Source organism: Pseudomonas rhizosphaerae, from assembly GCF_000761155.1.
In the GTDB taxonomy this organism is placed as follows: domain Bacteria; phylum Pseudomonadota; class Gammaproteobacteria; order Pseudomonadales; family Pseudomonadaceae; genus Aquipseudomonas; species Aquipseudomonas rhizosphaerae.
The window spans coordinates 4,029,475-4,087,145 of the sequence record NZ_CP009533.1; the positions used below are offsets into that span (position 1 = coordinate 4,029,475).

Here is a 57,671-nt window from a genome sequence, read left to right on the forward strand (position 1 = left end):
GAGACCATCCTAGATCAGGGCGGTGTGAAATCCGTCATTGCTGCCAGGGCTGCGTTCTGCGCGATCACCAAGGGGCGGGCGAAAGCCGTGAGTTGGGGCGACGCTGAGCTGGGTGGCAATATGAACGCCAGCGCAGCGGGGCTGGCGACTCGTGGAAACATCGTATTGTGCAAAGCCGCCACCTGGGCGTTCACGATGATCAACGCTTCCGGACAAGCCGAAGCCTGGGGGGTTGCCAACTCCGGTGGAACCATACCCACCAACAAGGCCTCGGACTCTCACGTTGTGGATGTGGCTGCAACGTTTTGTCCCTCTGTCAAGGACAGCATCGAGTCGTACTTCCAGTCGGCGATCATTAACAGCATTGCAGGCGCTGTTGACGATAACCAGTTGCAGGAAAAAGCCGATGCTTTCTCGGATGAGCTCAAAACCGTGTCTTCACGCATCGTAATCGGTGATGGTGTGGTGACCGCCTACGGCAATGACTCCAGCTTCTTCATGATGGCCCAGGACGAAGACGGATACACCAACGACTTATGGGTCTGGGGGCAGGCCAACGGCGGTGGGGCGATGGGCAACGACATTCGTCAATCGTTGATGGCAAGCCGGATTCGGTCGGTGTACTGCACCAACGGCGCTTATGGGGTCATCGTTGCGCAGGGCAATGTAGAAGGCGCCGTTCTCGTTTGGGGCGCTACCTTGGCACAACTCGATGCAGGGGAGATCCCGAAGGTGCCGCCTGAAATCGCGCAGTTCCTTCGCAGCGGTATCATTGAGATGTACTCCATTAAAAGGTCGCCTCCGGTGCGGCCTACTCCGGTCCGAGTGGATCCGTCATTTGCGGCTCGTCATATCAGCGGGGCCTACGTATTGTGGGGTGGGAACGTCGACAACCATGTCTTTACCCCGCCACCGGTCACGCCTTTCCAGCCCGTAACGTCTGCTGAATAGCGCCACCATGACCATCGGCATCGCTAGGTCCACGACCCATCTAAAAAATCCTCCCTTGCGGGGGGATTTTTTTAGATACTAAGGCAGTAATTTTACGGGTGGCACTGCACCGCCCCAAAACACCATTGCCTCCCCTTTGCATCGGGATGCGAAGCCTGAAACGGTAACAGGCGCCGCCGACCCAGGAATGCTGTTTATAGGGTAGATTTCGAAGACATCTTTCTCCAGATCCGGCAATACGGCGGCCGGAATACTACCGCCATCGTTCGAAGCAGACCCCCATGTGACTACACAGCCTGACGACTCACCCTGAGTCAGCAACGCGGCGAACGCGCCATTGGACGAACACACTTGCTCAATCACACCTGCCATGAGAATTTGCTTGGTAGGGTTTGGTAGCGTCACGTAGGTCGGGTGCCCCCAGCACAAAATGTTGCGGGTACGACCGTCCGGATACTGACTCAGGATGCAAAAGCCGCCGTCGTTTGCGTAGATACGGATAGTGCCTGTTGTGGACGTGAAAACCGAAAAGCTTTGTTCGACGCTTGCGATACCCTGGCGGGGGGCATTACCGCTGTCAAAGAGACGGCTGATCTCTGACTGCACATCATCGGTGACTTCGGCAGCCGTCTCTTCCTCGCTTTGGGCACCATAAATACCAGAGTTTGCGGAAACCGGTACGGTTGTACCTCCGTAGCTGGCATTCCCCCAAGCCTCGGCCTGGCCGCTTCGGTCAATAATGCAGAAGGCAAAGCTGGCTGCCTTGCAAAGTACAATACCGCCTCTGGCAGCGAGACTCGACGCTGCGGCTGTCATCGTCCCGCCATGCGCAGCAACACCCCAGCTTATGGCTTTCTGTCGGCCTTTGGTGATCGCACAAAAAGCTTGGTGGCTAGCTACAATGGTCTGGACCCCTCCATCATCAAGAATAGCCTCCAAACTCAAAGCGGGGATGGAGCCGCCAAATGAAGGTTCTCCCCATGTAACCAATTCTCCTGATTTTCCCACGGCACAAAAAGCTCTCGTATTGGCGAAAATTTTGCTGACCTCGATAGTGGCCAGTAATGCTTGAGCATTGGCGTCTATAACGCCTCCATAGCTGGCCAGTCCCCAAGCAAAAACGTGACCTTGCTCCGTGAGCACTGCAAACGCCGCGTCCGTCGCATAGATAGCCTTTGGCGATTTGCTCGACAAGCTTAAATGCAGCGCATCGGGAATCGTTCCGCCGTTGCCCGGATGACCGGCTGCACCAATTTTAAATCCAGATTCCAGCGGCATATCATAGATGAATGCAAATGCATACCGATTGGCATAAACCGCACGGATATCAGTCAGTGGATAAGCAATTGAGGCGGGCACATTACTTCCCCATAGCAATAACCGCGTATGGTCGTGAACAGAGGCCAGCACAGCAAAATCAGTTCCCGTTGTGAACACCTTGGTGGTCCCATTACATCTTAAATAGTTAGCAAAATACGCAGGAGGCGTTCCCCCGTGCGAGGCCTTCCCTCCCACCAACAATCTATTTTTCTGTGCAAGCCAGCAATAGGCGCCCTCCGTCACCGACAAGATTCGATCGACTGGCGAGGGGGAGTGGACCGAATACTGACCGAACTGCCTAGCGTAGCTGTTTATGTTCTCTTCTTCTGAAATATTCTGGAAAGCGTTCTCGACCATGTACGATTCCGTGGTCACTTCCACACCTGTTGACGCGTCAGTCATTGTGCATCTAACCATTTGTCCGACAGCAGTATCGTGGAGTCTGAAATACTCACCGCTGGCCACCCACTGGTCATCAAGGTACCAGTTGAATTCAAACTCATCAGGCATTGCATCGCAGGCCTCGATCTTAAGAACTCCCGGACATCTTGCCTCACCGAGGATGTTGATTTTCATTGCAGACGCGGTACGGGTGGATGTCTCACTTTCAGAGGGTGTCAAATCGCCAGGAGATAGGACATCGCCATGCTCTTCAACAGCTAGGCGCTCATGACTTTCCTGAGCAGTGGGTTTGTCGATATAGATATTAAAACTCACAGTGGAAATTGGTGTGCTCATATCAAACTCCAGTGATTTTATTACGCGACCTGTTGGCAGTACCCAGCGGAAGCCAAGTGCCATGGTGAAGCATAGGCTAATTTTCCGGTAGCGCAGGTGGTCAATTAAGTTTCTAGTGGGCACTTTGTGACGTCGATCGAAGGTCTGCTGATTTATTTTTTTCATTGGAAAAGCGCGTGAATAGTATTTTACGGTAACATTCACTGTCTTGAGTAATGCTCGCCTGATTTTGAGTCTTAAAACTGTGATTCCAGCAAGGTCGCCGGCGACGCTAAATATGAAGTCTACGATGGCGAACAAAATTTTTCGCTGCTCACTTCATGGGGATTACAATTTTCGTCCAGGTGTAGAATTTATTTATCCATCTGAAGCTTTTATTACGGAAGTTAGGCTCTGGGCTCTGTGCGAAATCCCAAAAACCTAGTCGGCGCCCTTGAGAGTTGAAGTTTTGTAGAGCTTCCAGCCATCTACGGAAAGCAATCCTGTGATGGTAAGGCGTTTCACGAGCTCTTGGATTTCGACTGGGCTGTGGTTGCTGAACTTTTCATCGAGCCCACGGCCGGGGGCGGTCCCGCCTGAGCGATCACCTAATGCTGATGGCGTGCGCTGGGCGCTCTTTTCAGCTGCTGCGTAGTGAGATATGCCGGAACGCTTCGGTCAGTGGTACCAAAGGTTGCGCGGCTGGCGAAACCAAGAGCTATTCGATCAGATGCTCAAACGCTTGTACCTGAGATTGAATGCGTAAGGCTTGATCGATGTGCAAACCTGGATGACCGTCGTAACGCGAGAAAAAGGACCGCTCGTGGTTCCCATTGATATTGAGAAGAAAATCGAGCATTGAGGAAATCATTCGAACACTGCAGTGTGCCCGTAGGGAACTATTTGTCGGATAGACCTGCGCTGTTCAGCGTGAATGCCGGTATTGCGCTGCAGGATGCACTGGCGCACCTCGGGGTGTTGCTGGAGTGCGCTCAGCTGACGGCGAATGAGTTGTACGATGCGCCGGATCGAAGCTTGCTGGGTGTGACGTTGCATTGCATCGAGCATGCGCAGGCGGTGGTGGCTTCGTTGCGGGTGCCGCAGGCTTGATGCAGGTTCCTGTGGGAAGCTTGTCTGGAATTTATATGGACAGGGTCGGCCTCTTCGCGGGCAGAGCCCGCTCCCACATGGGGGAGTAGGCTGGTTCGCTGTGGCTCGACAGTGCCGCAGGCTGCTACCTTTGCCCCGGTGTTGGGCAGTGGCCAATTACGCTATAATCCCCGCCTTTCGCCGCCCGCCGCCCCAGAGGCCCGCGGGCGCATCTACCCGTTCAAAGAGGCTAGACCCTTGGCATTGACGATTCTTGGCCTGTCCGGCGCCCTTAGCCATGACCCTTCCGCGGCCCTGTACATCGACGGCAAGCTGATTGCCGCCGCCGAAGAAGAGCGCTTCGTGCGCGACAAACATGCAAAGAACCGCATGCCCTACGAATCGGCCAAGTTCTGCCTGGAACAGGCCGGCATCAAGCCGTCGGATGTTGATGTGGTGGCGATTCCCTTCGCGCCCATCAGCCTGTTCGGCAAGGCTCGCTGGCACTACGCCAAACGCTACTGGTACGCCCCGGACCGCGCCCTCGACGCGCTGCTGATGGGCAACCGCCGCTACAAGCGCTACCGCAACAAGATCGTCTTCTGCCTGGAACAACTGGGCTTCGACGCGAAGAAAATCAAGATCGAACCCGTGGAGCACCACCTGGCCCACGCCTCCAGTGCTTACCACTGCTCGGGCTTCCAGGAGAAAACCGCGATCCTGGGCATCGACGGCAAGGGTGAATACGCCACCACCTTTTTCGGTTATGGCGAGAACGGCAAGATCCACAAGATCAAGGAGTTCTTCGACCCGGACTCCCTGGGCGGCCTGTACGGCGCGATCACCGAATTCCTCGGTTTCGAGATGCTCGACGGCGAGTTCAAGGTCATGGGCATGGCTCCCTACGGCGACGCCAGCAAGTACGATTTCTCGCGCCTGGCCTCGTTCGAGAACGGTGAGCTGGTGATCAACACCGACTACGCCAACGTCATTGGCCTGCGCCGCTATAAAGAGAAGGGCAAGGGCTTCTACTTCTCGCCCAAGCTGATCGAGTGGCTGGGCCCGAAACGCGAAGGCGACATCGCCGACGAGCCGTACATCCATTACGCGGCCAGCATGCAGGCGCTGTTCGAAAAACTTGCCTTGCAGATGATCGACCACTACCTGGGCGATGTGCTCAAGCAGACCGGCAAGCTGGCCTTCGCTGGCGGCTGTGCGCTGAACGTCAAGCTGAACCAGAAGATCATCGCCCGCCCGGATGTTAAGGAGCTGTTCGTGCAGCCTGCTTCCGGCGACGCCGGTACGGCGGTGGGTGCGGCGGCCTATGTGTCCCATGCCCGCGGTGTGCCCGTGGAGAAAATGGAACATGTGTACCTGGGCCCGTCCTACACCAACGAGGACGTGATCGCCGCCTGCGCGCGCCATCCGAACAAGCCCAAGGGTCGCATGCTCGGCAACATGCCCAAGCAGATCGCCCAGATCATGGTCGACGGCAACCCGGTGGCCTGGTTCCAGGGACGCATGGAGTTCGGCCCGCGCGCGTTGGGTGGTCGTTCGATCATCGGCTGCCCGAGCGTGCCGGGGGTGGCCGACCGCATCAACCATCAGATCAAGTTCCGCGAGCGCTGGAGGCCTTTCTGCCCGTCGATGCTCGACACCGTCGCGCCGCAGATGATCAAGATCGACCATCCGGCGCCGTTCATGACGTTCACCTTCGAGGTGGCCGAGGAATGGAAAACCCGCGTGCCGGAAGTGGTCCATGAAGACGGCACGTCGCGCGCCCAGGTGCTCAAGCGCGAATACAACCCGCGCTACTACGACATGATGAAGGCCCTGGAAGAGCTGACCGGCAACGGCGTGTCGCTGAACACTTCGCTCAACCGCCGTGGCGAACCGATGATCTGCTCGCCGACCGATGCGCTGAACATGTTCTATGGCTCGGATCTGCAGTACCTGATCATGGAAGATATTCTGGTGGTCAAAGAGGGTGCCAAGGCTTATGACGCGCTCAGCTGAGCGTCATGTGCTGCAGTTCTGCCACGGCTATGACGGGCCGTTTCTCGACTGCGCCCGTCAGTACGCCAGCCTGTTCATGGGCCGCGGCTACCGGGTGACCACGGTGTTCCTGACCGGCGCGGCCGATCCTGAAGTGGCGGCCGGCTGCGAGAGCGACGAGGTGCTGTTCATGGAGTTCAGCTCCAAGGCCATCCGTGGCCTGAAGCTGGGAGCCATTCGCGAACTGCGCAAGATCACCGCTTCGCGCCAGTTCGCCTTCTGCATCGCGCACCGGTTCAAGCCTATCTACATTGCCTTGCTCGGCACTTCGCTGCCGGTCATTGGTGTGCATCATGCGTTCGGCGACTACCAGCGCCGGTCGCGCCGGGTGTTCGCGCAGCTGTACCGCAAGCGCCTGAGCCTGCTGGGTGTGTCCGATGCGGTACGCGACGACATGCGCCGCTGCCTGCCCGGCTGGGCGTTGGAGCGTATCGCCACGTTGCACAACCGCGTGAACACCTTCGCGCTGCAGAAGCAACTGTTGCCGGCGGCCGAAGCCCGCCAAGCCCTGGGCCTTGCGCCCGATGCCTGGATCATCGGCAATGTCGGCCGCCTGCATCCCGACAAGGATCAGGCCACTTTGCTGCGCGGTTTCGCGCAGGCATGGGCAAAGCTGCCTCAGGAAGCGCTGCTGGTGATCATCGGCTCCGGGCGCCTTGAGCAGAACCTCAAGGACCTGGCCGTGGAGCTGGGCATCGCCGAGCGGGTCCGGTTTCTGGGTCAGGTGGCGCAGGCGCGGCTGTATTTCAAGGCGTTCGATGTGTTCGCCTTGAGCTCCGATCACGAGCCGTTCGGCATGGTCCTGCTCGAAGCCATGGCCGCCAATGTGCCGCTGCTGGCGACGGCGTGCGGCGGCGCGCCGGAGATCGTCGAGGGTGTCGGTATCCTGTTTCCGTTGGGCGACGCCGAGCGTCTGGCCCAAGGCCTGGAGCATATGGGTGGAATGGATCGCTACCAGCGCGCGCAATGCGAAGTGCTGATGGCTGAACGTCTGGAATCGCGCTTCTGCGACCGCGCCGTGCGCAAGGCTTTCTGGCAGCTGCCGATGGTCACTGCCCTGACGACGCCCACATGATGCTCAACCGATTGCAGAGCGTACGCGAGCGGGGCTGGCAGACGATCGATGCCGCCACCTACGCCCAGGCCTGGGCACAGTTTGGCGGCAGCTTGGCGACGCACCCTCTGGTGGTCGAACGGCTCGCTGCGCTGGCCGGTATTCCGGTGCGCTACCTGGGTTGGGAGCAGGCAGGCGAACTGGTCGCGGCGATACCGACCTGGGGCCGTTACCTGGCGTTGTCCAAGGACGTGCTCAAGCAGCAGGGTAAAAAAGGCCTGTACGATCTGGGCAATGCCGAACTGATCCTGCCTGCGGCCAGCGACGCCCAGGCGCCGCTGCGCCATCATGGGCGTTATCTGTCCGAACTGAACCAGGGTCGCTTCAGTGGCTTGAAGGCCCAGGCAGAAAGCTTGGCCATGGCGCGCACACCTGAAGATTTGTCGAAGAAATTTCGCTACAACCAGCGCCGCGAACTGCGCCTGCTGGAAGAGGCGGGCGGGGTGGTGAAGCCGGTCGGTGAATTCAGCAGTTCCGAGCTGGCGGCGATCTACTGTGATCTTTTCCAGCGGCGCTGGGGTTTTGCCGCGACGGGTGCCGAACGCATGGCCGAGGTCATCGATCTGCTGCGTGAGTTGATGATCGGGTCGGTGCTGCTGCTCAATGACGCGCCTATCGCCATTCAGTTGGTGTACCGCGTGGAAGCGCCGCAGTGGGTTAGCGTTGAATACATCAATGGCGGCGTGGACCCGGAAACCCGCGCATTCAGCCCCGGCAGCGTGCTCAGTTTTCTCAACACCCAAAGCGCCTGGGAACAGGCCCGCGCGGTTGATAAACCGCTGCGCTTCTCGTTCGGCCGGGCCGATCGCGAGTACAAGGACCGCTGGTGCAACCCCGTTCCGGTGTTCCAGGCATGAGCCGCAAGCAGGCGTTGCTGGCGCGGCATCGGCGCAACAAGCGCCGCGTGCTGCTGGCCGGGCTGGTGCTGATGCTGCTGGCCGGGGTGTTGATCGCCTGGTGGTTGCCGCTGCCCCTGCTGTTGCTGGCCTGGGTGGCCCATGAGGCGTGGTTTGCCGATCACCTGTTCTATTCCCCTGGCGATGATTACGCCTACAGTTTCGACAGCGATGCGGAGCTGGCCGGTGTCAGCCTGAGCGGCGATCTGTTGCAGGTCACCGAGCGGCTTGAAGCTGCGGACACGCTGATTCTGGCGGTGGACGTGAAAGCGTCCTGGCTGGGGCGATTGCTCGATCCGTACGTGCAACTGCTTGGTACCGAGCTGGGCGACCGACAGACCTTCGAGCGCGGTGTCGACGGCCTGCGCTATGTGAACCTGAGCGGCTTTGCCGACGAACTCAACCAAGGGCGGCTGCAGGTGCGTGGGCGGTTTTGCCGCATCGTTGGCGAGCCGCGGTTGTGGCGCTTCCAGCATCCGGATTTCACCCAGCATACCGTCATGGTCATCGCGCCCCATGCCGACGATGCCGAGCTGGCGGCCTATGGTTTGTACAGCCGTGCGGCGAGCAGTTGGATCGTGACCGTGACGGCAGGCGAGATCGAAGCCGAGCACTATCAGGCGATGGGTCTGGTGCCGGCCGAAGCCGCCCGGTTGAAAGGTCGTTTGCGAGCGTGGGACAGCCTCGCCGTACCGCGCTGGGCCGGGGTGCCGGCCAAGCAGTGTGTGCAGCTGGGCTATTTTTGCCTGCAACTGCCGGCCATGCAGGCGGCGCCCGAGCAGCCGTGTGGCTCGCGCGAAGCGGACATGGCCGATATCCGCCCGTTCCGCCAGCTCAACCCCTTCGCCCTGCCGGCTGACGCCGATGGCGCGCCCACCTGGAACAATCTGGTGGCGGACCTGCGCGAGTTGCTGCAACGTGCGCAGCCGGACGTGCTGGTGATGCCGCACGCGAGCATCGACCCGCATCCCGACCATATCTGCGCCCAGGCAGCGGTGTTGCAGGCGCTGCAAGGGCTGGCGCATCAGCCGCGTTATTTGCTGGGGTACGCCAATCATCTGCACGACAACGACCGCTGGCCGATGGGCAGCGCGGGCGAGGGCGTGGCTCTGCCACCGTTTTTCGATGCCCGTGAGCGGCTGGTGCCGTGCAGTCTACCGGTCAGCGCCGACGTGCAGATGGACAAGGCCATGGCCCTGGGCATGATGCACGACCTGCAACCACCGGCTCCGTTCAAGCGTCGCGTGCGACGTTGGTTGCAGGTAGTGCTGGCAGGTCGTCGCTGGCCGGCCACGGGTGAAAACGAATTCTTCCGCAAGGCGGTGCGCCGCCATGAACTGTTCTGGCGCAAAGACTTATAAGGTGCCGTTAGCACAATGATGAAAGTTCTGTTCCTGGTGCAGAAAGAGCAGCGCGCCATTCTCGATCGTCTGTATGACGGCATCGCCGCGCATTGCCAGTGCGACCTGCGCTGGCTGAACAGCGCCGAGCAGCGCAATCTGAAGCAGTATTTCAAGCAGCAGGTGGACGTGAGCCAATACGACCGCATTCTGTTCTTCCTGCGCTTCAAGCAGGAAATTCGCCAGGTGGCATTCATTCGTTCGGTGCCCAACCTGGTGATTCTGGAGCATGACGCCTACCAGAACTACATCCCCTGCAAGTACACCGGCAAGTTCAGTGCGCACTACCGGCAGTTGCCTTGGGTGCGGGTGATCAGCTCGGGGTTCATGGTCAGCGAGCGGTTGCGCGCCGAGGGCTTCGATGCGTGCTTCGTGCCCAAGGGTTACGACCAGGCTTTGTTGACGCCGCAGACCCGCGAGCGTGATATCGAACTGGCGTTCGTGGGCAGTACCAAGAGTGTGGCCTACAGTGGCCGCAAGCAGATGCTCGATGCCATTGGCCAGGTGGAGCCTTTGCTGGTGACGCGGACCAACAGCGGCCAGGAGTATGGCGATACGCTGAACCGTATTCGGTTTTTCGTCAGTGCCGATGTGGGCATGGGCGAATACATGATCAAGAACTTCGAAGCGATGGCCTGTGGCTGCGTGCTGTTCACCTTCGACCAGGGCGAGGCGGAAAACCGCGCGCTGGGGTTCGCGGACATGCGCACGGTGGTGTTGTACGACAGCGTCGAAACCTTACAGGCCAAGCTGGCCCAGCTGCGCCGCGAGCCGGCACTGGCCGAGCGCATTGCAGCGGCCGGACAGGCGCTGGTATTAGGGGAATACGGATTCGACCGGATCGGCGAGCGTATCGTGCAGGCGATGCAGCCTGCGCTGCGGCCGCATCCGCCCCTGACGGTATGGCAACGCCTGCGGTTGGCCCTTTCCATCTAAAAAAGCCATTTGCATCGCGTTCCTACAGGCCCATCACCTGTACCGCCGACGCGGCTCGCGCCGCTGCTACAGATACCTTGCCGCCCGCCATGCCGCGTTGTGCCAGACCGTGTGATCCCCGCCATCGCGCGTTGTGCCAGGCGCTGTGATCCCCCGTCATTTCGCCTTGTGCCAGGCGCCGGGATCCCTGTAGCAGCGGCGCAAGCCGCGTCCGGCCGCACTGCGCAGGATCGGACACACCGCGGCGGCAATAACGAGGAGGTTATGCTACTTGAGCAATGCCCTGTTCAATTCCGCCAGGGGGAAGCAGGCTGTCAGTTGCTCACGCTCCAGGTAGCGGGAAAAATGTTCCAGATTGCGCTTGATCAAGCGCTTGGACAAAGGCCCACGGGTGAAACTCATGTCGGCCATGTCGATCAGGCCCAATTCACCTTCGGGCGTGACGATCACGTTGCCCAGATGCAGCGAGCGGAAATACACCCCCGAGCGGTGCAACCGGCGAATCATCGCGATCAGCGGTTCCAGGCTCTGTTGCCAGGTGAAGTCGGCGGTGTCCATCAACTGGCGCAGGTTCCTGCCGGGCAAGGGTTCGTACAGCACGGCGGTCATGCCGGGCTTGTCCAGGCGGTAGTGCTGCCGCACTTTCAAGGTTGGCACGCCCAACTGCTGGAGGCGCTGGGCATTGGCGATGAAACGCGCCGAATACGGGCGCAACAGCGCCGAGGAAAACAGGCGTTTGCGGCGAAAAAGCTTGAGGATGTTGCCGTCTGCAAGCAGGTACACTTTCGCGCCATGGCTGTCGGCTTCCAACACCTTGGCGCCAGCGATCAGCGTGTCAAAAGCGGCCTGAGGGAGCCGGGTGCATTGCATCGTGATATGGCCTTGATTGAAGAGGGCGGGTGGCATGATGCCCAAAAGCGCCGGCATGTTCTACCGCCAGGCCAACCGCAGCGCCTGGTTCGCGGCCACGGACCGCTCCTACGGGGCAGTGTTTCTGTAGGAGCGGTCATTGGCCGCGAACCAGGCACTGCGGTGTGTCAGGCAAACCACGGCGCGCCTTTCGCGGCCGCTGGCCGCTCCCACAGTGGGATTGCAGGAGTCAGGCAGGCCGCGGGCCTGCCCTTCGCGGCCACGGACCGCTCCTACGGGCCCCTGTGATAAAATTCCCGTTCTACGCCAACAGTGAGTTAGACGATGAGTGATTCACCGCGCCCAGCGGAACAGGATTCAAGCCTGAAAATCTATTTGCGACTGCTCAGCTACGTTCGCCCCTACGTGGGCATGTTCCTGATCAGTATCATAGGTTTCGTGATCTTCGCCTCTACCCAGCCCATGCTGGCCGGGATCCTGAAGTACTTCGTCGACGGCCTGAGCAATCCCGAAGCGGTGTTGTTCCCCAACGTGCCCTACCTGCGCGACCTGCAACTGCTGCAGGCGGTGCCGATCCTGATCGTGCTGATCGCCGCCTGGCAGGGCCTGGGTTCCTACCTGGGCAACTACTTCCTGGCCAAGGTATCGCTGGGCCTGGTCCACGACTTGCGCGTGGAGCTGTTCAACAAGTTGCTGGTGCTGCCCAACCGCTACTTCGACACGCACAACTCCGGCCACCTGATCTCGCGCATCACCTTCAACGTGACCATGGTCACCGGCGCTGCGACCGATGCCATCAAGGTGGTGATCCGCGAAGGCCTGACGGTGGTGTTCCTGTTCATCTACCTGATCTGGATGAACTGGCAACTGACCTTGGTGATGCTCGCCATCCTGCCGCTGATTGCGGTCATGGTCGGCAGCACCAGCAAGAAATTTCGCAAGCAGAGCAAGAAGATTCAGGTCGCCATGGGCGACGTGACCCACGTGGCGTCCGAGACCATCCAGGGCTACCGCGTGGTCCGCAGCTTCGGCGGCGAAGGCTACGAGCAGACTCGTTTCGCCAAAGCCAGCCAGGGCAACACCGATAAGCAACTGCGCATGACCAAGACCGGCGCCATCTACACGCCGATGTTGCAGCTGGTGATCTACACCGCCATGGCCGTGCTGATGTTTCTGGTGCTGTACATGCGTGGCGACGCCACCGCCGGTGACCTGGTGGCCTACATCACCGCGGCCGGTCTGCTGCCCAAGCCGATCCGTCAGCTCTCGGAAGTCAGCTCCACGGTGCAGAAAGGCGTTGCCGGCGCGGAAAGCATCTTCGAGCAGTTGGACGTGGCCCCCGAGCTGGACACCGGCACGGTGGAGCGCGAGCGGGTCAGTGGCCTGCTGGAAGTGCGCAACCTGAACTTCACCTACCCCGGTACCGATCGCCAGGTGCTCAGCGACATCAACTTCACCGCCAAGCCTGGGCAGATGATTGCTCTGGTAGGTCGCTCAGGCAGCGGCAAGTCGACCCTGGCCGGGCTTATTCCACGCTTCTATCACCACAACGAAGGCGAAGTGCTGCTCGATGGCGTGGAAATCGCCGACTACCAACTGCGTAATCTGCGTCGGCACATCGCGCTGGTCACCCAGAGCGTGACGTTGTTCAACGACAGCGTGGCCAATAACATTGCCTACGGTGATCTGGCCGGCGCGCCGCGCGAGGACGTAGTGGCGGCCGCCACCGACGCCTATGCCAAGGAATTCGTCGATCGTCTGCCCGAGGGGTTCGACACGCAGGTGGGTGAGAACGGCGTGCTGTTGTCCGGTGGCCAACGTCAGCGCTTGGCGATCGCCCGGGCCTTGCTCAAGAATGCGCCTGTGCTGATTCTCGACGAAGCGACTTCGGCGCTCGACACCGAGTCGGAACGGCATATCCAGGCGGCGCTGGACCATGTCATGAAGGGGCGCACCACGGTGGTGATTGCGCACCGACTGTCGACCATTGAAAAGGCCGACCAGATTCTGGTGATGGACCAGGGCCGCATCGTCGAGCGCGGCACCCACGCGCAGCTGCTGGCGCAGAACGGCTATTACGCCAGACTGCACGCCATGGGCCTGGACGAGCCGGCAAAGACCGACATCACCTGACCCCCTGTTTGTGCTGCGGTGCAGGGCACGGCATCTGGTGTGTGGGAGCAGGCTGTGGGAGCAGGTCTCTGCCCGCGAAGGCCTCACTGCGATCTGCCTGCCATACCGCGCCGCCTTCTTCGCGGGCAGAGCCCGCTCCCACAGGGGGGGCGTGGCACGGCATCTGGTGTGTGGGAGCGGGTCTCTGCCCGCGAAGGCCTCACCGCGATCTGCCTGCCATACCGCGCCGTCTTCTTCGCGGGCAGAGCCCCGCTCCCACAGGGGGGCGGGCCTAGCGGGTGCTTGCGTGTTAATATCGCCGCCCTGTTCATTTTGTATGTGGGTTGCCCATGAAGTTATCCATGCCGCGATTCGAATCGGCCCCTGTATTGGTGGTCGGCGATGTCATGCTCGACCGTTACTGGCATGGCGGTACTTCGCGCATTTCCCCCGAAGCACCGGTGCCGGTGGTCAAGGTCGAACAGATCGAGGACCGTCCCGGTGGTGCTGCCAACGTTGCGCTGAACATCGCTGCACTGGGTGCGCCGGCCTCTCTGGTCGGCGTGACCGGGACCGATGAAGCCGCCGAGAGCCTGGGCAACAGCCTCAAGGCCGCCGGCGTCACTGCGGTGTTTCAGCGCATTGCCCACCAGCCGACCATCGTCAAGCTGCGGGTCATGAGCCGCCATCAACAACTGTTGCGCATCGACTTCGAAGAAGCGTTCGCCACCGACCCGGTTGCGCTGGCCGGTGATGTCGACGCACTGCTCAAAGGCGTCAAGGTGCTGGTGCTGTCGGACTACGGCAAAGGCGCTTTGAAGAACCACCAGGCGCTGATCCAGGCGGCGCGGGCGCGCAATATTCCTGTGCTGGCGGACCCCAAAGGCAAGGATTTCTCGATCTATCGCGGCGCCAGCCTGATCACGCCCAACCTCAGCGAATTCGAAACCATCGTCGGCGGGTGCGCCGATGAAGCGGAGCTGGTGGCCAAGGGTGCTGCGCTGATGAGCGACCTCGAGCTGGGCGCACTGCTGGTGACCCGTGGCGAACACGGCATGACCCTGCTGCGCCCCGAGCATCCAGCCTTGCACTTGCCTGCACGGGCGCGTGAAGTGTTCGATGTGACCGGTGCCGGCGATACGGTGATCTCCACGCTGGCGGCAGCCATCGCGGCGGGCGAAGAACTGCCCCATGCCGTGGCTCTGGCCAACCTGGCGGCGGGCATTGTGGTCGGCAAGCTGGGTACCGCGGCGATCAGCGCGCCTGAACTGCGCCGGGCCATCCAGCGTGAAGAGGGCTCGGAGCGCGGGGTGTTGAGCCTTGAGCAGTTGCTGCTGGCAATCGACGATGCACGGGCGCACAACGAGCGCATCGTGTTCACCAATGGGTGTTTCGATATTCTGCACGCGGGACATGTGACGTACCTGGAACAGGCCCGCGCTCAGGGTGACCGTCTGATCGTGGCGGTCAACGACGATGCTTCGGTGAGCCGCCTGAAAGGGCCAGGGCGGCCGATCAACAGCGTTGACCGGCGCATGGCGGTGTTGGCCGGGCTGGGAGCGGTGGATTGGGTGATCAGCTTTGCCGAAGGCACGCCGGAAAACCTGCTGACCCATGTGCGCCCGGATGTATTGGTCAAGGGCGGCGATTATTCGGTGGAACAGGTAGTGGGCGCCGATATCGTCAGCGCCTATGGCGGCACGGTGAAGGTCTTGGGCCTGGTGGAAAACAGCTCGACCACCGCCATCGTCGAGAAAATCCGCAGCCGCTGATCGCGAAATCCTGTGGGAGCGGTCATCGGCCGCGAATGGGGCGCTGCGGTGTGTCGATTGAACCGCAGTGCGGCTTTCGCGGCCACGGACCGCTCCCACGGGTGCAAATGCGCTGATCGCGAAGCCCTGTGGGAGCGGTCATCGGCCGCGAATGGGCGCTGCGGTGTGTCGATTGAACCGCAGTGCGGCTTTCGCGGCCACGGACCGCTCCCACAGAGGCGGATGCGCTGATCGCGAAACCCTGTGGGAGCGGTCATCGGCCGCGAATGGGCGCTGCGGTGTGTCGATTGAACCGCAGTGTGGCTTTCGCGGCCACGGACCGCTCCCACGGGTGCAAATGCGCTGATCGCGAAGCCCTGTGGGAGCGGTCATCGGCCGCGAATGGGCGCTGCGGTGTGTCGATTGAACCGCAGTGCGGCTTTCGCGGCCACGGACCGCTCCCACAGGTGCAAATGCGCTGATCGCGAAGCCCTGTGGGATCCGTTCTACAGAATAGGCTTACTTGTGCAGGCCACTGCGCACCTTGCGCACCAGCACCCGGGCCTTGACCTTGAATTTCTGCAAGCTGGTGCGCGGTTTCTTCGGTACGACCAGGCCTTTCTCCGTCACCCAATCGCGCCAGCGCACGCGTTCGTCGCGGACCAGCCAACCCTCTTGTGCGGCGAAACTCTCGGCCAGGTAAACGCCCCGTGTGCTGGCGGCGTGCAGCTTGTCCTTCTTCAAGGTGTACAGCTCGGCAACCGGCTGCCCGTCTTTCAAGGGAATCAGATACAGGTCAGGCTTGCTGCGGCTTAGGCGGGTGATCAATTCCCCTTTTTCCAGCCGTTCCTCGACGTGGAACAGGCTCAGCGCCTTGGCCTGTGGCGGTACCTCCAGGCGCAGGTCGTACACCAGTTGCAACGACGCCGTTGGCACATGCACATACGCCCGAGGCCGCTCGATCAGGTTCAAGCTGCCGCATTTCACGGGCCGCGCTGCGCCCGAGCGGGTGCTCAAGCGAAAGGGCAGGGCTTCTGTATAGCGCAAGGCCTGGTCATACGGCGTCGGCAGCCAGGTGTCATTGAAACGCCCGCCCAGCCAGCCTTCCGAGGTTTCCAGCAAACACTCTTCGGCAATCTCCTGAATGGCCGTGTGCAGCGGCAGGTTCACCTCATGGGCCGGCACGTAGCCGGAAATCAGCTTGAGCACCACGTCGCCGCGGTCTTCGCGGCGCTGGCGCACCAGCACCCAATAATCGCGACCGCGCCAGTTCAAGGTCAGCCGGACCGAGACGCCGAGGTTGGCCAGTTCCACGCGGAAGCGTTCGCTGTCACTCACCTCGACCGGTTTGCGTCGTTCCAGGGTCTGGGCGAAATTCAACGGCATGCCCACGGCTTCATAGGTCAGGGCTTCGGGTGTGGCGTCGACGGCAAGGGGCAGGGTCTTGAAATTGCCTGGGTTCTTTCGTGTCAGGGTACGCGGCATTACGGCTCCTTCTTGCGTCGGGGTCGGCCGCGTCGGCGGCGTCAATTCCTGAGTAGCACGGCAGCGGCTGTCGCTACGTTGTGGGACAGGTGCAGCGGATTTATCGTTCCGACAATAGCACTGGCCACCCCTGGGTGGGCGAACAGCAACTCGAAGCTGGCACGCACGGGGTCGACCCCAGGTGCCAGGCAGGCATGGCCGCTGGCCAGCGCCTTCTTCACCAGAATGGCCTTGCCGTGGGCGGCCGCGTAGTCGAGCACCGGGCGCTCGGACTGCTCGCTCAGGTTGTAGGTGACCATGGCGCAGTCCCCGGTTTCCAAGGCTTTGAGCCCGCCCTGCACGGTTTTTCCAGAGAAGCCGAAGCCGCGAATCTTGCCTTCTGCCTTCAGCGCCGCCAACGTCTGGTACACCTCACAGCCTTGCAGAATATCCAGGTCGTTGCCGTCCGAATGCACCAGCAGCAGATCGATGAAGTCTGTTTCCAGGCGTTTCAAACTGCGCTCCACCGAGAACCGCGTGTGCTCGGCGCTGAAGTCGAAGCGTGATTGGCCCGCTTCGAACTCTTCACCGACCTTGCTGACGATCACCCAATCCTGACGCTGGCCGCGCAGCAGCGGCCCCAAACGTTCTTCGCTGATGCCATAGGCCGGCGCGGTGTCGATCAGGTTGATGCCCAACTGGCGCGCCTGGCCCAGCAACAGGCGTGCGGCGTCGTCGTCGGGAATGGTGAAACCGTTGGGGTATTTCACCCCCTGGTCGCGGCCCAGCTTTACCGTGCCCAGGCCCAGGGGGGAGACCCACAGGCCGGTGTCGCCCAGCGGGCGGTGCAGGTCGTGCAGGGTCGGCAGGCTCATGGCAGCAGTTCATCCCAGACAGGTGTGGCCAGGGCTGGTTTGGGCAGCTCGGGCAAGGGCGCATGGCTGTGCGGTGCGATGCCATCGCGTTGCAGGGCGCCGATGACGCGGTCGGCGAAATCCGGCGCCAGGGCCAGCTTGGTCGGCCAGCCCACCAGCAAGCCAGGTTGGTCGGCCAGAAAGGCGTTGTCCGGACGCACCAGCCCGGACTGGGCCGGCTCGGCGCGATTGACGCGCAAGGTGGCCCAGCGCAGCTGGCTTTGATCGACCCATGGCAGCAGGTGAGCGATTTCCTTCTGGGCAGCCGCGATCTGCTGCGCAGGATCGCGGGCCACACCATCGGCTTCGGCGATCTCGCCCCCCAAGTACCAGACCCATTGGCCGTCGGCTCCCGGATGGGTGGTGACGGTGATGCGCGGCTTCGGCCCGCCGCCCAGGCAATGAGCGTACAGCGGTTTCAGGTTGGCGCCCTTGGCCAGCACCATGTGCAGGGGCCGCCGCTGCATCGTGGGTTGTTCGACGCCCAGTTCCGCCAGCAGGGCCTGGATGCCTTCGCCGGCGCTGAGCACTACGCGCTGGGCGCGAATCACCCGGCCGTCGACGATCAGCCCGGCCAGCCGGTTCTGGTCATGCTCATACAGTGGCTCGACACGCTCGCCTGCCAGCAGCCCATCGCCGGCCAACTCGGCCAGCCGAGCGACCAGGCTGGGCACATCGACCACCAGCTCGGCCAAGCGGTAGACCTTGCCCTTGAAGGCGCGGTCCTGCAGGGCAGGTGGCAGTTGCTCGCCCTTGACCTGATCGACCCGGCCGCGCACGGCCTTGCTGGCGAAGAAACTGGTGAGGTTGCCGGCCAGGGTGCCCGGCGACCACAGGTAATGCGCCTCGGACAGCAGGCGCACGCCCGAAAGGTCCAGTTCGCCCTGGCCAGCCAGTGCTTCGCGCCAGCGGCGGGGCATGTCGGCAATCGCCTCGGAAGCGCCCGTCAGCGCACCGTGCAGGGCGTATTTGGCACCGCCGTGAATGATCCCCTGGGCCTTGAACGTCTGCCCGCCGCCCAGGCGTGCGTTCTCCACCAGCACCGTCGAATAGCCCAGGGCGCGCAACCGCGCATTGAGCCAGAGCCCGGCAACCCCGGCGCCGACGATGACGATATCAGTGGACAGTTCAGACGGCATTGCAGACCTCGCAGGCTTGGACAGGCGGGGCAGTATACAGCCTCAGTGCCCGGTGGTTTTCGAGAACAGCTGGATCACCACCACGCCCAGCACGATCAGCGCCATACCGAGCATGGCCGGCAGGTCGAGCTTCTGCCCGTAGATGAACAGGGCGGCGATGCTGACCATGACGATGCCCATGCCTGCCCAGATGGCGTAGGCGATGCCCACCGGCACGGTGCGCACCACCAGGGTCAGCATCCAGAAGGCGATGCCATAGCCGACCACCACCAGGATCAACGGCAGCGGTGTGCTCAGGCCCTTGACGGCCTTCATGGACACGGTGGCGATCACTTCGGCGCAGATGGCGATGGCAAGAAAAACGTAGGCGTTCATGTAGGGCTCCTGTTCGATGCAGGCATTCTAGGCGATGCGTGGCCGGCGCGGGTTCGTCCATTTCAAGCGACCACCGGGCAATCGGTTCGCAGGGTTGCGGCGGGCACTTGGTCAAGCATCATGACCTGAGTACACTTCGCCGCCATGAACAGAACTCTCTACACCTTGCTGTTTCACCTGGGGCTGCCGTTGCTGGCCGTGCGTCTATGGTTGCGCGCGCGCAAGGCGCCAGCCTATGGGCAGCGCCTGGGCGAGCGTTTCGCCTACCGCCTGCCGGCGATGCAGCCGGGGGGTATCTGGGTGCATGCCGTGTCGGTGGGCGAAAGCATTGCCGCCGCACCCATGATCCGCCAGTTGCTGCTGCGCCATCCCGAGCTGCCCATCACCGTGACCTGCATGACCCCGACCGGGTCGGAGCGCATCCAGGCGCTGTTCGCCGGCGAGCCGCGTATCCAGCATTGCTACCTGCCGTACGACCTGCCGTGGGCATCCGGCCGCTTTCTCGACCATGTGCGGCCGCGCCTGGCCGTGATCATCGAAACCGAACTGTGGCCCAACCATATTCACCAGTGCGCCCGGCGCGGCATCCCGGTGGCGCTGGCCAACGGCCGCCTCTCCGAGCGCTCGGCCAGGGGCTATGCGCGCTTCTCCCGGCTGACCGCGCCAATGCTGGCGGAAATGAGCTTGCTGGCGGTACAGACCGAAACCGAAGCGCAGCGTTTCCTGGCCTTGGGAGCACGTGCCGAGTGCGTGCAGGTGACGGGCTCGATCAAGTTCGATCTCAACGTAGACCCAACGGTGCCGGCCCGCGCCGCCCAGTTGCGCGAGCAATGGCAGGCCTGCGAGCGTCCGGTCTGGATCGCCGCGAGTACCCACGAGGGTGAAGATGAAGTGATATTGGCCGCCCATCGGCAGCTGCTGGCCAGCCATGGCGATGCGCTGTTGATTCTGGTCCCGCGGCACCAGGAGCGTTTCGCTTCGATGCATGCGTTGTGCAAGGCCCAGGGTTTCACCACGGTGCAGCGCTCGCTCGATCAGCCGGTCACGGCAGCAACCCAGGTGCTACTGGGCGATACCATGGGCGAGTTGCTGTTTCTCTATGCCCTGGCGGACATCGCGTTCGTCGGCGGCAGCCTGGTGGCCAACGGCGGGCACAACCCGCTGGAGCCTGCGGCACTGGCCAAGCCGGTGCTGAGTGGACCGCACATGTTCAATTTTCTCGAAATCGCAGCCATGATGCGCAAGGCCGGAGCCTTGATCGAAGTCGACGACGCCCAGGGCCTGGCGACGGCGGTGCGACAGTGGATAGAGCTGCCGCGTGATGCCGTGCACAGCGGGCAGGCCGGACTCGCGGTCATGCGTGCCAACCAAGGCGCCTTGAAGCGTCTGCTCGACGCGCTCGACGCCCGGCTCTAGCACCACGCTGACACACATGGCCGTGGAACGCCGGACTTTACCCGAGGTCTGTTATGCATCGACCTCAAGGAGCTGCACCATGGACCTGATTCGCTATATTTTCGCCATCCTCCTGCCACCCGTTGGCGTGTTCATGCAAGTGGGCTTCGGTGGGGCTTTCTGGCTCAACATCATACTGACGCTGCTGGGCTACATTCCTGGCATCATTCATGCCGTGTACATCATCGCCAGCAGAAAGTAACAAGGCCTGCCCAGGTGCGCTCGTCTGCCTGACGAGCGCACCTGGGCGCGTTTACAGCAGGTCGACCAGTCCGCGATCTTCTTGCTGCATGACCTGCAGGTAGAACTGCCATTCCTTTTCCAGGGCATGGGCAAGGTTCGCGGCGTTGCGAAAGCCATGCCGCTCTTCGGCATAGTAATGCGCCTCGACGGGCACCCCATTGGCCTGCAACGCGGCGACCATGTCGCGGGTCTGCTGCGGGACGACCACCACGTCCAATTCCCCTTGAAAGAAGATCACCGGTGCAGTGATTCGGTCCGCATGCAGCAGCGGTGTGCGGTCCGCGTAGCGTTGGTGGTCGATGCCCGGGTCGCCGATCAGCCAGTCCAGGTAGTCGTTTTCGAACTTGTGCGTGACCCGCCCCAGGGCAGCCGGATCGCTGACGCCGTACTGGCTGGCGCCAGCGCGGAATACTTTGGCGAACGCCAGTGCACACAACACCGTATAGCCACCCGCACTACCGCCGCGCACGAATGCGCGCTGCGCATCGATGCGGCCTTGCGCAGCCAGATACTCGACTACGGCACAGGCATCCTGCACGTCGCTTTCGCCCCAGCGCAGATGCAGGGCATGGCGATAGGCGCGGCCATGGTTGCTGCTGCCGCGATAGTTGAGATCGGCGACGGCGAAACCGCGCTGCGTCCAGTACTGGATACGTGGATCGAAGACCGGATAGCACGCCGACGTCGGTCCGCCGTGGATGAACACCACCAGCGGCGGATGGCGCTCGTCGCTGTGTGCGGCGTAGAAGAAACCGTGGGCCTGTTCGCCGCCGCTGGGGTAGCTGAGCGGGTGCGGCAGGCTGACCTGCTCGGCCGGCAAAGGCGAGTAGCCACCGGCCAGGGTACGTACGCTGTGGTCGTGGCGGTCGATGGCGATCACCGCCGATGGCTGCAGGGGCGAGCCGGCGATGGCGTAGAGGTGGTCGGCGTCCATGGCCAGTGCACGAAAGCGCGTGTACTCGCCGGTGTAGTCCACGCACTGGCCCTGCCCATCGCACAGGCCCAGACGGCCGAAGCCTGCTTCGAACCAACTGCTCAGGTAGCCTTGGTCGCTCGTCGGCAACCAGGTGCAGGCACCCAATTGCCAGGGGGCTGCAGCGTGATCGGCCTGGGCGGCGGGCAGTGGCGCCCAGTCGTCGCCGACCTCGGCCCAGGGTTGCCAGAAGCCCTGCGCGTCGGACAGGCCGTACAGCCGCCCCTGTTCGTCGAAGCGCGGCTGCTGCAGGCTGAAACCACTGGCTACACACTCGGGCACCGCCGCCAGTTCGCTGCACATCAGGCGCGTTTGCGTCCAGGGTTGATGGGGCCGATCCCATTCGATCCAGGCCAGGCGAGTACCGTCCGGGCTCAGTGCCGGTGATGCGTAGAAGTCGGCGCCTTCGGCCAGCACGCGATGGCGCTCGCTGGCCAGGTCGATGGCCACCAGACGATGGGTGTCGCCGTCTTCCTCCACCGCCAATACCTGGCCTGCGGCATATTCCAGCCCCCCGTAGCGCATCTGGCCGAAGCTCAAAGGCTGCGGCAGGCCACCGGCCACCGGCTGACGGTATAGCTGCTGGTCGGCCTCGTTGACGAACACCAGTTCATCGTTCGCCAGGCAGAACGAGCCACCCCCGTATTCATAGACCCGGCTGCGCACGCTGTAACCGTCGGGCGTCAGGCACGTCGCTACGCCGTTTTGCTCGGTCCACACACGGCAGGCGCCATCTTGGGGGCGGAACTCGTTCCAGAACACGCCGGCGGGGCCAACGCGAAGTTCGGCGAAATCGGTCCCGGCGGCGACGGCTTGCGAAGCCGTGAAGCGGTCATGCTTTGGCGATGAGGCGTGAATTTCGGTCATTGCGGAAGGCCAGTTGTTCGATCGTCTGGGTGGCATGTTCCGCTTCTTCACGAGCCCGCAGAATCACGCCATGGTGGGGCGACTTGCTGCACACCGGATCGGCGTTGGCAGCGTCGCCGGTCAGCATGAAAGCCTGGCAGCGGCAGCCACCGAAATCCTTCTCTTTCTCGTCGCACGAGCGGCACGGCTCGGGCATCCAAGCATAGCCGCGGAAACGGTTGAAACCAAAAGAGTCGTACCAGATGTGTTGCAGGCTGTGATCGCGAACGTTGGGAAACTCGACGGGCAGCTGCCGCGCGCCGTGGCAGGGCAGCGCGGTGCCGTCGGGGGTCACGGTGAGGAAAATGCTGCCCCAACCGTTCATGCAGCCCTTGGGGCGCTCTTCGTAGTAGTCGGGTGTGACGAAGATCAGCTTGCAGGCACTGCCGGCCGCTTCCAGCTTGGCGCGGTACTCGTTGGTGATGCGCTCGGCGCGTACCAATTGCTCACGGGTGGGCAGCAGGCCCGCACGGTTCAGCTCGGCCCAGCCGTAGAACTGGCAAGTGGCGAGTTCGACGAAGTCGGCTTCCAAGGCCACGCACAGCTCGATGATGCGGTCGATCTTGTCGATGTTGTGCCGATGGGTGACGAAGTTCAGCACCATCGGGTAGCCGTGGGCCTTCACCGCACGGGCCATTTCCAGCTTCTGCGCGAAAGCTTTCTTCGAGCCGGCCAGCAAATTGTTGACCTGCTCGTCGCTGGCCTGAAAGCTGATCTGGATGTGATCCAGGCCGGCGGTCTTGAAGTCGGCGATCTTCTGTTCGGTCAGGCCGATGCCCGAGGTGATCAGGTTGGTGTAGAACCCCAGGCGCCGGGCTTCGCCGATCAGTTGCGCGAGGTCCTGGCGCACCAGCGGCTCACCGCCGGAGAAACCGATCTGGGCCGCACCCATCTCGCGCGCCTCGGCCATGACCTTGAACCACTGCTCGGTGCTCAGTTCCTTGCCTTGGGCGGCGAAGTCCAGGGGGTTGGAGCAATACGGGCATTGCAGCGGGCACCGGTAGGTCAGCTCCGCCAGCAGCCACAGCGGCAGGCCGATTTCAGGCGTGGGTGGCAGGCTGGGCAAGTTCGATCCAGTGCTGTGCACGGGCGACCTCCATGAATTGCTCGATATCGATGGCCAACTCGGGCACACCGGGGAACTGCGCATCAAGCTCGGCAATGATGTCGGCCACGCTGCGTTGGCCGTCGATCAGGCCACCGATGGCACTGGCGCTTTCGTTGAGCTTGATCATGCCCTCGGGGTAGAGCAGCACGTGGCCTTTCTGGGCCGGCTCGTACTGGAACCGGTAACCCTGGCGCCAGCGCGGAGTTTGTTGACGATCGAAGCTCATAGGGCGATCCCCTTATGCCAGACGCGCTGGTCGGTGACGCTGTGATAGGGCGGGCGGTTCAGCTCGTAGGCCATGCTCATGGCGTCGAGCATGCTCCACAGGATGTCGAGCTTGAACTGCAGAATTTCCAGCATACGCTGCTGGCCTTCGACCGTCGTGTAGTGCTGCAGGGTGATGCTCAGGCCGTGCTCCACGTCGCGCCGGGCCTGGCCCAGGCGAGTACGGAAGTATTCGTAGCCGGCCGGATCGATCCACGGGTAGTGGGCGGGCCAGCTGTCGAGGCGCGACTGATGGATCTGCGGCGCGAACAATTCGGTCAGCGAACTGCTCGCCGCTTCCTGCCAGTTGGCCCGCCGCGCGAAGTTGACGTAGGCGTCCACGGCGAAACGCACACCGGGCAGGACCAACTCCTGGGAGCGCAACTGGTCGGGATCCAGGCCCACGGCCTGGCCCAGGCGCAGCCAGGCTTCGATGCCGCCGTCTTCGCCGGGGGCGCCGTCGTGGTCGAGCAGGCGCTGGATCCACTCGCGACGGATTTCCCGGTCCGGGCAGTTGGCCAGAATCGCGGCATCCTTGAGGGGGATGTTGACCTGATAGTAGAAACGGTTGGCGACCCAGCCCTGGATCTGCTCGCGGGTCGCGCGGCCTTCGTACATCGCCACGTGATAGGGGTGGTAGATGTGGTAATACGCACCCTTGGCACGCAAGGCCTGCTCGAACTCGGTGGGGGTCATGGGGGTGTCGGACATTGCGGTTCTCCCGGGGAATGTGTTGTCAGTGCCGGCCTCTTCGCGGGCAGAGACCCGCTCCCACAGGGTTTGGTGTAATTCCTGTGGGAGCGGGTCTCTGCCCGCGAAAGCGCCCTCACCGACACGCCGCTACAACTCGATGCTCATCCCATCGAACGCCACTTCGACGTTACGCCTGGCCAGTTCGGCCCGCTGTGGCGAGTCTTCGTCCAGGATCGGGTTGGTGTTGTTGATGTGGATCAGCACCTTGCGCTGACGCGGCAGGCCTTCCAGCACTTCCAGCATGCCACCGGGGCCGTTCTGCGCCAGGTGGCCCATTTCCCGGCCGGTGCGGGTACCGACGCCGCGTCGCTGCATTTCATCGTCGTCCCAGAGCGTGCCGTCTACCAACAGACAATCCGCGCCGGCCATGCGTTCGAGCAGGGCATCGTCCACCTGGCCCAGGCCGGGCGCATAGAACAGCGTGCCACCGGTACGGGTGTCTTCCACGATCAAGCCCAGGTTGTCACCCGGATGCGGGTCGAAGCGGTGCGGCGAGTAGGGCGGCGCAGCGCTGCGCAGCGGCAGCGGGGTGAAACGCAGGTGCGGGCAGGCCGGAATCACGAAACTGCCCTCAAGCTCGATGCGTTGCCAGTCCAGCCCGCCATTCCAGTGGCTGAGCATGTTGAACAACGGAAAGCCGGTGCTCAGGTCCTGATGCACCATGTCGGTACACCACACTTGGTGCGGGCAGCCTTCACGCAGGCTGAGCAGGCCGGTGGTGTGGTCGATCTGGCTGTCGAGCAGGACGATGGCCTGGATCCCGGTGTCGCGCAGGGCCCGGCCCGGCTGCATCGGCGCAAAGTTCTGCAATTGCGCGCGAATGTCCGGCGAGGCGTTGCACAGCACCCAGTTCACCCCGTCGTCGGACAGGGCGATGGACGACTGCGTACGCGCGTGGGCCCGCAGGCTGCCGTCACGAAAACCACTGCAATTGGCGCAGTTGCAGTTCCACTGGGGAAAGCCGCCGCCGGCGGCGGAGCCGAGAATCTGGATATACATGGACAACTCGCAGCATCAAGCCTGGAAATGAAAACGCCCCGGTCATTGTCTGGCCGAGGCGTTGCGTTGCAACTGAAGCTTAGCGGCTTGCGAAGTACATGGTGACTTCAAAGCCGATGCGCAGATCAGTGTAAGCAGGTTTGGTCCACATAAGAGATCTCCTTCTAGGTTGATGGGCTTGTAGCATTAGTCCGCCCCGACCGTAGGACGTTCAATGCTCCTTGGGTCGCTATGTTACTAAATAAGAAAGCCGTCCACGGTTAATTATTCGAGAAACTCCCTTACCTGCCCGGTAACGATCGCTGCGCCGGCACCCACGAAGGCTCTAACGCAGGGCCTGTGGCCAGGCACAGCCAGCCACCGGTGCCACTGGCCAGGTGCTGGGCCGCCTGCTGCAGGTCATTCGAACGCAATTCGCGCACCGCCCGCTGCAGGTTGCTCAGGTAGTCGGCGCCATGGCCGGCCTGGCAGGCCTGCCAGAGCAGCTCGGCCAAGGGCAGCAGGTCCATCTGCGAACGTTCGTGACGGCTGGCCAGTTCTTCGCGCTGGGTTTCCAGGGCGGCAGGTTTCAAGGCTTCGATCAGGTTCGGCAGGGTTTCGATGAACGCCTGCACATGGCCCAGGATATCGGCCAGTGGCGCTTGAGGGGACTGTACACCGAACACCAGACCCGTGCGCCCGGCCATCTGGCGCAGGCCGCTGAACACGGCGTAGCCCAGTTGCAACTCGACGCGCAGGCGCTGGTAGAAGGGCGTCTGGCACAGCTGCGCCAGCAGGCGCCAGGCCGCTTCGTCGGCGATGCTCTGGCTCGGTGCCGGGCAGAATAACAGCAAGGCCTGTTCACTGGACTGGCAGGGCACGTGGCTCCAGCTGCGCCCCGAATGGGCCGGGTGCGATTGCGCCAGGTGCGGGCTGGCGGTGCCGGGCATCTTGCGCAGTGCATTGTTCAATGCGCTGCGTTCACCGTCGTCCATACCCACCGCCAGGCCGTCCCAGCGCGCGGCGCCCCACAGCTTCTGCAGCGCCAGGGGGCGCAGGTCTTCGTCGGACGTACGGCTATGGAAGTAGCCCAGGCTGTGGTCGGGCAGCCGCTTGAGCAGCTCCTTGATAGGCGTCAGCGTTGCGCTCGAAGGTTCCTGCCCGGCTTGATGCCACACCTCGGGGGCCGGTATGGCCAGCAGCTCCAGGGCTTGTTCCAGCAGCGCCGGGATCGGCGCCTGCACGCCGCTGAGCTTGAGCTGCCAGTCGTCGCCCAGGCTGCTGAAGACCATCTGCACGCCGGCCTGGCGGGCTTCTTCGGTGAGTTTGCGCAGGCTGTCCTGCAGGGTGCGGAACAGCCCTTGGTGGCGCGAGGCATAAACGCGCCAGCGCAAGTACAGGGCGGCTTCGTGGCTGTGCGCCGAAGCGCCGTCCCAGTAGGCCAGGCCTTGTGGGTCGGCCACGGGGTGATCCGGACGTCGGCTGGGGCGCAGGAAGCGGTTGCGCGGCGGCAAGCGCCAGCGGCCGGCCAGGTCGCGTTCCGGACCAGGCGCCACGGGGTGAAGCAAGTGCTCGGGCCGCAGCTGTTCGAGAATCTCGCGCAGCGCCTGCAAGGCCTGTCGGCTCAACTCGCAAGGGGTGTCGTCGCTGTGGTGACGGGCCAGTTCCAATGCGCTGGCAACCTGCAAGCGGCGCTCGTTGAGCAGGCGGAATTCCTCGCGCAGGCCTTGCCAGTCGTCGTGGGCCTGGAAAAATTCCAGCCAGTCGAAGCACAGTTGGCTGATCAGCGCCGTGGCCGCTTCGCCTGCCGGGGTGAGCTTGAATTCGATGTTGATCAGCGCCTGGTCGGCGAAGGTATAGAAGGTGCTCAGTTCCAGGGTCTGCACCAGTTGCCGACGGCGCAGCTCGGCCAGCAAGCCGCCGTGCTGGCTGGCGCCCAGCCAGGTAGCGAGGAACTCCAGCGCCTGGTCGGCACTGCGAGGCAGGTTCTCGCAGGCGAACAGCAGGTTGAAACGGCTGTTGTCCGGACGCTCGACCGCTTCCCCCGGCGTGCCCACCAAGGGCGGCGGGGCGATCTGTTCAGCCGTGTCGCCGGGGCGCAGTGCGCCAGCCGCTTTCTGCGCCATGGCGCGCAGTTGCTCCAGCGGTTGCGGGCCCACCAGGCAAAGGGTCATCTGCCCGGTCTGGTAGAAGCGCCGGTAGAAGCTGCGCAGGTCCTGCTGGAACGAATCACGCGGCACCGGCAGGCTGTAGCGGTTGCCGGCGTGGAAGGCGAGCAACGGATGTTCGGCGTCCAGCGCACTGGTCAGCCATTGCTGGTGACGGGCCTCGGGGTCGCGCGACCAGGCGACGAACTCGGCGTGCAGCACTTCGCGCTCGCGCAGTTGCTCGGCCTGGGTCATGCGTGGATGGCCGAGCATGTCGCACAGGCGTTCCAGCGCGCCGGCGAAAGCACTTACCGGTACCTCGAAGAAATAGTCGGTGCAGCGCTCGCGGGTACTGGCGTTGATCTGTCCGCCGTGGTTCTGCACGAAGGCCATCAGCCCATGGTCGCCACTGTGGCGTTCGGTGCCGAGGAAGAACAGGTGTTCGAGGAAGTGGGCCAGGCCTGGCCAGGCTGCAGGTACGTCATGGCTGCCTGCGGCAACGCGCATGAAGGCGGCGGCACGTTTGAGGCGCGGCTCATGATGCAGGCGCACGTGCAGGCCGTTGTCCAGCACCACATGTTCGGCGGCCGGCAGTGAAGGTTGAGGCATGTCAATTCCCTTTGAGCGGTCAGGCTGTAGGGCGTAATCGTAGCGGATTTGCAGGTAGGCGGGGGAGCCGTTCGCACAGGGATTGAACATGCGAAACAGGCTTTTTCACGGATTGCGGAGAAATGCACATCTTCAGACGCACTGTGGCGGCCACTGACGCAGGTCAGCGCCGCCAGGCAGTGGTGATCAGCTCAGGTCGACGCTTGGCTCAAGCCTTGTCATCCTGCTCGCCCTGCTGCTCATCGTCGTGCTTGAGCGCCGGCTTCATGCCTGGCTGTGGCGCGTGCTCGGCGTTGGGTGCGATCTCTTCGCCGTTGTTCTTCTTTTCCTGCTGGACTTTCTTGTCGTGGGCGACGTTGCGTGGGTCAGTCATGGGAATTCCTGGTTTGGGCAGATGATTCGAATACCCGTCGACGCGAAACGCTGGCAATGAGCGCCCGGGCAAGACTTGGAGTGGAAGTCTTGCCCAAGCGTTCAGTGCCGCTTCAGGTCAGATCACTGACCCAGTGCATTGCCGGTCGCCACGACAGTGGCCGACGGCAGCAGCTGGCTGATGAAGCGGTTCCAGCGGGTGATGTCCGAAGGCCCGACGAACACCACGTCCGAAGCCTGCAGGTCGAACTGGCGGGCGAGCAGGAAAGCGGTCGGCTTCTTGGCATTGAGGTAGAACACGGTGGCGGGTTGCTTGGAGCGATCCTGAGCGCCGCGAATCACGTAGATGGCTTCGGCGTTGGCGGTTTCCTGGGCCAGGCCGCCGGCATTGCCCAGTGCTTCGAGCAGGGTGAAGGTGCTGGTGCCATAGGTCATCACCTGGGGCGAATTGACTTCGCCGAGTACGTAGACCTTGTTCGCCCGGTTGTTGCCCAGGTGCAGTTGGTCGCCGTTCTTCAGGTAGATGCCGTTGAGCTTGGAATCCTTGCGGTTCAGGGTGTCGATGTCGAGCAGGTACTCATGGCCGTCGCGCTTGAGGATCAGGCCGGCCAGGTTGCCGCTGCCATCATCGCCACCAGCGCGGCTGACCGCTTCGATCAGCGACAGCGGCACGTTGTTCAGCACCTGGGGACCGGCGTTCTTGAACGAGCCGGAAAACACCACGCGCTGGCTGGCGTAGTTCTGCACGTTGACGTCCACCTGGGTGTCGGTCAGGTAGCGCGACAAGGCGCGCTGCAGGTCGTTGCGCAGCTCGCTGACGGTCTTGCCTTCGGCCTGGATGGAGTTGATGAACGGGTAGTACACGGTGCCGTCGTTGCGCACGATCTGCGTGCCCTGGGCACGCGGTTCCTGGTTGGTCGGCGAGTTCAGTTCGACGTGGTCCCAGACCGTGATCTGCAGCCCATCGCCGGCGCCGATGCGGTAGTCGCCCGGCTTGTAGCCATACAGTGCTGCAGGCACGGGTTCGGGCCGGTACAGGCTCTGATGCTGGGCGACGGTCTGCGCGTTGATCGGCAGGACCGTGACCGGTCCGGTTTCGCCGATCTCGTCGGCGGCATCCTCGGGCGTCATGTGTTGCCCGGGGGAAAACACACATCCTTGCAGCAGCACGGCGAACAACGCGACTACGAATACAGTTCGTTTCATTGCAATCTTCCTTGGAGAATCAGACTTCTCGCACGGTATTTGGGAGGTTCAGGACAGCGGTATGGCGGTGAAATCTTTTCGGGCGCGGCCTAGATCTTCTGGGCCGTGGCAAGCATCAGGCCAGCATCGGCCAGGCCCAATACAGGGGTGCAATCGAAGGCGTCGCCCAGGCGCGCCTCGTTCCAGCGGTTCTCGACGAACTGGCGCATTTCGCGTTCGAAACGCTTTTCGGCGAACTGCAAGGCATTCTCCCGGCAGGCACGGGGGCTGAAGCGCGACGCCTGGCTTTCGAACGTTTCGATGGCGGCCGTCAGGGCCTCCACGGTTTGCTGGTAATAGAACACACCGGTGGGGTTGTCGTCGTTGAGCCCGCGCACGGTTTCCAGGGTGCCGCCGCGGCCGAAGGCGATCACCGGCGTGCCGCATGCCTGCGCTTCCACCGGGCTGATGCCGAAATCCTCTTCGGCGGCGAAGACGAAGCCACGGGCGTTCTGCATGTGCTCGCGCAACACCTCGAACGACTGGTAGCCCATCAGCGTGACGTTAGGGCCGCACACCGCGCGGCACTTGTCCATTTCCGGGCCATCGCCAATCACGATCAGGCGCTTGTCGGGCATGGCGCTGAACGCTTCGACCATCATCGGCACCTTCTTGTACGGCACCATGCGCTGGGCGGTCAGGTAGAAGTCTTGCTTCTCGGTCTGCAGGTTGAAGCCGGTGGTGTCGACCGGCGGGTAGATCACGGTCGAAGGGCGGCGGTAGGCCTTGTCGATGCGCCGGCCGATGAACTGCGAGTTGCTGATGAACTCGTCGACGCCGGCGGCGGTGCGCTGGTCCCACATGCGCATGTAGTGCAGGATCATCCGTGCCACTTTGCTCTTGATACCGGCCAGCAGATTGGCTTCGCGCAGGTACTGGTGTTGCAGGTCCCAGGCATAGCGGATGGGCGAATGCACGTAGCTGATGTGCAACTGGTTGGGGCCGGTGAGCACGCCCTTGGCCACGGCGTGGCTGCTCGACAGGATCAGGTCGTAGCCGGACAGGTCCAGTTGCTCGATCGCCATGGGCATCAACGGCAGGTATTTCTGGTAGCGCGTGCGAGCCTTGGGCAGGCGCTGGATGAAGGTCGTGGTGGCGCGCTTGCCGCCCAGGTGCTTGCGATCTTCGTCGCTGAGAAAATCGATGACCGAGAACAGATCGGCGTCGGGCCAGATCTTGAGCATCGAAGCCAGGACCTTTTCGGCACCAGCGTAGGTGACAAGCCAATCATGGACGATTGCTATTTTCATAGGGCACCTGCAGTTCGGGAATGAGGGGCGCGCTCGGACGAGCACGGGCGTTGAGTCGTTTGCTCAACTGGATAAAAGGCAGTTCGACGAGGCGATAGCTCACGTGCGCGGCCAGCAGCGACAGCGCGGTGGCAAGCAAGGTGACCGACAACGAACGACCGGGAACGCCCAGCAGGTAACGGCACAACAGCTCCATGCTCGGGTGCAGCAGGTACAGCGAATAACTGATGGTGCCCAGCCACAGCAACAAGGGTTGATGCAGGCGGATGCGCTGGGTCAGCAACATGAAGCTGCTGATGGCCAACAGATAGGTGAAGCAGTAGCGGAACCAGTACTCGCCGTTGCCGGCATCGAAGCCGTAGGCGGCGTAGAACGTCGGCGGCAAGGCCACGGCATAGGCCAGCAGCAGGCCCTTCACGCAGCGTCGCACCTGGGCATCGGCCTGACCGAGCAGGCAGTCGCGCCAGATCGAACCGAACAGCATCAACGACAGGCCCAGGGGCAAGGCCACCGGCAGCTTGCGTTCGAGCAGCATGCGCATCATGCCCATGCCCACTGCTGCGGCCAGCAGGGCCAGGGCACAGGCGGCGCGGAAGCCGGTGCTGCGCAGTCGGCCGATCAGCATCAGGCCCAGGCACAGTGCGTAGAACAGCCACTCGATGAACAGCGTCCAGTACAGCCCCATGACGTCCTCGACGCCCATGGCCGCTTGCAGCATGGTGATGTTGGCCACCACACGCTGCCAGGTCGGCAGGGTTTCACCGGTCAGCGCCAGCATGCTGATGTACAGCGCCAGCGACAGCCAGTAGGCCGGGTACAGGCGCAGCACCCGCGAAACGATGAAGCGACGTGCGCCGCCCGGCCCTGGATGCAGGCTGAAAGGGATCACCACACCGCTGAGCAGGAAAAACCAGATGACGCCCAGCTTGCCGATGTCCAGCCAGAAATACGGCAGCGCGCCGGGGCCCAGCAACGGCTGCCACAGGTGACAGACCACCACCAGCAGGGCGGCGATGCCGCGCAAGGCATCCAGATACCCCAGGCGAGTCATGAGTGCTCCTTGCCGCGCGACGGCTGAGTCAGCGTGGCACCGCGCGGGCGACGGACCATGACCGTATCTATGCGATCGCTGATCAGCCGTGCCGACGCGTCCCAGCTGAACCGTGCCACGTTCTGCAGGCCCAGGGTCCGCAGGTGCTGGCGGATGGTCAGGCTGTTCAAGGCCAGGGCCATGGCCCGGCTGATGTGCTCGATATCCAGCGGATCGAAGTACAGCGCACTGGACTGCAGCACCTCGGGGATCGAGGCGGCATTGGCGGCCAGTACCGGGCAGCCACAGGCCTGCGCTTCGAGCGGCGGAATGCCGAAACCTTCATACAGCGAAGGAAACACGAAGGCCGCCGCGCCCTGGTATTGCTCGATCAACTGAGCGTCGGTCAGGCGTCCGAGAAAGCGCACCCGTGGATCGCTGTTGGCCAGGGCTTCCAGGTTCGGATCGGAGAACACCGCGCCACCGCCGCCGACGATGCGCAACTCCACCTGCTCGAAACCCTTGAGCTGCAGGAACGCCTGGATCATGCGGCTGAAGTTCTTGTGCGCGCTGGGCGAGGACACTGCCAACAGATAGCGTGGACCGGCCTGCAGCGGTTCACCGGGCTGAAACTCTTCACCCACGGCGTTGGGCACCACCAGGATCTTCTGCGCCGGAAAGTCGTAGAACTCGCCGATCTCGCGTTTGGAAAACTGGCTGACGGTGATCAGCGTCTTCAAACGCTTGAGCAGCAGTGGCGTCATCAGGCGATAGGCCGTGCGGAACTGCCAGGTGTAGCTCTGCGGATGACGCACGTAGGTGATGTCGTGGTGCGTGGCGATCTGGTTGCCATAGAACAGCGGCGCGGTGGCGCACAGCGACAACAGCAAGGGGTTGCCTTGGCTGCGCAGGTAGCGCGGCAGGTCCAGTTGTTCCCACAGGTGGCCAGTCCGAGTGCCCACGACCTGAGCATCCAGCAGCCGAGCAGTTTCGTGCATGCGCACACCCGGCGAGGTGACGAACACCAGGTCGTCACGCTGACGCTTCAGGGCCAGGCAGGTCTGCTCGGCGAACCGTTGCACCCCGCGTAGCTCCTGGGTCAGAAAACGTGCATTGATGACAATCATCGAAACATCCTTGGCTCACGCGCTTGCTAGAGAGGTAGTGCCGCGTCCAACAGGCGCGGTCGATAGCGGCGCGAGGTGCGCCGCGGTTGAGGCCCGCTCCTGCGGGCATCGCGTTTGCTACTGGGTGAACAACCAATTGGCCTTGCCCAGGCTGATGATCTTGGGGAACTCGGAGGCGGTGACCACCGTGGTGCAGTAGTGCTCGCCGCAATCCCAGGGGTTTTCGCTTTCGCGCATGCCCACGCCGGCCTGGCGCGTGTCGATCAGACGCGCGCCGCCCTTGAGCAGCGCGCTGGATTCGATCCTGACCTGCCGCGACTGACCCACGGCCCAGATCACCAGCACCTGCTCGTCGCCCTTGGCGAAACGCAGTTGGTACAAGGTGTCGCTGATCACGCTGTGCTTGGCGTCATAGCGGTACTGCGACAGGTACGGCGCAATCGCCTTGAGCGTGGTGTACGCCGGCTTGGGGTTCAGATCGTTGTCGAGCAGGCCGAAGTTGTGCTCGCGCTCCTTGGGGTCGCGACCGTCGTTGAGCAGGTCGTACCACCACATGCCCTGGATGGCTGGATGAATACGGGCCAGGAAAAACCCTCGCGCCAGGTACGCCGCCTGCGTGGTCTCGCTGACCCCACAAGGCTCATCGGCGCTGGGCCAGCTCATTTCGGTCAGGTACAACGGCACCGGGCGCTCGGCCAGGGCGTCGAGCCGGGTGGAAATATCGTTCAGCCACTTGATCCAGTTCTCCGGGGTGTTGCCTGCATGGTCCTTGCGGCAATGCACATAGGGGTGCAGCGACAAGCCATCCAGATCGTCCATCACACCGGCCTCTACCAGTCGGTCGGCGAAGCCTTCCTGCAAGCCCTGGGTGGTCACCGAACCGGCCACCAGGCGCACGTTCGGGTCGTTGCGGCGTAGCAGTTCACTGGTCTCCTTGATCAGCGTGGCGTAGTCCTGGCTGAAGGCGTCGCTGGTCGGGTCCTCCAGGTCCCATTCGTTCCAGATCTCGTAGAAGTCCACCTGGCCGCGCAGGCGCCGGCTGATGAAGTTCACATAGTTGGCGAAGGCATCGCGCACGAACGGGCTGCGCGGCTTGGCATCTTTGTCATACCACTGGTTGCCGTAGCCCAGGATGAGCATGTTGCCGATCTGCCGTTCGCGCAGGGCTTGCAGATAACGCTGCCAAGCCACCGGGAAGTTCAGGCGCTTGGGCTCCAGCTCCACCGTGGACCAGAACAGGTCATCGCGTGCCGAGGTGATACCGGCTTCTTTCATGAGCAGGGTCGGCCGCGCCACCGGCGCGCTCGAATGGAGCAAATGGGTACCGACCCCGACGATGAAATTGTCGGCGGCCTTGGCGTGGCCGTGGGTGAACAGCCCCAGCAGTAGCCAAACCAAACGTTGCAGCAATCTGGGCATAAAAAGGTTCACGTCAGTTGAAGGCCATCGGGGTAATCATCACGGTTGCTGCGGCGTCGCTCGGTAATCAGCCAGTGCACGGGCATGGCCTTGCGGCGCAGGGCATGGGCGATGGCCATGCCCAGGAAAATCCCGCAGACCGGCACTTCCAGCACGTCGGTCGTCCAGCCCACCACCACCACGCACAGGGCCGTGCTCAACAGCCCGCGACTCATCCAGCTGTTCTTGCTGCGCAGGGTCATCAGCAGCGGCAGCAGCAGCGCATACAGCGCCGGTCCCATGACGCCGAAACTGGCCCACAGGTACATGAACAGGCTGTCGGCGACAGCGGGGTACTTGACGTTGTCCACCGGGAACATGTTCACCGCACTGCCGACCATGCCAAGGCCGCCGCCGGTCCAGCTCCAGCCACGGCGTGACACTTCGTCGGCCAGGCGCGGCCAGGTGTTGATCATGCGGTCGTACAGCGACACCAGGCTGCCTTCGGCACCGCTGGCGGCCAGGCTCGGGTCCAGCGGTGTCCACAGACCCACCAGCGGCAGCAGGGCACCCATGCCCACCAGTACGACGAAAGCGACCCGGCACAGCAGGCGCTGGTTGTAGAAAGGCATCACCAGCAACACGGCGACGAGCGCCACGGCGGTGGACTTGTTGGTGGTCAGCAGGATGGTCGCGAACGCCACCCCCAACAGGGCCAGCAGCAGCACCTTGGAGCGGGTGAAGGCGCACAGGTACAGGGTGAAGATCGCCGTCAGGGTGGCGGCCGTGGTCGACATCCGCGCAAAGCCTGCAGGGCGGTCGATGCCGTCGGCGGCCCAGGTCATGTTACCGGTCAGCTCCTGGTCGCCCAGGTTGTAGCTGTAGCCTTTCCACGGCACTGAAAACAGGCTGTCGGCGTACACGCCCACGATGGTCGCCAGCAGGCACAGGCCAACCGCCCAGCCCAGCAACTTGCGGCGCTGCTCCAAGTGTTCGCCGCACACCAGGCCGAACAGCAGCGGGATGTAGCCGAACAGGGCGAACAGCGGGTTGGCCAGGGCCGCACCGTGCAGCGCGCCCAACCCGGCCGACAGGACCATGCCCAGCAGCAGGATCCAGAACAGGCGATGGGTCTTGAGCGTGGTCAATTCCAACGCGAACAGCACCACGCACAGCACCTTGGGCAGGTACAGCAGGGCCGAAATGCCGGCCTGGTCGAAGTAATAGCGCAACGCGCCGGAGAACGTCTCGACCAGCAGCAGGGCGATCGCGGTCCAGACCACCAGCGTCGACTTGTTCACTGCAAGTCGCGCCACGGGTGCCGGTGCCTCAAAGCGACTGAGTGACAGGGCTGATTTCATGATGGACATTTCTTCTTTGCAAAACATCGAGGAACAGCTGTTGGTAACTGTCGAGCATCCGTTCCTGGTCGAGCAGGTGCTCGACGCTGTCACGCGCCTGGGCCGCCAGGCGTTCGCGCAGTTCGGGGTCGCGGTACAGCTGCAGCATCGCCAGGCCCAGCGAGCGCGGCTCGTCGGGGTTGCACAGCAGCCCGTTGATGCCGTCCTGGATGATCTCCGGCAGGCCGCCACGGGCACTGGCGATCACCGGCACCGAGTGGGCGCAGGCTTCCACTGCCACCAGGCCGAACGGCTCGTTCCAGATCGACGGCACGATGGCCACGTCGATCTGCCGATAGAAGCTTTCAGGCGACTGGTAGCCGACGAAGTGGATGTTTTCGCCGCTGGCCTCAAGCTTCAGCACCTGCTCGTAGTCCAGCTGCCCGCGCCCGGCGATCTGCAAGGTGGCGTTGAACGGCAATTTCTTGAACTGATCGATCAGCCAGCGCAAGCCCTTGGGCTCGGACAAGGTGCCCAGGTAACCGAAGCGCAACGGTTCGCCTTGGGCCATGCGGGTGAAACGCGACGGTGCATGGTCGATCTTCGGGCTGGCGTTGTAGATCACCTGCTGCGAAGCGTTGCGGAAGAAGCGGGCGTCGGTGAGCTTGCCCAGCAGGTGCTGGCTGACCCCCACCACCGCGTCGACCTGGGCCGAGCGTTCGGCATGGCCCTGGCGGAAGTGCTTGCACAGGGTGCAGGGCGTCTTGCAGGCCGTGTTCTTCTTGAACATGTTGCTGCTCGGGCACATCAGGTACATGTCGTGCAGCACCTGCACCAGTGGCAGGCCGGATGCGGAGATCTCGTCCCACGCCGACACCGACCAGCCACTGAGGTTGTGGCACACCACCAGGTCGACCTTCTCGGCCGCCAGCACTTCGCGCAGGTAGGTGCGCATGCCCATGTTGTACTTGTCGCGCAGATGCCAGCCCAGCCGGGCCAACGCGCCGGGGCGCTGTTCGCTGAAGTGCCAGTAGGTGTTGAGCAGCCCGGCGCGGTAGACCTTCACGCCTTTCACGAATTCGTGCTTGAGGCCCGCATCGGGGCCGGTGCTCAGCACGCAGACTTCGTGGCCACGCTGATGCATGCCCTCGACCGTGCGTTGCAGAACGATTTCAGCACCGCCGCCGACATGCGGCGAGTACAGGCTGCTTAGGAACAGTATCTTCATAGTGGGTACGATTCATGAATGCCCAGACGACCCGATTCCCCGTCACGCATGGCTTGTTCGAGCAAGCCCAGGCGTCGGTCCGAACCGCTCCTTTTTGCGAAATAGCGCAGCAACAGCAGAAACACCGAGCGGTTGAGCCGATACAGCAGTGTCGAGCCGGCCCACACGTGCTTGTCGAACCAGGCCTGGTTGCGCGCGGTGTAGTAGGCGCGCAGGTCCGAGTTGCCGAGCAGGAAGCTCTCGAAAATATTGTTGGTGCGCGCCTTGGCGTTCCACGACTCTTCCAGGTCGTCGAGCAACGCCTCGGTGACCAGGAAGATCTGCCCGCCGCTGGCGGTGATGCGCCGGGTGTACTCGGTGTCGTCGGCATACAGCAGCAGGTCTTCGAGCGGCAGGCCGATGCGCTGGAACACGCTGCGGTGCGCGAGCAGGCCGCCGTAGGTGGTGAACGGCAGCTGCAACAGGGACTTGCCGGCGGGCTTGCGCCCAGCAGGTCTGCCCCAGGGCGTGCGCCGCCAGACCTTGTAGGGCAACTGGGCAATGTGGAAGCCGAAGCAGCTGGATCGCAGCTGGATCGCGTAGCGATGCGGCACGCCGGCGGCGATGTCGGCCTGGTGGTTGGGGCGAAAACCCATCACCGCCGCCTTGTCCACGCCCACTAGGCGCGCGCACTCGTCCAGCCGCTGATGCAAAGTCTCGACCGCGCCCTGGGTAGGGGCGTTGTCGTCGTCCATCAGCCAGAGGTATTCCGCGCCCTGTTGCAGTGCCGCTTCGATACCGACCTTGTAGCCATTGGCCGAACCGGTGTTGCTGGGCAGCTCGATCACGGTGATCTGGGTTGGCCATTGCGTGCGCAGCGAGTTCAGATCGGCGCGCGACGCGTTGCTCACCACGACCACTCGTTCGATGTGCGCAGAGGCCAGCGAACGCTCGATCAGCGCTTCCAGGTAACACAAGCGATCGCCGTACGTCAGTGTCACCAGCGTGGTCTTGGCATTCATCGAACAGCTCTCCTAAAGCATCGTATGTCTGTGCGCCGCTCAGCAGGCGTGCGCGGTAAGCCGCTGCAGGCTGCTGCGCGGCAGGCTGATTCGCTGTTCGCGTTGCAGCATGTTGAGCAGGATCACGGCACGTTCGTCGCCGTCTTCGCAGAGGAAAATGGCCTGCACTTCACTGTCGCCGGTGCGCACGCGCACGGCCTCGCCTTCGCTGAAGCGCACCGCGTTCGCGGCGCTTGCCTGGGTGCGCTGGCGAATGCTGGCGATCAGGCTGTCCGGCACCGGGCAAGGCATGCCGCCGAAGGCGACGATGCGGCACACGCCACGGGTCGAGCGGATCGGGTACCAGTTGTCGTTGCAGTCCAGGCGGATGAACAGGTAGCCGGGGAACAGGTCCTCGTCGGCTGCGCGGCGGCTGCGGGTCAGGGCAGGGGCTGCGCGCAACGGGCGAAAGCACTCGTATTGCTGACGCAGCAGATGTTCTTCGGCACGGGCTTCCTGCCGCGGTTTGGTCTGGATCAGGTACCAGTTGGCATTGCTGTCGAAGTCGTTCATGAGCGCATCTCGATGGCGTGGGCGGAAGGACTGGTGGCCACCCTGCGGGTGTCCTGTGCAGCGCTCGGCTTGAGCGTGCTGTAGCACGGCAGCCACTGGCGGATCCGTGATACCGGGTTGAACATCAGCACGTCGATGATCGACAGGTTGGGTACGAACGGGTCCTTGAACTGCGTGTAGCAAAGCTCGTCCATGCGGTGGAAACGCAGCTCCAGGTCATGGCGGGCGAAGTACTCTTCGTCGTACAGCGCCGTGCCGCCGATGGGGTTGAGGTAGCGCTGCGCATCGAAGTGGCGCGCCAGCTTCACCACGCGGTCCTGCTTGTCCTGCACCTGGCGCTCGTCCACCGGCAGGGTGGAGGCGACGTGGATTGGCGTGTCGATCTGCAGGTACTCGCAGACCTTGCGCAGCGAGTACTCCAGGTACAGCGCCAGGTTGCGCTCCGGGTAGCTGAGCAGCGGCTTGAGCAGCGCCAGCACGTCGTCGCGGTAAGGCGCGCGGGAATAGCTCATGGCGATGGTCCTGAGCAGCTTGTCCAGCACCTGCGGGGCGCTGTCGCTGAGCTCGCGTCGGTTGATCGCCAGGTCCGAACGGTCCTTCTTCATCGGCAGGGTGAACAATGCCGGAGCGCCGGAGCTGAGCAGCCTGTTGCGGTTGACCCAACCGGGGTGTACGTACTGCAGGTTGTCGCCGAGCACAAAGGCATCGGCGCCGGCGATCAGCTGGAAATAGCCGAAATAGGGAAACCAGTAAGGCTGCATCATGGCTACGGTTCTGGACATCGGGAGACTCCTGCCTGGGTCAGGCGATTACTTTTTGCTCGGCGAATAGTCGTAGCCGTAGGCAGCGCAGTCGTACTCGGCGGTGGACGCCTTGCGGATCACGCCGTTGAATATCGCGCCTTTCACCAGCACGCCGTTCTGCGCAAGACGACGCTTGCTGACCTCGATTTCCTTGACCGAACTCTGGCCAAAACGGGCAACCAGCAGGGTGGTCCCGGCCTGGCGGCCAATCAGGCTGGCGTCGGTCACGGCGATCACCGGTGGGGTGTCGATGATCACCAGGTCGTAGTGCGGCGACAGCTCGCGCAGCAGCTTGCTGAAGTTGTCGTGCATCAACAGTTCGGAAGGGTTGGGCGCGGCAAAGCCACAGGCGATCAGGTGCAGGTTGTCCACTTCGGTGGCGTTGATCACTTCGGTGTTGCCCAGGCGCGCGGCCAGGGCATCGGACAGGCCATGCTTGGGCTGCAGGCCGAACGATCGGTGCAGGTAGCCCTTGCGCATGTCGCCGTCGATCAACAGCACGCGCTTGCCGGCCTGGGCAATGATCACCGCCAGGTTGGCGCTGACGAACGACTTGCCCACGCCCGGCATGGGGCTGGTGATCATCAGCACGTTGTTGCGCGCTTCCATCATCGCGAAGTGCAGGCTGGTGCGCAGGCTGCGCAGCGACTCGATGGCCAGCTCGCTCGGCGCAGCCACGCTGAGCAGGCGCGATTCGCGGTTGGTCACGCCCTTGCCACGTTTTTTCTGCAGGCGTTCCTGCTGGCGCGACAGCGGCAGCGAGGCGTACACCGGCATGCCCAGGTTCTCGATCACTTCCGGGTTTTCCACGCCGCGGTAGAACGCCTGGCGGATGAAGATGATCGCCACGGCGACCAGCGTGCCCAGCAGCATCGCCACCAGGACGATGACGGCACGCATCGGCTTGACCGGCTCTTCGACGTTGCTGTCGGCCTTGTCGATGATGCGCACGTTGCCGATGTTGCCGGCGCGGATGATGTCCTGCTCCTGGCTTTTGTTCAGTACCAGGGTGTAGGTCTGGGTGGTCACCTGCATGTCGCGGGTCAGGCGCAGCAGTTCCTGCTGGGTCTCGGGCAGGCCCTTGATCTGCGCTTGCAGGGAAGCCTTCTGCGTTTCGATCTGGCTGATCTGCTGGCTCAGCGCGGCCGAAGCGGGATGCTGGCGGGTGTACAAGCGATCCAGATCAGTGCGCTTGAGGCGCAGCTCGGAAAGCTGGGCGTCGTAGGCGACCATCTGGTCGAGCAGTGCCTTGGTCTCAAGGGTGATGTCCACCGACTTGGTGCGCATCTGGAAGGCGTGGAGCGCTTCTTCGGATTTCTCCAGTTCCTTGCGTACCACCGGCAGTTGCGAGCGCAGGAAGTCCAGGCGCTGGGCCGCTTCGGCCGAACTGCGCTCCACGTTCTGGCGCACGTACAGGCGGCTTACTTCATCCAGCACGCGGTTGGCCTGCACCGGGTCGGTGTCGTTGATGCTCAGGTAGACGATGCCCGAATCCTTGCCCGACTCGGCCACGCGCAGACGCTGCTGATAGTCCAGCGAGGTGTTCAGCAGGCGGTTCTTCACCAGGCGAAATTCGGTGCCGGGGCGAGCGGTCAGTTCGGCCAACTGCAGGGTGATGCCGTTGCCCTGGCTGACTTCGCCGACACGACCGCTGAGCAGTGGCGCGCCGTCGGCGTCGACCAGGCGATAGGTACCGTTCGGCCCGGCGATCAGGGTCAGACGCTCGCCCTGCAGGTTGGCCGGCACGTCCAGGTTGAACACCTCGATCTTCTCGCCGCCCCAGGCGAACGCATCCAGACCGAACAGTGGCGCGGCCAGTTTCTCGCTGCCGGTAGGGGTGAACTCGCGGGCCATGTAGCGGCCGATCGCCGGGAAGTAGCGCGGCGTGGCCACTACATCCAGCTTGAGGTCGCTGACCACTTTGCCGAGCACGGTGCGCGACTTGATCAGTTCGATCTCGGTCACCGCTTCCGATACCGAGGCTGGCTTGGTGTTGAGCTGCGGCGTGGCATCCAGGCCGACCTTCTTCGGCTCGATCTGGATCATCGCGTTGGCCTGGTACACCGGCGTGGCGACCACGGCGTAGAAAGCCCCCAGCAGGGTGAACAGCACCACTACCACGGTAATCAGTTTCTTGTGGTCGAACAAGGTCCGTAGAATCGTCGCGAGATCGATCTGGGTGTCCTTGTAATACTCCAGGTTTGAACGGTTCATCGCGGTCATCTTTGTCGATCCTCGGAACTCAGGTAGGGCAACCAGCCTTCGATACACAGAGTCAATTCGGTGTAGGTACGTTGGAAGGCTGAAAGGGGGCGGCGATAGGGATCGTCGATTTCGAAGTCGTCGCGCCACTTGCCGATCAGAAACGTTTTGCCTCGCGTGTGCGGGGCCTTGTCGGTGATGCTGCGCAGCTGGCGCTGGTCCATGACCAGAATCAGATCTGCCCAGCGCACCCTCTCGTCGGTCAGCTGGCAGGCAGCGTGTGCCGGCCGTGCTATCTGGTTGTCGCTCAACACCTGCGCTGTGAGGGCATGCATGTCTTCGCCGACGCAGGCCTTCAGGCCCGCCGATTCGACCTGCAGGTGCGGCGCGTGGTGGCGCAACAGCGCCACTGCCATGGGGCTGCGGCAGATGTTGCCGATGCAGATCACCAGAACCTTGTTGATCATGTCGTCTTCAGCCCCTTGCCGCGGCAGGCGTCAGGCGCCGCAGCAGGTTGCGGCTGACGTTGCCCGACACATGCAGCAAGGCCTTGAACTTCTGCACCGGCCTGATCGCTGCCACGCACATGCCGGACACCTGCACCAGGAAGTGCTCGTAGAGCACGCGGTCGCCCTGGCGGAAGTAGTAGTTGGCCAGGCACGCGTAGGTGTGCAGGGTCATCTGCAATTTGTTCTGGCCCGGGCGCTGGGAAAAGATGCCGCCCGGGTGCAGGCGGTAGCGCGCCGGAGCGATGTCGGCCAGGTACTTGCCCTTGCCGTGCGCACCGAGCATCGACCACCAGCACAGGTCCAGCACCGGCGCATGTTCCAGCTCGCGGGGCAGCTCGTGCAGCACGTTGCGAAAGCAGGTGGTGAGGGTCGAGATCGGCCGGGCCTTGAGCAGGTCCATGGCGGTGGCGTCGGCCTGGTACTTGCCGGTCAGCTGAATGCCCCGATCACCCTCGCTGTCGAAGGCCATGGCGTCGTGGTAGGTCAGCACGTAGTCGCTGTTGGCCTCCAGGAACTGCACCTGCTTCTGCAGCTTGAGCGGGTCGATCCAGTAATCGTCGCCTTCGCAATAGGCGATGTACTTGCCGCGTGCTCGGTTGAACAGCGCCGGGAAGCACCAGCGGCCCAGTTGGTACTGGTTGTGCTGGTGGAACACCGGTTTGATGATGTTCGGGTACTGCGCAGCGTACTGCTCGATCACTGCCATGGTGCCGTCGCTGGAGGCGTCGTCGTTGATCAGGATCTCGAAGGCGAACGTGGTGCGTTGCGCCAGGAAGCTGTTCAACGTCTGCTCGATGTAGTCGACCTGGTTGTAGGCCGGGCAGGTGATCGACAGCAACGGTTCCTGCCCCTGGGGCCAGGCTTGCATGATCTGTTGTTCGGTCCGCTTCATCGTTCGGCGCTCGCTCTGCTCAACTTCAGGAAAACCCGCTGGGCCAGTGGTTTGTAGGTGGCCGCCACCAGGGCCAGCGTCAGCACGCCGCACAGGGCCAGGGCCGCGAAGATCACCAGGCGGTCGCTGGACCCGCCGGCAATGGCCTTGAACAGCGGATGGGTCAGCAGCACGCCGAGCACGGTGCTCAGGCTGATGCGCAGAATGTCGCGCAGCCAGGGCCGGTGCAGGCCAGGCGCCAGGCGCCGATGCACCACTTGCGGCCACAGCGCGAAAGACACCAGGCGCAGCGTGAACCAGGTCACGGCCGCGCCCAGGGCGCCCCAGCCGTACACCGCAATGATCATCGCCGGCACGCTGATTGCCGCCGAAATCACGCTGTACCAGATGTGCAGGCGCATTTCGCCGTAGGCGTATTGCAGGTGGTACTGGAACGCGCTGACGGCCAGGATGGCGCTGCCCAAGGCGTACCAGAACAGAATCGGTGCACCCCACTGGGCGGCCTGGGCGTCGCCGCTCCAGGCGAACAGCAAGGGCTCGGCGTAGAACGCGATGATCGCCGCCAGGGGGAACAGGAAGGTGCTGACGAAGCGGCTGGCACCCAGGTACAGGGCATGCATGTCGCCTTCCCGGCCTTCGGCGACCTGCACCGTCATGCGCGGCAGCAGCGTCTGCACCAGCGGGTTGATCATCATCATGATCCCAGTGGTCAGCAGTGCGACCAGCGAAAAGTAACCGTATTCGGCCAGCGGCAGTACCTTGGACAACAGCACCTTGTCCAGCTGGGTCAGGACGATCCACACCACGGCGGTCAGCGACACGCTGGCGGCGAACGGCAGGATCGGCTTGACCAGCGCCCAGTTGAACCCGCTCAGAGGGGTCGGTGCGGGCAGGTGACGGTAGGCCTTGGCGGCAAAGATCAAGGTCTCCACCAGCGCCACGAACAGTTGGAATTCGAAGAACACCTGAGCGTCCTGCGACACCCAGGTCACCAGCACCAGGCCGCCGAAGTAGCGCAGGGTGGCGATCACCACGTTGGCGTTGTTCAACCAGGCGTGCATCTCCAGGCCTTGCAGGCCGCTCTTGTACAAGGTGGCGAACAGGCGCAGGCCGATCATCACACCCATCAGGATCACGCAGTTGACGATGGTCTGCGGGTCCAGTGCCTGGGCTTGCAGCCAGTGCGTGGCCATCCAGTCGCTGGCCAGGTACACGGCCAGGGCGCACACCACTGCCATGGGCAGGAACACCAGCTCGAAGGAGCGCATCAGCCAACCGCCGATGCGCTTGGCCGCCGCGCTGTCGCTGCTGCCCTGGTGATGGGCGATCTGGCGTACCAGCGACGGCGAGACACCGGCGTCGAGCAGCAGCAGCCACGCCTGCATCACGGCGTAGAAGCCGATCAAGCCATAGGCCTCGGCGCCCAGGTGGCTGAGGTAGAACGGCATGATCAAGATGCCGATCACCAGCGCATAGGCCTGGCCGAGGTAACTGAGGGCAGTGTTGTGGATGACCGAACGCTTGTTCATCGACGGTTGCCCTGGTTGCACGCTTTCATACTGCAGTGGCCCATGAAACGGGTTGGGGATAACGCAGCTCGTGACCGCGCAAAAGAGTGTCGACGACTTGATCCTGAACGGCGCGTGCCAGCCCTGGGTAGATGGGCAGGCAGAGCACGCGATCGCTCAGGCGTCGCGACTGGTACTGCACCGCTTGTGGCTGCAGGTACTCCAGGGTATCGAGCGAGGGGTAAAAATAGCGTCGTGGCGTGATGCCCGCCGCCTGCAACGCCGTGCGCGTCTGCAGCACCTGGGTTTCGTTCTGCAAGGCCACCGGGAAGTAGCTGTAGTTGATCTGGCTGCCCTCGGCCTGGCGTTGCAGGTCGAAGTAGTTGCCCAGCCGCTGGGTGTAGTAGTGGCCCATCTCGGCACGGCGCTCGAGGATGTTGTCGATGTCGTCGAGTACGCTCAACCCCATGGCGGCACAGAATTCGTTGAGCTTGGCGTTGGTGCCCAGGCCTTCGATCTTGTCCACGTCGGTGATGCCGAAGTTGCACAGCTTGCGCACCCGGGCTGCCACCTCGTCGTCGTTGGTGACGATCGCGCCACCCTCGATGGTGTGGAACAGCTTGGTCGCATGAAAGCTCAGGGTGCTGGCATCGCCCCAGTTGTACACGGACTGGCCGGCGTGCTTCACGGCAAAGGCGTGGGCGCCGTCGTACACCACCTTGAGGCGGTACTGGCGGGCAATCGCTTCGATGCGTTCCACGGCGCAGGGGTTGCCGAACACGTGGGTAGCGACGATGGCGCTGGTGTCGGCCTGCAGGCTGCCCGGGATCTGCTCGGGGTCGAGGTTCCAGGTGTGCGGATCGATGTCGGCGAACACCGGGCGAATGCCTTCCCAGTGCAGCGAACTGCTGGTGGCGACGAAGCTGAACGGCGTGGTCACGGCGCTGCCGGAGAGACCCAGTGCGCGGTAGGCCACTTGCAGTGCCAGGGTGCCGTTATTGGTCAGGATCAGGTGGCGCACGCCCAGGTAATCCTTGAGGCGTTCCTCCAGTTCGCAGCACAGCGGACCGTGGTTGGTCAGCCAGTGGGAGGCGTAGATACGGTCCACATAGGCCTTGAACTTGTCGATGTCGCCCAGATAGGCCTTGGTTACGTTGATCATTCGCTGCTCCCTGGCTGCTCGCCATTCCCCATGGTGTCCAACAAGTGGTGGTCCGCTCAGGACGCCTGACGTTTGCTGCGTGCCACTGCGCGGCGGGCGCGGTGCTGGTTAAGCCGCAAGATCATCCGCGTCGTCAGGCTGCCAGCATGGGGGTCACCGTAGTGGAACAGCGCAGTGGCGCGACGGTGGGCCGGATCGCACGGTTGGTTGGCATGCAGGGAGCGATAGCCCCAGAAGAAATACACATTGCCCGGCTTCATGCGCAGCAGCAGTGGCTTGAGCCAGCCGCGCTCGATGCACCAGCCCATCAGGCGACGGCACAACGGGTTCTGGTACACGACTTTCTCCACGGCGTTGAACAGCACGCTGCCACGCACGCGGCGCAGGTTGGGAAACAGCACCAGATCACCGCGATCCTTGCCCTGTTCGGGAATGAAGATCGGCACCAGCATGGTCAGCAGGGTCGCGTCGAAGTGAAACGCGTTGGATTCCTTCAAACCACTGTGGCCCTGCACGCAACGCAACACCGGGAACACCTGGTCGCTGGGAGCGGCATGGCCCTGGCCCTGCTCGTGCAGGCGCGCCAGGTGCTGGCGAAACTCGCTCGATACCGCGGTGGCCGCCAAGCGGCTGCCCACCAGCGGCGCATTGCCGTGATAGGCGAAGTACTGATTGTTATGGCGCGCAGCCTGGTCATCCACATAAGCACGAAGTTCTTCAAGCACGTAGGGCGCCAAAGCGTTTTCCAATACGGCATAGCCCTGTTCATTCATATCGGCCGCCAGGCGGCTCGATGTGTTTTCATCCAGGTTGAACAAATGTGGCATGAGGAAGAACCCTCCTTGGACACGCGATTGATTGAACGCCATAACTAACGTTCTGTGTGTTTGGGCAAAGCTACCGCCCGGTTCGTACTCGACGATCCCTTGAACTTGCAACTTCACTGGACAGAACAGACCACACACACCAGAGCACACAGCGCCGACCGGTAATCGAGGTCAGCGCTGGAGAGGCATACAGGGTAGTGAGTCGAGTTTGCGCGTCGCTCTTCGGCGGCGCTGCAACTGCTGTGTTGGCGGCAGATGGGTGATATATCGGCTTTGGCGGGTGGACTGTCAATTGCTTTCGTCAAAATTACTGCGGTCGTTCAAAATCACCTGTCGTAATTTCATAACTATATGATTTATATGGTGATTTATTTTTGGCGCTGGCATATTGCTGTCAGATTCGGGCTTTTATAGGTTTTCTTGACGTTGCCCCCTCGAACAGGCCGCAAACCCGCAGAATCACTGAGTTCAAGCAGTGTGCAAGTCGTCCGGATCACGAAAATTCGCACAGCCGCTGACTATTTTATGTCGTCAAAAAAAAACCATCATGGGGCATAAGACGTCCCTATGATGGTTTATTGACATCACTCAGCAACGGCCAAAAGCGCGGGCACTTCTGCCGCTGATCGGCTGTTTCAGTAAAGATCGGGTCTTCGATCGTTCAGATACGTGAAAGCACTGCGTGCCGACGCCAGGGTTGCCTTGTCCAGCGTGCCGACGATCAACGCTTCATCGCGCCCCGCCTTGGCAATCTGCTGTCCATCGGCGCCGGCAATGCTGCTGAGCCCGCAGTATTCGAAGTCCATCTCCTTGCCGCAATAGTTGGCGTACGCCACGTAGCACTGGTTTTCGAAAGCGCGGCTGCGCACGGTCACCTCGGCAATGAACCCGTAGGGCACCATATTGGCAGTAGGCACCAGAATCAGCTCGGCCCCCGCAGCGGCCAGCCGGCGGGCGTTTTCCGGGAACTCCAGGTCGTAGCAGATCAGCAGGCCCAGCTTCCAGCCATTGAATTCGAACACGGCGGGTGCCTGTTCGCCCGCGCTGAACATGGCACGGTCGGCGTCCCCGAACAGATGCGTCTTGCGGTAGTTGCCCAGGCGCGTCCCCGTGCGGTCGATCAACTGCACGGAGTTGTACACGTTGCCCTGCTCATCCAGTTCCGGGTAGCCATACAGGATGGCCAGGCCCGACTGCTGGGCGATCTGCGCAACCTGCTCGGCGTTGGCACCCTCACTGGCCTGCGCCAGGTTGCGTGCCACCCCTGCGCCGATGTTGTAGCCGCTCAGGAACATCTCCGGCAGTACCAGCAGTTCGACGTCCCACTGCGCCGCCTCGCGGGCGCGTGCCTGCAGGCGGGCAAGGTTGCCCTCGACGTCGAGCGGTTGGGACTGGCATTGGTACAAGGCTATGCGCATGCGGGCTCCTGTTGCGATCAAGGAAGCGGTCAATCCGACAGGGCAATAGGCCCCAGTTCATCGAAAACATCGCCCGGTCCGGGGTTCTCCGGGTGAGTGTAGCCATCGAAGTGGGCCATGATGCCCCACACCGCATTCAGCGACGTCTGTACCGCGCCTTCGACCCAGGCAGGCGTCCAGGACACATCGTCACCGGCGATGAAGATACCGCGTTGTGCATCAGGCAGCGCGCTTTGCATAAAGTGCGCATACATGCGTTGGTTGTATCGGTAGTGGCCGGGCAGGGCGCCCTTGAACGCACCGAGGAAGTACGGATCGGCTTCCCACGATACGGTGATCGGGTCGCCGATGATGCGCGCGGCGATGTCGACCTTGGGGTAGATCTTCTTCAAGGCATCCAGGGCCAGCTTGACGCGCTTCTCCACAGGGTGGGGAAGCATCTTCAAGGCGTCGCTCATCCAGGCGTACGACAGGCAGATCACCCCCGGTTTGTCGTCGCCGTGGTCGAACAGGTAGGTTCCCCGAGTCAGGCGGTCGGTGAGGGTCATGCTCATCAGGTCGCGGCCTGTTTCAGGGTCCTTGTCCTTCCAGAACGGGCGGTCGACCATGACGAAGGTCTTCGAGGACTGCATGTAGCGGGTGCGGTCCAGGGCCATCCACATCTTCTGCGAAAACAACGTTTCCTCGCACTCGATCTGGGTGGTCAGCAACCAGCTCTGGCACGTAGTCAGCACGGCCGCGTAATGGCGTGTGTCATCCCAGTTGTCGGTCACCGCAAAGCGGCCATCGGCAGCCCGGGCGATCTTCTTCACGCCGCCGCGCGGCGCGCCTCGGTGCAATGAAGCCAGACTGGTGCCGGCAGGCCAATGGGCGCAGCGTTCGGGCACGTGCTTCCACAAGCCCAGTGGCACCTGCTCGACGCCGCCGACCACCAGATGCTGGTGATCGTCGCAGTTGGTCATCACCACGCGGAAGATTTCCAGCATCGAGTTGGGAAAGTCCGAATCCCAGCCGCCGGTACCGAAGCCGACCTGGCCGAACACTTCACGGTGATGGAAGGACAACTGCGCAAAGGCCTTGGAGGTGGCCACGAAATCATAGAAGGTGCGGTCGTCCCACAAGGGCACCAGGGTGTTCCACAATTCCTTGAGGCGCGGCACGTCCCGGTCACGTATCGCCTGCTGAATGTCACCGAAGCGCGCGCCTTCCTCAAGCGCATCGGCCCAGGCGTCTGCGACTTCCTGAAACAGCGCCGGCAGGTCGGCCAGGGTCTGGCCATAGTAGGTCTCGCCCTCCAGGTCGATCACGGTGCTGCCCGAAGCCGGGGTCAGCGGGTTGGGGAAGGGCTTGGTCTGCAGGCCGAGCTTGTCGACGTAGTGGTAGAACGCCGTCGAAGACACCGGAAAACGCATGCCGCCCAGTTCAGCGACGATGTCCTCGGTGCCCTCGAACTTCTGCGAGCGCAGGCGCCCCCCCATTTTCGAGGCTTCGTACACCACAGGGCGCAGGCCCAGCTTCATCAGCTCGTAGGCCGCCACCAGCCCGGCGATCCCGGCACCGACGATGGCCACTTCGGCCCCATGGTGGTGTTCGGGAATTACGCCCAGCCCAGCCGGATGCTCGATCCAGTCATCGAAAGCGTAGGGAAAATCCGGACCGAACACGGTAACGGGCTTTTTGCCGTCGGCGGGGTGACGCGAAGTTGGGCTCATGGCGGGACCTTGGCTGAACGAGGAAAACGCCAGGGTCATTCTAGGCAAGGATGATGAGGTTAATAAGACACAAAGTGTCGTCGATGTGACGTTTTATCGGTCGAAAAGACGTGTCGCCGCTGCATTGTGCAGGCTTTCGGTCAATCTCTACGGTCGACCTTGTTGCTGAGGATGATCGACGTCGTGGTCTTCTCCACCCCATCGACGCTGCCGATCTGGTCCAGCAATTGGTCCAGTTGCTCCGGCGAGTCGGTGCGCAGCCAGGCCACGTAATCGAACTCGCCACTCACGGCGCACAGTTGCTGCACCTGCGCCATGCCACTCAGGCGCCGTACCACTTCCTTGCCCGAACGTGGCTGCACGGTGATGCCGACATAGGCCTGCAGGCCGCCATCCAGTGCATGCTGGCCCAGCCGTACGCCATAGCCGCTGATGACCCCGGAGCTTTCCAGCCGGGCGAGCCGCGCCGTGACCGTGGTGCGCGCAATGCCCAGCCCGCGTGCGAGCATGGCCACACTCTCGCGTGCATTGAGCTGCAAGGCGGCAATCAGCTGGCGATCCATGGCATCCAGCGCGTAGGGGTGACGATCGGACAAGGCGGGGCTCCAGAAAGGGGGAGGCAGGCAGAGGCAGGTACCGGCCTCAATTAGGCCACTGATTGGCGTCGTGCTCAAAGCATTGTTGCCAGTGGCGTGCGTCTGCGTCATGCACAGCCTTTATTCACTGTTTCCTTAGTTACGCGGAAAGTTTGACGCGGTGCATGGAAAGTACCGTCTGACTTGATGTTTCTGGCGTCAGGCGAACGGCAGGCTGAGTGCAGTGGATTGATTAAATTGAAGTGGCAAAACAATTAATCCCTCTATAGTTCGCCTGCCGAACATATCCCCCATTCATACCTTCACCGAACAGCCCGCTGCTCGCGGTCCTGAAGAGCAAGGAACAGGAGAGCAATGAACATGAGTTCGACCCGTGGCATGCACATGCCAACTTTAGTGTCTGGCTTGATGCTGGCCTGCGCCGTGATTGCCAGCTTCCTCGCGGCAAGCGGCCCGGTGCAGTGGATGGACAACGGCCTGATGCTGGCCGACGCGGCACAGGGTCCGTTGTTCAGCACCTCCCTGGGACCGGTCAGCCACCCGCTTTACGCGCTTGTCGCCCACCTGGTTCACGCGCTGCTTGGCATGCACCTGCTCAGCCTGCTCAACGCGATGCTGTTGCTGCCGCTGGCGATAGTCGTGCATGGTCTGGCGGTCAGCGTCGGCACGCCGCGCCACCTGGCGCTGCTGGCAGCGACCGCCACCGTGCTGGCCCACGGCGTATTCTGGGCCTCCACCAAGGCCGAGCCCTACGTGCTGCATGCTGTGCTGACCATCGGTACCTATTGGCTGTGCTTCACTGCACCGGCACGGCTCGGTACCACCGGCCGCCTGCTGGCCATCGGCGTGCTCAGCGGCCTTGCCCTGGCGATCCACCCGCTGACGCTGGTGGTGCTGTTGCCGCTGTACGTGCATCTGGCCATGCAACACAAGCTGCGCCTGCTGCTCGTCCTGCCTGGCATTGCCTTGGGCTTTGCCCCTGCTTTGCCTGCCGTCGTCAACGACCTGGACAGCGGCATGAATCTGTTCGAGATCATCCGCCGTTACCTGGCCGGTCCCGATCAGCTGGCGATCATTCCCGGCGGCCGCAACGACACGTTGTGGCGTTTCGACGACATGTGGCACGAGAAGAACGCGGTGGTGCTGCTGGGATTGTCCCTGATCGGCCCGCAGTTCCTCGGCCTGCTTGTGTGGCCGAAAACCCGCGCCCTGCAAGTGCTGTGGGCCGCGCTGCTGCTCAACTTCCTGTTCGCCGTGTCCTACGGCGTATTCGACCGCTTCACCCTGTTTCTGCCCGGCATCGCACTGGCCAGCATCCTGGGCGTCGCTCACTTGGCCAAGTACCTGCCTAACAATCGTTTCGGCGTCGCCGCGCTCTACCTGTCGATCGTGGCCGGGCCGACGGCCATGCTGTCGATGTGGGGGCTGTACGCCAACGGCTGGGTCAAGCTGCCAACCCACACCGAAGCGCTGCCGTTTCGCAACGACATCCGCTACTACCTGGTGCCCTACCTGGAGGACCGCTCCGCAGAACAATTCGCCCGCACCTACGAAACCCTGGTGCCACCCGGCGCCCTGGTCGTCGCCGACACCACCCCTCTGGGCGCCCTGCGCTCCGCGCAGGCCAACGGCGCGCTGCGCGGCCGCATCCTGCAAGGCTGCGAACAGAGCACCAACATCCCGCCCTACCTGAACGGCGCCGGCGCCTTTCTGCCACGCACTAGTTTCTGCGGGAACATTGGCGAGCAATTCACGTTGCAGGAAAATTTGCTGGGGTTTCGCCTGCAGGCGAAGTGAGTATTTCTGGAAAAACTCAAACGCTGCACTTTGCGCCGGCCGCAGCTTTATTTTCGCAGGAGTTAGGTATACGTTACATTGACCTTACCTTGTCACGTATACAGAACATGGACTACGAGCTCATTACCACCCGCTTGGGCAAGCAGATCAGGCAACGGCGCCTCAATCGCGGGATGACACAAGCCAAGCTCGCAGAGTTGGCCCGTGTCACGCGGCAGAAGGTCATCGCGATCGAGAAGGGCGATCTCTCGGTTGGCATGACCGCCTATGCGCGCGTGCTCGCTGCGCTGAATTGCGAACTCACGGTCATACCTGCCGTGCTGCCCACGCTGGATGAAATTCACGGGATATTCGACTGATGCCGACCCTACTGCAGGTTTCAACCCCGGAAGGAGAGAGCGGAAGAGTGATGCGCAGCGAAGATGACTACATCTTCCGTTATCGCGACGACGCCGCCGCGCACAGCGCGATCAGTTTGCTCATGCCCCCGCGAATGAATGAATACCGCCATCGCGAACTTCATCCCATCTTTCAGATGAATTTGCCTGAAGGTTACGTGCTGGAGCAGCTGCGCAATCGCCTGGCCAAGGTGACGAACGTCGATCCGATGCTGCTCCTGGCTCTTTCAGGCAGCAGTTCGCCCGTCGGGCGAGTCGCAGTCAACTCGGCGGAAGTCGATGCGCTGTTGCAACGCCAACAGTTCCCCGGAGAAAGGCTGGATGAGATCCTCGCCTGGGATGGTGCAGAGGACATCTTCGCCGGGCTGGTCGATCGCTACATCCTGCGTGCCGGCATCTCTGGGGTGCAACCCAAGGTGCTGGTACCCGAGCATCCCGACCACGCGCCGCAGCGATTCACCTCGAAAACGTCCGAACTGATCATCAAGAGCGGCCGAGATGAATTCCCTGGCCTGGCGATCAATGAGTTTCTCTGCATGTCCGTGGCCAAGGCCTCTGGAATCGTCGTGCCGGAATTCTACCTGTCCGATAACACCAAACTGTTCGTCATGCGCCGCTTTGATCGGGACAAACAGCTCAACCCTATCGGCTTCGAGGACATGACCGCACTCATGGGCTTGGCCGCCGAACAGAAATACAGCAAGAGCTACTCGTCCATTGCCAGAGCCATCCGTATGTTCTGCGCCCCTGACCAGATAGAGCATTCGCTGTCTCAGCTATTCGCTATCGTGACTCTCAGCTGCATCGTCGGCAACGGCGATGCCCATCTGAAAAACTTCGGACTGCTCTACGCCAATCCCGCCCAGGGCGATGCACGGCTTGCACCCGCCTACGACATCGTCAACACCACGGCCTATATTCCTGACGATGTACTGGCACTGGACCTGATCGGCAACAAATCGATGTTCGCCTCGCGACAGGGCTTGCTGGATTTCGCACAGCTCTGTGGTGTGGAGCAGCCGCAAGAAGTTATCCGCACGCAATTGCAAGCGTTGGAGCAGGTGCTGGCGAGCTCGGGTGAGGTGACGGAGAAAGCGCGGCACGTGGTCAGCGCAATACAGCGCAGTGCCGATCCCTTCAGGCAAACATTTGGGTAGTTTGCCTTCAATGAAGAGTCTGATGGAGCGCAGCACCTTAGAGACTTTGCATGACTCGACACTTGGGAAAAGCTGAACAGCCCCAAAATTGCTGACCGACATTAGCGCCCGTTTTCCGCGTGCGAACGACCAGCGCACTGCCGCACTTCGGGCAACAACGTTCAGCGCTGGGGTCACTGCGACGCTTGAGGTGTTGCACGTGTTCGCGATGAGTCGCAAAGCTCGGTGCCAGACGCCCGGTCTTCAGTGCTTGCAACATGTCATCGACTTCGGTCTCACTGAAAACCACCTGCCGAAACGACTTGATATAGCGGATGAAGCCAATGCCCCGAGTCACGTTGGCCGGCATCTCGGTCTTGAACGTACTGCCCCCAACGAACGTGATGACCGAATGCAGGTGCGCAGGGTCGATACCCAAAGTGGCTTCCAGCGCCTTCAGATGTTTGTAGTTCTGCCGAAGGGGATTCTGGAATTTGAAACTGCGCTTGGGAAACTTTTGCGTCCACTGCGCCTGGTGCTCGGTACCGAAAATCCAGCCGCTCATGTTCTTCGTTTCCAACACGAAAATGCCATGGATCGAGAGAAACACATGATCGATCTGCGTCGTGCCGTCAGGCGTGGTCAAGGTGACGTTGTGCAGACGGCGATAGACCTGCCCGTCCAGTTGCCAGTGCGCAAACAGGCGCACCAACAACTCGCCGATATGACCCTTGGCCCATGGCGATTTGAACAGCGCGATAAGCAACAGGAACGGGATAGCCCAGCTCAACATGCCCCAGAGCTGGGCGATGACAGGTGTGAAGTCCATTTCTCAACCTTGATGACAGTAATGATTCCAGCGTGGCTGGTTGTGCAGCAACGCCGGTGAACAGCCCAAGGGTCTTGCTGCCCAAAGGATTGCAAGATCAAATCGACCCGTGCTCTACCTGTGATCACGGTTGGCTGCTACAAATTGAAAGCTATTGACCTTTTCCCAGCTTATTTCTGAAGACGGCGCTTCAACATGAAGTCTGTGCATCGTGTGGTCTGGGATGTGCGATCTTGAAAAACACTTTGGCGTGGTGTTCGGACCAAACTGAGTGCTTGGCTTCACAAAAAAAGCCGCGCAAAGCGCGGCTCTCAAAGCTTGGTGGGCCCAGCAGGACTCGAACCTGCGACCAAGGGATTATGAGTTGCTGGGCGACCATGTATGCCTAGTGAAGTCGTTCTTAGCTGAACGTAGGTTGGCATAGCTGGAGGCACCGTAGTATATGGTGTTGAGTGTAGTTTGAATTAGTTGACAGAAGCTAGGTGCCGTACCGTAGCTGTACCGAATTTTCACTGCCGACGATTCTACGATGCCAACGCTCTCCCAGCTCCAAAGTGCCAAGCGGTGACTGCTCTCTAAGCTATGTGAGCAGCTATTATCGGCACCGCCCTGCTGCGGGGAATGTGACCAGCCCCTATCGACAGGCTTTATCCTAGGGGCTCGTAATCTATCCGAAGTTATTTGGTCCATGAAGGGACTGAGATGTTGGGTAACGCCTCACCCTCCCGCAACGTCATATCGGCCTCTAGCCAGTCGTAAAGTGCCGGAGAGCAGAGCAGGTCTAGCTTAACTACCGATGAAAAAGGCTGTTGGTGTCCATTGTTGAAGAAAGAGTTTGCTCGCTCAAGAATCGCTTTCCCATCAGTAAAGTATTTACTGAAGTTAATGATAAAGTCGTTGTCGACATCATTATTTATACTTTGCGTGATAAGTTGCCAGAACTCATTTCGACTTTTAAGTCGTCCACCCAATCGCTGACCCTGATTAATTCTTGCAATATTGTTATGGTCAACCTGAACTGCGTCACAGAGAGTTTGGTCCAAGCTTGTTTCGTCGACAGTTTCAACGATTGGTAGGTATGCCACTAGCTGTAAGGGAACTGGCAGCATCTGAGGTCTAGGTTTGCCTTCAAGCATGTTATGAGGATCGATATCTGCGATCACCAATGCTTGATCAATTTCGCTCAGTGGGTCATGTTTGCTATTATAGTAAATTCCTTTTGACCAGCCATGGTATGGCGTAATGGTCTCAATGTAACCGTGAGAACCAGCCCCTGTTTTCCAGCTCTCTCTGCCAATAAAACAACTGCCACCCTTAAGCCCAGATCCTACGCCATTGATAAATACAGTTGTAGTGCCGGCGGCAAGCAAGCCAGCTTGGCCTGCTATCCAATAATCAGCAGTACGAGTGGTCGCGGCAGGTACGATCAAAATTGATCGTCTAGAGTCGGCACCACCAGGCTTGGAACAGACCGAAAGCCATTTAGATAGTAGTTTGAGATCCGCCCAGACTTGAGCTTCTGCAGCGCCGAAGCCAAATCTTGCACACATTGAAACATAATCTCTTGCCATCTCTGGAATGTTGGTTGGGCTCGTGAACAGGAAAATCTCAGAGCATATCAGCTCCATGAAATTCGCAAGTGGCAACTCTGTGTTGGCTAGCAACTTAACAACACCATCAGCGTCCAGATCCCAATTTGCACGTCTCAATTCATCTATTATTTTTCCGGGCATGAACAGGGGGGTGAGAGGATCAGTTCCAGGCCGGATGAACTCATTTAGAGCTACTGATCGGTATTTCTTTGATCTGCCCCATTGCAATACAATGCCCTTGTCAATCTTGTCACTCAAGGACATAGCATCTTCATTTGTTTTGGGTGCAAGCGGTTTGAGGCATTCGGCAATATCACGCGGTACGGGCCACAAGAGGTTGAGGCTCGCGCTTTGTTTTAGGGGGGGCGGACCGGAGTCGAAAGCTAAAAATGTTCCTGCTAAAACCGCTACCGTCTTTCCGGGTAAGCACTCTTCTTTTAACCACTTAACAGTTTCTGCACGGACTGAGTATTCAGGAAGTATCAATAAGTCCACGCCAAATGACTGGCATGCGTTCACTGCGTTGAGCAATAATCGCCGACGACGAAGCTCACCCCAGCTGGGTAGGGAAATATTTTCGTTTTTCCATAGGTGGTGTTGACCGGCAGATTCAGTTGCATTCAAAAGGGCTTGATAGGGAGAGTTATATAGGCGTTTAAGTTCTTTTAAAACTGCTGGTTTACAGACGGAACTGAAAGGCCATTTTTGTGGGGTGGCCTCCACCATAGGGTGTGCATAGCTCAGCTCTTGGTCCCACTGAAATAGAGCTACCCGAACATGGGCAGGGTTTTTATTGGACTTCCTATCGCTCCAGGCTGTTAGCTGGCTATTTCTAAATGAATTCTTTCGGGCGTTGAGTGTTGCGTCGGTAAGCGGTAGTTTTTTATTGTGTGTTGTATTACGCTCAGTATCTATTTTATCAAAGCTGTCTTCAGTGCTAGTTTGGTTTGGGGTTGGTATTAATTGTGTGTCTGCTAAGGCAGTCTCGGCCTCAGGCTCAGCAGTTTCAAGAATCGGTGAAATATCTATGGGTGCGCTTTCAGAACCCTGCTCGCTAGGACCTAATACAGTGTTGTGCTTGCTGTCTACATTTTTAGTCTCGGCATAAGGCGATTCCAAGTCCTTACATAGTGCAATTGATGCGAAAGGCTCGCCTAGTACTGATATAGAAAGCAGGCGTTGACTGTTTTTTTCGTAAATCTCGCTCC

49 protein-coding genes (2 of these 49 only partly in view) are annotated in these 57,671 nt (G+C 61.8%); 14 read left to right on the forward strand and 35 right to left on the reverse strand.

Features of this window, described 5'->3' with window-relative positions; all coding sequences use genetic code 11:
• Positions 1–951 carry the 3' portion of an RCC1 domain-containing protein gene (locus LT40_RS17750; RefSeq protein WP_052393461.1) on the forward strand. 1,032 nt of this gene lie to the left of the window's left edge, so 951 of the gene's 1,983 nt are visible here — the last part of the coding sequence; its start codon lies beyond the left edge, outside the window; the stop codon is at positions 949–951.
• A 78-nt stretch (positions 952–1,029) separates the two neighbouring features.
• On the opposite strand, the gene LT40_RS17755 is transcribed toward LT40_RS17750, so the two are convergent.
• The gene (locus tag LT40_RS17755) at positions 1,030–3,309 is read right to left on the reverse strand and encodes an RCC1 domain-containing protein (RefSeq protein WP_148308578.1); all 2,280 of its coding nucleotides are present in this window, start codon (positions 3,307–3,309) and stop codon (positions 1,030–1,032) included.
• Between the two features lie 582 nt (positions 3,310–3,891).
• Between LT40_RS17755 and LT40_RS17760 the strand changes: the two genes are divergently transcribed.
• The 6 genes from LT40_RS17760 (at position 3,892) to LT40_RS17785 (ending at position 10,478) form a co-directional block, all read left to right on the forward strand.
• A complete protein-coding gene (locus tag LT40_RS17760; RefSeq protein ID WP_158497452.1) occupies positions 3,892–4,098 on the forward strand; it encodes a DUF3077 domain-containing protein in 207 nt (68 codons plus the stop codon).
• Between the two features lie 237 nt (positions 4,099–4,335).
• Entirely contained in the window at positions 4,336–6,093 is a 1,758-nt protein-coding gene (locus LT40_RS17765) for a carbamoyltransferase family protein (protein WP_043192420.1), read from the forward strand.
• A complete protein-coding gene (locus LT40_RS17770; RefSeq protein WP_043192421.1) occupies positions 6,077–7,207 on the forward strand; it encodes a glycosyltransferase in 1,131 nt (376 codons plus the stop codon). Before LT40_RS17765 ends, LT40_RS17770 begins: the two co-directional genes overlap by 17 nt.
• Positions 7,207–8,103, forward strand: coding sequence for an antimicrobial resistance protein Mig-14 (locus LT40_RS17775; RefSeq protein ID WP_043193806.1), 897 nt, complete (start codon positions 7,207–7,209; stop codon positions 8,101–8,103). The genes LT40_RS17770 and LT40_RS17775 overlap by 1 nt, the downstream gene beginning before the upstream one ends.
• The gene (locus LT40_RS17780) at positions 8,100–9,503 is read left to right on the forward strand and encodes a PIG-L deacetylase family protein (RefSeq protein ID WP_043192422.1); all 1,404 of its coding nucleotides are present in this window, start codon (positions 8,100–8,102) and stop codon (positions 9,501–9,503) included. Before LT40_RS17775 ends, LT40_RS17780 begins: the two co-directional genes overlap by 4 nt.
• An 18-nt stretch (positions 9,504–9,521) precedes the next feature.
• On the forward strand, positions 9,522–10,478 hold the full coding sequence (locus tag LT40_RS17785) for a glycosyltransferase family protein (protein ID WP_043193807.1): 957 nt from the start codon (positions 9,522–9,524) through the stop codon (positions 10,476–10,478).
• A gap of 267 nt (positions 10,479–10,745) precedes the next feature.
• Here LT40_RS17785 and LT40_RS17790 read toward each other — a convergent pair whose 3' ends face one another.
• The gene (locus LT40_RS17790) at positions 10,746–11,348 is read right to left on the reverse strand and encodes a lipopolysaccharide kinase InaA family protein (RefSeq protein WP_043193808.1); all 603 of its coding nucleotides are present in this window, start codon (positions 11,346–11,348) and stop codon (positions 10,746–10,748) included.
• A 324-nt stretch (positions 11,349–11,672) separates the two neighbouring features.
• On the opposite strand from LT40_RS17790, the gene msbA reads away from it, so the two are divergent.
• Together msbA and hldE are read left to right on the forward strand one after the other, a co-directional pair.
• Positions 11,673–13,481, forward strand: a complete 1,809-nt coding sequence (msbA, locus tag LT40_RS17795) for a lipid A export permease/ATP-binding protein MsbA (RefSeq protein WP_043192423.1) — start codon at positions 11,673–11,675, stop codon at positions 13,479–13,481.
• Between the two features lie 329 nt (positions 13,482–13,810).
• Positions 13,811–15,232, forward strand: coding sequence for a bifunctional D-glycero-beta-D-manno-heptose-7-phosphate kinase/D-glycero-beta-D-manno-heptose 1-phosphate adenylyltransferase HldE (gene hldE, locus LT40_RS17800; RefSeq protein WP_043192424.1), 1,422 nt, complete (start codon positions 13,811–13,813; stop codon positions 15,230–15,232).
• Between the two features lie 498 nt (positions 15,233–15,730).
• Here hldE and LT40_RS17805 read toward each other — a convergent pair whose 3' ends face one another.
• The 4 genes from LT40_RS17805 to LT40_RS17820 are packed head-to-tail and all read right to left on the reverse strand — an operon-like array spanning position 15,731 to position 19,103.
• Entirely contained in the window at positions 15,731–16,696 is a 966-nt protein-coding gene (locus tag LT40_RS17805; protein ID WP_043192425.1) for a hypothetical protein, read from the reverse strand.
• A gap of 41 nt (positions 16,697–16,737) precedes the next feature.
• The gene (locus tag LT40_RS17810; protein ID WP_043192426.1) at positions 16,738–17,550 is read right to left on the reverse strand and encodes an aldo/keto reductase; all 813 of its coding nucleotides are present in this window, start codon (positions 17,548–17,550) and stop codon (positions 16,738–16,740) included.
• Positions 17,547–18,728, reverse strand: a complete 1,182-nt coding sequence (locus tag LT40_RS17815; RefSeq protein WP_043192427.1) for an NAD(P)/FAD-dependent oxidoreductase — start codon at positions 18,726–18,728, stop codon at positions 17,547–17,549. The genes LT40_RS17810 and LT40_RS17815 overlap by 4 nt, the downstream gene beginning before the upstream one ends.
• Before the next feature lie 42 nt (positions 18,729–18,770).
• Complete coding sequence (locus tag LT40_RS17820; RefSeq protein WP_043192428.1) at positions 18,771–19,103, reverse strand: DMT family transporter; 333 nt, start codon at positions 19,101–19,103, stop codon at positions 18,771–18,773.
• A 144-nt stretch (positions 19,104–19,247) separates the two neighbouring features.
• Here LT40_RS17820 and waaA point away from each other — a divergent pair, with 144 nt between their 5' ends.
• Together waaA and LT40_RS21425 are read left to right on the forward strand one after the other, a co-directional pair.
• A complete protein-coding gene (waaA, locus tag LT40_RS17825) occupies positions 19,248–20,519 on the forward strand; it encodes a lipid IV(A) 3-deoxy-D-manno-octulosonic acid transferase (RefSeq protein ID WP_043192429.1) in 1,272 nt (423 codons plus the stop codon).
• Positions 20,520–20,598: 79 nt separating this feature from the next.
• Positions 20,599–20,760 (forward strand): YqaE/Pmp3 family membrane protein, encoded by a 162-nt coding sequence (locus tag LT40_RS21425; protein ID WP_043192430.1) that lies wholly within the window; start codon positions 20,599–20,601, stop codon positions 20,758–20,760.
• Positions 20,761–20,811: 51 nt separating this feature from the next.
• Here LT40_RS21425 and LT40_RS17835 read toward each other — a convergent pair whose 3' ends face one another.
• From LT40_RS17835 to LT40_RS17955, 27 genes are all read right to left on the reverse strand, one after another.
• Positions 20,812–22,641, reverse strand: a complete 1,830-nt coding sequence (locus LT40_RS17835) for a S9 family peptidase (RefSeq protein ID WP_043192431.1) — start codon at positions 22,639–22,641, stop codon at positions 20,812–20,814.
• A complete protein-coding gene (gene pqqE / locus LT40_RS17840) occupies positions 22,607–23,767 on the reverse strand; it encodes a pyrroloquinoline quinone biosynthesis protein PqqE (RefSeq protein WP_043192432.1) in 1,161 nt (386 codons plus the stop codon). Before pqqE ends, LT40_RS17835 begins: the two co-directional genes overlap by 35 nt.
• On the reverse strand, positions 23,721–24,014 hold the full coding sequence (pqqD, locus tag LT40_RS17845) for a pyrroloquinoline quinone biosynthesis peptide chaperone PqqD (protein WP_043192433.1): 294 nt from the start codon (positions 24,012–24,014) through the stop codon (positions 23,721–23,723). The genes pqqE and pqqD overlap by 47 nt, the downstream gene beginning before the upstream one ends.
• Positions 24,011–24,763 carry a pyrroloquinoline-quinone synthase PqqC gene (gene pqqC / locus LT40_RS17850; protein ID WP_043192434.1) on the reverse strand — a complete coding sequence of 251 codons (753 nt, stop codon included), beginning with the start codon at positions 24,761–24,763 and terminating at the stop codon, positions 24,011–24,013. The genes pqqD and pqqC overlap by 4 nt, the downstream gene beginning before the upstream one ends.
• A 129-nt stretch (positions 24,764–24,892) precedes the next feature.
• Positions 24,893–25,804, reverse strand: a complete 912-nt coding sequence (pqqB, locus tag LT40_RS17855) for a pyrroloquinoline quinone biosynthesis protein PqqB (protein WP_043192435.1) — start codon at positions 25,802–25,804, stop codon at positions 24,893–24,895.
• 79 nt (positions 25,805–25,883) lie between these two features.
• Positions 25,884–25,955 (reverse strand): pyrroloquinoline quinone precursor peptide PqqA, encoded by a 72-nt coding sequence (gene pqqA / locus LT40_RS21430; RefSeq protein ID WP_008365141.1) that lies wholly within the window; start codon positions 25,953–25,955, stop codon positions 25,884–25,886.
• 130 nt (positions 25,956–26,085) lie between these two features.
• Entirely contained in the window at positions 26,086–28,539 is a 2,454-nt protein-coding gene (pqqF, locus tag LT40_RS17860; RefSeq protein ID WP_043192436.1) for a pyrroloquinoline quinone biosynthesis protein PqqF, read from the reverse strand.
• Positions 28,540–28,747: 208 nt separating this feature from the next.
• The gene (locus LT40_RS21765) at positions 28,748–28,912 is read right to left on the reverse strand and encodes a hypothetical protein (RefSeq protein ID WP_148308579.1); all 165 of its coding nucleotides are present in this window, start codon (positions 28,910–28,912) and stop codon (positions 28,748–28,750) included.
• A 122-nt stretch (positions 28,913–29,034) separates the two neighbouring features.
• Complete coding sequence (locus tag LT40_RS17865) at positions 29,035–30,117, reverse strand: polysaccharide biosynthesis/export family protein (RefSeq protein WP_043192437.1); 1,083 nt, start codon at positions 30,115–30,117, stop codon at positions 29,035–29,037.
• 89 nt (positions 30,118–30,206) lie between these two features.
• Positions 30,207–31,406 (reverse strand): glycosyltransferase family 4 protein, encoded by a 1,200-nt coding sequence (locus LT40_RS17870; RefSeq protein WP_052393464.1) that lies wholly within the window; start codon positions 31,404–31,406, stop codon positions 30,207–30,209.
• Positions 31,384–32,457 (reverse strand): acyltransferase family protein, encoded by a 1,074-nt coding sequence (locus tag LT40_RS17875; RefSeq protein ID WP_043192438.1) that lies wholly within the window; start codon positions 32,455–32,457, stop codon positions 31,384–31,386. Before LT40_RS17875 ends, LT40_RS17870 begins: the two co-directional genes overlap by 23 nt.
• Positions 32,454–33,563 (reverse strand): glycosyltransferase family 4 protein, encoded by a 1,110-nt coding sequence (locus tag LT40_RS17880; RefSeq protein WP_043192439.1) that lies wholly within the window; start codon positions 33,561–33,563, stop codon positions 32,454–32,456. The genes LT40_RS17875 and LT40_RS17880 overlap by 4 nt, the downstream gene beginning before the upstream one ends.
• 117 nt (positions 33,564–33,680) lie before the next feature.
• Positions 33,681–34,982, reverse strand: a complete 1,302-nt coding sequence (locus tag LT40_RS17885) for a GH39 family glycosyl hydrolase (RefSeq protein ID WP_043192440.1) — start codon at positions 34,980–34,982, stop codon at positions 33,681–33,683.
• 8 nt (positions 34,983–34,990) lie between these two features.
• Positions 34,991–36,322, reverse strand: coding sequence for a hypothetical protein (locus LT40_RS17890; RefSeq protein WP_148308580.1), 1,332 nt, complete (start codon positions 36,320–36,322; stop codon positions 34,991–34,993).
• Positions 36,291–37,529: a glycosyltransferase family 4 protein gene (locus tag LT40_RS17895; protein ID WP_043192441.1), complete on the reverse strand. Its 1,239-nt coding sequence runs from the start codon at positions 37,527–37,529 to the stop codon at positions 36,291–36,293. The genes LT40_RS17890 and LT40_RS17895 overlap by 32 nt, the downstream gene beginning before the upstream one ends.
• Positions 37,526–38,530, reverse strand: coding sequence for a glycosyltransferase (locus LT40_RS17900; RefSeq protein WP_043192442.1), 1,005 nt, complete (start codon positions 38,528–38,530; stop codon positions 37,526–37,528). The genes LT40_RS17895 and LT40_RS17900 overlap by 4 nt, the downstream gene beginning before the upstream one ends.
• Positions 38,531–38,569: 39 nt before the next feature.
• Positions 38,570–39,082, reverse strand: a complete 513-nt coding sequence (gene rfaH / locus LT40_RS17905; RefSeq protein ID WP_043192443.1) for a transcription/translation regulatory transformer protein RfaH — start codon at positions 39,080–39,082, stop codon at positions 38,570–38,572.
• A complete protein-coding gene (locus tag LT40_RS17910) occupies positions 39,079–39,864 on the reverse strand; it encodes a WbqC family protein (protein ID WP_084139842.1) in 786 nt (261 codons plus the stop codon). The genes rfaH and LT40_RS17910 overlap by 4 nt, the downstream gene beginning before the upstream one ends.
• A gap of 27 nt (positions 39,865–39,891) precedes the next feature.
• Positions 39,892–42,108, reverse strand: a complete 2,217-nt coding sequence (locus LT40_RS17915; RefSeq protein ID WP_043192444.1) for a polysaccharide biosynthesis tyrosine autokinase — start codon at positions 42,106–42,108, stop codon at positions 39,892–39,894.
• Entirely contained in the window at positions 42,105–42,554 is a 450-nt protein-coding gene (locus LT40_RS17920; protein WP_043192445.1) for a low molecular weight protein-tyrosine-phosphatase, read from the reverse strand. Before LT40_RS17920 ends, LT40_RS17915 begins: the two co-directional genes overlap by 4 nt.
• 7 nt (positions 42,555–42,561) lie before the next feature.
• Positions 42,562–43,488: a glycosyltransferase family 2 protein gene (locus LT40_RS17925; RefSeq protein WP_043192446.1), complete on the reverse strand. Its 927-nt coding sequence runs from the start codon at positions 43,486–43,488 to the stop codon at positions 42,562–42,564.
• Complete coding sequence (locus LT40_RS17930; RefSeq protein ID WP_043192447.1) at positions 43,485–45,017, reverse strand: lipopolysaccharide biosynthesis protein; 1,533 nt, start codon at positions 45,015–45,017, stop codon at positions 43,485–43,487. Before LT40_RS17930 ends, LT40_RS17925 begins: the two co-directional genes overlap by 4 nt.
• 25 nt (positions 45,018–45,042) lie before the next feature.
• Positions 45,043–46,158: a DegT/DnrJ/EryC1/StrS family aminotransferase gene (locus LT40_RS17935; protein ID WP_052393466.1), complete on the reverse strand. Its 1,116-nt coding sequence runs from the start codon at positions 46,156–46,158 to the stop codon at positions 45,043–45,045.
• Positions 46,159–46,214: 56 nt separating this feature from the next.
• The gene (locus LT40_RS17940; protein ID WP_043192448.1) at positions 46,215–46,985 is read right to left on the reverse strand and encodes a hypothetical protein; all 771 of its coding nucleotides are present in this window, start codon (positions 46,983–46,985) and stop codon (positions 46,215–46,217) included.
• 635 nt (positions 46,986–47,620) lie between these two features.
• On the reverse strand, positions 47,621–48,403 hold the full coding sequence (locus tag LT40_RS17945; RefSeq protein WP_043192449.1) for a carbon-nitrogen hydrolase family protein: 783 nt from the start codon (positions 48,401–48,403) through the stop codon (positions 47,621–47,623).
• Positions 48,404–48,432: 29 nt separating this feature from the next.
• A complete protein-coding gene (locus LT40_RS17950) occupies positions 48,433–50,115 on the reverse strand; it encodes a flavin monoamine oxidase family protein (RefSeq protein WP_043193814.1) in 1,683 nt (560 codons plus the stop codon).
• A gap of 140 nt (positions 50,116–50,255) precedes the next feature.
• Positions 50,256–50,678 carry an Lrp/AsnC family transcriptional regulator gene (locus tag LT40_RS17955; protein WP_192238085.1) on the reverse strand — a complete coding sequence of 141 codons (423 nt, stop codon included), beginning with the start codon at positions 50,676–50,678 and terminating at the stop codon, positions 50,256–50,258.
• A 393-nt stretch (positions 50,679–51,071) separates the two neighbouring features.
• On the opposite strand from LT40_RS17955, the gene LT40_RS17960 reads away from it, so the two are divergent.
• From LT40_RS17960 to LT40_RS17970, 3 genes are all read left to right on the forward strand, one after another.
• Complete coding sequence (locus tag LT40_RS17960) at positions 51,072–52,508, forward strand: DUF2723 domain-containing protein (protein ID WP_237749265.1); 1,437 nt, start codon at positions 51,072–51,074, stop codon at positions 52,506–52,508.
• A gap of 107 nt (positions 52,509–52,615) precedes the next feature.
• Positions 52,616–52,867, forward strand: coding sequence for a helix-turn-helix transcriptional regulator (locus LT40_RS17965; protein ID WP_043193817.1), 252 nt, complete (start codon positions 52,616–52,618; stop codon positions 52,865–52,867).
• Positions 52,867–54,063, forward strand: a complete 1,197-nt coding sequence (locus LT40_RS17970) for a type II toxin-antitoxin system HipA family toxin (RefSeq protein WP_043192451.1) — start codon at positions 52,867–52,869, stop codon at positions 54,061–54,063. Before LT40_RS17965 ends, LT40_RS17970 begins: the two co-directional genes overlap by 1 nt.
• Positions 54,064–54,100: 37 nt before the next feature.
• Here LT40_RS17970 and LT40_RS17975 read toward each other — a convergent pair whose 3' ends face one another.
• Together LT40_RS17975 and LT40_RS21435 are read right to left on the reverse strand one after the other, a co-directional pair.
• The gene (locus tag LT40_RS17975) at positions 54,101–54,871 is read right to left on the reverse strand and encodes a nuclease-related domain-containing protein (protein WP_043192452.1); all 771 of its coding nucleotides are present in this window, start codon (positions 54,869–54,871) and stop codon (positions 54,101–54,103) included.
• A 677-nt stretch (positions 54,872–55,548) separates the two neighbouring features.
• A protein-coding gene (locus LT40_RS21435) for a CHC2 zinc finger domain-containing protein (RefSeq protein ID WP_158497453.1) crosses the window boundary here: on the reverse strand, positions 55,549–57,671 show its 3' end. It continues 5,371 nt past the right edge of the window; only the last 2,123 of its 7,494 coding nucleotides appear in the window; the start codon falls outside the window, past its right edge; its stop codon occupies positions 55,549–55,551.

Coding starts and splice junctions, on each gene's coding strand:
- LT40_RS17835 (WP_043192431.1), bottom strand. CDS start 22,641: ATGACCGAAATTCACGCCTCATCGCCAAAGCATGACCGCTTCACGGCT.
- LT40_RS17895 (WP_043192441.1), bottom strand. CDS start 37,529: ATGAAGATACTGTTCCTAAGCAGCCTGTACTCGCCGCATGTCGGCGGC.
- LT40_RS17970 (WP_043192451.1), top strand. CDS start 52,867: ATGCCGACCCTACTGCAGGTTTCAACCCCGGAAGGAGAGAGCGGAAGA.
- LT40_RS17920 (WP_043192445.1), bottom strand. CDS start 42,554: ATGATCAACAAGGTTCTGGTGATCTGCATCGGCAACATCTGCCGCAGC.
- LT40_RS17890 (WP_148308580.1), bottom strand. CDS start 36,322: ATGAAATCAGCCCTGTCACTCAGTCGCTTTGAGGCACCGGCACCCGTG.
- LT40_RS17910 (WP_084139842.1), bottom strand. CDS start 39,864: ATGTCCAGAACCGTAGCCATGATGCAGCCTTACTGGTTTCCCTATTTC.
- rfaH (WP_043192443.1), bottom strand. CDS start 39,082: ATGAACGACTTCGACAGCAATGCCAACTGGTACCTGATCCAGACCAAA.
- LT40_RS17955 (WP_192238085.1), bottom strand. CDS start 50,678: ATGGATCGCCAGCTGATTGCCGCCTTGCAGCTCAATGCACGCGAGAGT.
- LT40_RS17775 (WP_043193806.1), top strand. CDS start 7,207: ATGCTCAACCGATTGCAGAGCGTACGCGAGCGGGGCTGGCAGACGATC.
- LT40_RS17900 (WP_043192442.1), bottom strand. CDS start 38,530: ATGAATGCCAAGACCACGCTGGTGACACTGACGTACGGCGATCGCTTG.
- LT40_RS17935 (WP_052393466.1), bottom strand. CDS start 46,158: ATGATCAACGTAACCAAGGCCTATCTGGGCGACATCGACAAGTTCAAG.
- pqqD (WP_043192433.1), bottom strand. CDS start 24,014: ATGAGCTTCGATCGTCAACAAACTCCGCGCTGGCGCCAGGGTTACCGG.
- LT40_RS21425 (WP_043192430.1), top strand. CDS start 20,599: ATGGACCTGATTCGCTATATTTTCGCCATCCTCCTGCCACCCGTTGGC.
- LT40_RS17820 (WP_043192428.1), bottom strand. CDS start 19,103: ATGAACGCCTACGTTTTTCTTGCCATCGCCATCTGCGCCGAAGTGATC.
- LT40_RS17975 (WP_043192452.1), bottom strand. CDS start 54,871: ATGGACTTCACACCTGTCATCGCCCAGCTCTGGGGCATGTTGAGCTGG.
- LT40_RS21765 (WP_148308579.1), bottom strand. CDS start 28,912: ATGACTGACCCACGCAACGTCGCCCACGACAAGAAAGTCCAGCAGGAA.
- LT40_RS17790 (WP_043193808.1), bottom strand. CDS start 11,348: ATGCAATGCACCCGGCTCCCTCAGGCCGCTTTTGACACGCTGATCGCT.
- LT40_RS17945 (WP_043192449.1), bottom strand. CDS start 48,403: ATGCGCATAGCCTTGTACCAATGCCAGTCCCAACCGCTCGACGTCGAG.
- LT40_RS17810 (WP_043192426.1), bottom strand. CDS start 17,550: ATGAGCCTGCCGACCCTGCACGACCTGCACCGCCCGCTGGGCGACACC.
- LT40_RS17880 (WP_043192439.1), bottom strand. CDS start 33,563: ATGATTGTCATCAATGCACGTTTTCTGACCCAGGAGCTACGCGGGGTG.
- LT40_RS17865 (WP_043192437.1), bottom strand. CDS start 30,117: ATGAAACGAACTGTATTCGTAGTCGCGTTGTTCGCCGTGCTGCTGCAA.
- LT40_RS17915 (WP_043192444.1), bottom strand. CDS start 42,108: ATGACCGCGATGAACCGTTCAAACCTGGAGTATTACAAGGACACCCAG.
- LT40_RS17965 (WP_043193817.1), top strand. CDS start 52,616: ATGGACTACGAGCTCATTACCACCCGCTTGGGCAAGCAGATCAGGCAA.
- LT40_RS17940 (WP_043192448.1), bottom strand. CDS start 46,985: ATGCCACATTTGTTCAACCTGGATGAAAACACATCGAGCCGCCTGGCG.
- LT40_RS17960 (WP_237749265.1), top strand. CDS start 51,072: ATGAGTTCGACCCGTGGCATGCACATGCCAACTTTAGTGTCTGGCTTG.
- LT40_RS17925 (WP_043192446.1), bottom strand. CDS start 43,488: ATGAAGCGGACCGAACAACAGATCATGCAAGCCTGGCCCCAGGGGCAG.
- LT40_RS17950 (WP_043193814.1), bottom strand. CDS start 50,115: ATGAGCCCAACTTCGCGTCACCCCGCCGACGGCAAAAAGCCCGTTACC.
- LT40_RS17930 (WP_043192447.1), bottom strand. CDS start 45,017: ATGAACAAGCGTTCGGTCATCCACAACACTGCCCTCAGTTACCTCGGC.
- msbA (WP_043192423.1), top strand. CDS start 11,673: ATGAGTGATTCACCGCGCCCAGCGGAACAGGATTCAAGCCTGAAAATC.
- LT40_RS17785 (WP_043193807.1), top strand. CDS start 9,522: ATGAAAGTTCTGTTCCTGGTGCAGAAAGAGCAGCGCGCCATTCTCGAT.
- pqqB (WP_043192435.1), bottom strand. CDS start 25,804: ATGTATATCCAGATTCTCGGCTCCGCCGCCGGCGGCGGCTTTCCCCAG.
- pqqC (WP_043192434.1), bottom strand. CDS start 24,763: ATGTCCGACACCCCCATGACCCCCACCGAGTTCGAGCAGGCCTTGCGT.
- LT40_RS17805 (WP_043192425.1), bottom strand. CDS start 16,696: ATGCCGCGTACCCTGACACGAAAGAACCCAGGCAATTTCAAGACCCTG.
- pqqF (WP_043192436.1), bottom strand. CDS start 28,539: ATGCCTCAACCTTCACTGCCGGCCGCCGAACATGTGGTGCTGGACAAC.
- LT40_RS17885 (WP_043192440.1), bottom strand. CDS start 34,982: ATGCCCAGATTGCTGCAACGTTTGGTTTGGCTACTGCTGGGGCTGTTC.
- hldE (WP_043192424.1), top strand. CDS start 13,811: ATGAAGTTATCCATGCCGCGATTCGAATCGGCCCCTGTATTGGTGGTC.
- waaA (WP_043192429.1), top strand. CDS start 19,248: ATGAACAGAACTCTCTACACCTTGCTGTTTCACCTGGGGCTGCCGTTG.
- LT40_RS17780 (WP_043192422.1), top strand. CDS start 8,100: ATGAGCCGCAAGCAGGCGTTGCTGGCGCGGCATCGGCGCAACAAGCGC.
- LT40_RS17770 (WP_043192421.1), top strand. CDS start 6,077: ATGACGCGCTCAGCTGAGCGTCATGTGCTGCAGTTCTGCCACGGCTAT.
- LT40_RS17870 (WP_052393464.1), bottom strand. CDS start 31,406: ATGAAAATAGCAATCGTCCATGATTGGCTTGTCACCTACGCTGGTGCC.
- LT40_RS17875 (WP_043192438.1), bottom strand. CDS start 32,457: ATGACTCGCCTGGGGTATCTGGATGCCTTGCGCGGCATCGCCGCCCTG.
- LT40_RS17815 (WP_043192427.1), bottom strand. CDS start 18,728: ATGCCGTCTGAACTGTCCACTGATATCGTCATCGTCGGCGCCGGGGTT.